Raw genomic sequence first — 54826 nt, 5'->3', positions numbered from 1 at the left:
ACCCAGCTGACCGCGCCGCTCACTGCGACCGCCCCGGCGACAATGAGTGCCACCGACACCAGCACCACCCAGCGCAGCGGACGGGGTTTGATGCCCAGCGCCGCCGCATCCTCGTCGCCGAGGGACAGCACGTTGATCCGCCAGCGCAGCAGCAGAAGCACGACGGCGCCGCCCACCACCGGTATCAGCGCGACCGCGACTTTCGCGAAGGTAGCCGTGGCCACGCTCCCGAGGAGCCAGAAGACTATCGCCGGCAGGGTGGTGTTGGGGTCCGCAATGTAGGTCACCAGCGCGACCAGGGCCGAAAAGAACGAGCCCGTGACCACGCCGCCGAGCACGATCATGAGCATGGGTGTTCCGCCGCGGCCCGACGTAATCAGGAATAGCAGTCCGATCGCCACGAGGCCGAAGAGAAACGAACCCGTGACCAGCAGGAAGGATCCCAGCCCGAGCAGCAGGGCCAGGGCCCCGCCGAAGGACGCCCCCGCGGAGACTCCGATGATCTCCGGGCTGACCAGCGGGTTGCGGAAAATGGCCTGGAGGGCGGCACCGCCGATCGCCAGCCCGCCGCCCACCAGCAGGGCGAGCAGGATCCGCGGCAGCCGGACCAGCAGGACCACGTTTTGCTCGGTCTGGTTCGCCTCGAGGGGGACCGGTACCAGCGGTGCGGTGAGGATCTGGACCACGTGCCATAGCGGAACGTTGAAGCGGCCCACGGCCAGCGCCATGAGCCCGACGGCGGTGAGCAGCACGGCGGCGACGGCGATCGGCCCCGCTACCGCGGTCTTTCCGTGACCCTCACAGGGTCTGTGCTGTCCACCGGGCTGGAGCCGCCGTGCGGCCCGGCCGGCCCGCGGGCCGCGGCGGTTCAGTCGCACTGAGCTGGCTTCATCCAGCATTGAATTGTTGGTAGTTGGCGGAGTCGCCGTTCCCAGCGGTCCAGAGAATCGTGTCCAGCTCGGCGTCGGTGGGCTCGTGGTTGTATAGGAACTGGAAGTATTCGGTGGCTTTGCCGCGCAGTCCGGACTGCTCCCGGGGGAAGGCGATATCGGAAAGCCAGTGCCACATGAGGGGCGATTCCTGGCCCGGCGGATCCCAGCGGTACCCTCCTAGCGGCACCTTGTAGACGCGCCGCGAGCGGACCGCAGAGATGTTCTGCCACACCGGGTCCGAGTAGATGTCCTGCGGCATGGCCTGGTCGAAGTTGCCCAGGAGGATAACATCGGGGTCCCAGCTGATGACCTGTTCCACGTCCAGGGCCACCATTCCGGTACCGGGCAGCGGGTCAGGTCCGGTGGCAGGGTTGGTTCCGCCCACCAGCTTGATGTAGAAGTCGTTGTAGGTGTTCGCGGCGGCGGCTTTCAGTCCGCCGGTAAACCTGTTGAAGTAGAGAATGCCCGGTCCCGCGGATCCGCGCCCCGCCGCGGCTTTCTTGATCTCGGCGAGCTCCTTGGCGCTGTGATCCTTGATTTCGGTGGCCCGCTCCGGCTTGCCCAGCATCGCAGCAAACATCGCAATCCAGGCGTCTACGTCCTCCTGTTTGCCGGTGTTCTTGAGGCCGAGCACGGTCAGTCCGGCATTCTCCAGGGGCTCCACCAGCTGGGAATCCGACCACTGGACCACGACGTCGGGGTCCAGGGCGCGCACGCTCTCCACATTGGGGGTGAAGTCCTGCGTCGCGATTTCGTGCGGCAGCTCCAGCGCACGGGGGAACATGGTTCCCATGACGCCGTCACGCATCGCCACCCACGATGCGTTGTGCATGGCGCTCAGGTGCTCGGCACTGCGGTCCACGGCCACCAGCAGCGACGCCGCCGGCATGGGGATGGTCACCACCCTCGTCACGGGTTTGGCGAACGTGAGGGTCTTGCCGCGCTGGTCCGTGATGCTGATGCCCTCTGCTCCCGCGGAACCGGTTGGGGAACCGCTCCCGGACGCTCCGGGGGAGGCAGCCGGCGGAGCGCCGGCTGCCCCGCATCCGGCGAGGAGGGCTGCGGAGCCGCCCGCCACAAGCACCTGGAGCACGGTGCGGCGGTTTGGATCGTCGACTCGCATGGATTGACCCCCTGTGCGTAGGTTCTTCACAGGATCCGCCCGAAGGCTAATGCTGTCAACGGCAATCGGCCCCCGGCCCCTTGTCGGCGCAGGGGGCCGGTGCTACGTTCAAAGAACCTTTTGCAGAAGGTGGCCAGATGATGGTTGTCGACGGTGCCCAGTTGTTTGTCCGCTACGCCTACCCGCCCAACTCCCGGGGCAGCTGCGGGCCCCCTGACAGTGACGCGCTGCTGCACTACGGCCAGTCCGGTATGACGGACCAAGGACTCCGCGAGTTGGCCAAAGGCTTCGCCGGCGCATGGCCCTACCTGGAGCTGATTGCCGGCTGCAACGGCATAACCGACCCGCTCGACGCCCGCGTGGTGGAGGCGTACTGGGTGGGCAACAGCCTCCTGGACTCGGTGGGGATCACCAACATCGGAAACTCCATGGAGGACCGGTTCCGGGCCCGCACGGGAGGCCAGTTCCCGCATCTGGCCGAGGGCGTCCTTGCCGGTGGGGTTCCGCACCACAGCTTCCATGTTTTTGAGATCTACCCCTGGTTGGGGCTGCTCCACGACGACCGCCGCCATGCCACGGCCCTGAACGTGCTGGACCGGTGCCGGATCCGGTGGGGCGAGGTGCTGGCGGTCACCGGTGACGACGCCGTGGTGCGGTCCCGGCCGCTGGCCTGGGACGGCGCGTCTCTGGCTGTGGGCGACCCCGTGGTGGAGACGGCCAAACACGCCGTGAACGGGGCCGGCTTTGTGGCTGGCCTCGCAGCCGGTGACGTAGTCTCGCTGCACTGGGACTGGGTGTGCGACAGGCTCTCCCCGCACCAGCTGCAGCGGCTGCAGCACTTTACGGCGCGCCATCTCCGGATCGCCAACAACGGCGTCGAACACCGCGGAGCAGCGATCGCCCTGGAACGCCACGGATGACTCCACGCGCTTCCGGCTACGGCGATTGCGGCGCGGCCGTGTCCTGGTCCTCCGGGGGATTGATTCCGGTGGAGTGCCGCGGCGAGGATTCGCCGGCGGGGCGTCCGGCAGGGGTCGCATCCGTTCCGGTCTCTTCCCGGCCAGGTTCCTGCCCCTCCTCCTTGAGCACGTCCTCCCCCGGGCGGGTGGTGCTCTCTCCCACGCCTTCGGGCGCCATTGCCGCGTCTTCGGGGGTTTCGTCGGATCCGGGCTGCACGGGTTCCTTCAGCGGGGGCTCGCTGCCGAAAGCGCGGGCCGTCCCCGGGGCAGTACCTTCCGCGGCATCACTGTCATTGGACGGATTCGTCGGTGACATCATGTCCTCCTCGTTCTGGTTGTAGTGGTTCGCCTTGTGGTGGTTCGCCGCCATTCTGTGGCGTCAGCCGGCGTCGCCGTCAAAGTCCCTGGGCCGCCCCATCAGCTCCAGGCCGTCCATGGCCCGGTCGGCACCGTCGGAATCGACCCGTTCCAGGGCGAATCCCATATGGATGAGGACCCATGTGCCCGGCTCCAGCGGCCCCTCGTCCAGCAGGCCGATGTTGATTTTCCGCCGCACACCGGCCACGTCCACCAAGGCGAGCTGGTTCCCGTAGCCCTCAAGCAGCTCGATGACCTGACCAGGTATTCCTAGGCACATGGTGCTCACTCCCGGTTCTGTTCCGACATGAGGTTCTGTTCCGACATTAGGTTGCGTTCCGAAACGAGGTCGACGACGGCGGCGATCGCCTGCGGTACCGCGTCGGCCACGGCGGCGCTCAGGCCCATCCCCTCGGACACGTCTGCGGGCACGCAGCCCACCACATAGGTCACGGGCAGTTCGCCGCCGAGGGAGCGAAGGCGCCCCAGCACTGCCACGGGATCCATGCCGTGGGGATCCAGGACTGCGGTGCCGTCCACGTCCTCCCGCAACACCCGCAACACCCTGATGCTGCCCGGCGCCGCGGCGTCCGGGTCATCCGGAGGGACGGTGTCCACCAGGACCAGGACGTCCACGCCCTCGAGCAGGTCATAGACAAGATGCATGCCGCGGATTCCGTAGTCCACGGCCAGCATGCCCGGAACCGTCCGGTCGGCGTCGCCGGCCAGCCGGCGGGCCACTTCCGGGCCGAAGCCGTCGTCGTGCAGGAAGATGTTTCCCACGCCTGCCACGAGGACGGTCACATCCGCCGCGCTTTCAGGTAGCGCTTGATGTCGGGGACTGAACGGATCCCCACGTAAACGGCACCGAGCGCAAGCCCCACCAGCAGGCTGACCGTGGCTCTTCCAATAGTCCTCATAGCGGGTTTCCCTTTCCGTCCTCGAGCGGTTCAAGTTCCTCGGGTGCGTAGTAGAAGGACCGTCCGTAGCCTTCATGGAGGTCCGCTGCCGGGTCCTGTTCGAGCACCAGGCCAACATGCGTGCTGCCGTCCACGTCGAAATGGACGCTCGTGACCCGCCCGGTCTGTCCGGCGAAGAAGAGATCCTGGGCGTCGGCCCGGCGGCTGGGGTTGACCCTCACCCGGCTGCCGCGGGCGACCGGAACGCCGTTGATCAGAACGGCGTCCATGTGCGGCTGGACGAGGGCTTCCGCTTCCGGTGTCCACCAGGCGGGCGGCCCCGGCTCGCCTCCGGTGCTTGTGAAGGAGTCCGGGAAGTCCGCAGCGCGTGGATTGCGCAGGATCCCGTGCAGCTGCTGGAGTTCCTCCGGCGACATCGCCTCGCACTGGTCGATGATCGCTGCGGCGCGCGGATCCGTTGCCCGGGCCTCAGCCTTTTCCTCGTCCGTCAGGGTCAGCACCCGCAGGGTGAGGATCTCGTCAATTTCCGTCGAGTCGAACAGGGCAACCGAGCTCTCGGGTGCGACGGCAGGGTGGTCATAGAGAATGATCGGTGACACCAGCAGCACGTCCGTCTGGCCTTCGGGCCCGGCCAGCACAGGCCAGCAGCGGTGCTGGGAGCAGGACGCGGCGGCCTCCCGGGCGAAGTCCGGCGGGTCCAGTAGCGACAGGAAGTCCGCGCCGCGCAGGCTCAGGAGCACATGGGCGCCGATCAGCGACGTGGCGATCGCGTCCTGCCGGCTCGGCGGCTCCGCCGCACGTTCCGCTGTGTTCGCCACCGAGACACGCAGCCGCACCGGCCCGCCGCCGGTGGACGTGGCGCTAAGCGTCACTTCGCCGTGCAGTGCCCGACGTCGGCGCACCAGCCGGCCGGCCGGGCGGCCGGCGCCGTCACTGAGCTCCTCCACGTCCTCACCCGCTGCGATCCGGACCGGCAGGACCAGCGGTCCGTCGCCGTCGCGGAGCCGGGCCACGGGGAACGGCCCCAGGGTGACTTCGTGCTCGACTGCCTCATCCCAGCTCAGCCAGCGGGCGGCGCCGACGGCGAGCTCCTCCACCAGACGGAAGCTGCCGCCGTCGTCCGCTGTCTCCGCGGTGCGCGCCTGAAGCTGCAGGAAGCGGAGGTGGAGCTCCAGCTCTGCATCCGGCCCCGGACCCAGCAGGCAGTCGGCAAACATCTCCGGCTCTTCCCCGGAGCCGGCCGTCGCGGCACCGGGCGGGCCCAGGATGCCGAACTGCCAGCGGGACTGGTTCTTCTGCGAGGAAGCGCGGTACGGGTAGAGGAGGTAGCCCTCGTAGAGAACCGCATCGGCCACTGCCCGGGCGAGGCTGAGGCTCATGTTCATGGCCGCCGCTCTCCGCCCACGCCGGATGCTGCGGCTGCCAGTAGGGACTCGACGGCGGCCTCCCAGGACGTTAGGCCGCGCGCGGACTTGTACTGTGACAGGGCCGCCAGGACGCCGCGGTCGAGGCGGATCCAGCCCGCATTGGGGAAGTACACGTCCATCAGCCGCTGCCAGGCGGACACGGGGAGCCGGTAGGAAGCCTCGAGGTCCCAGGGAACCTGCTCCACGCCGAACCCGGTCTGGCCCTTTGTGAAGACCGTGCCGGAGAACAGGAACTCCAGGGGGATCTCGCCGTCCCGTAGGGCATTGAGGTACTTTGCGGCGGCAACATCGAAGTCGAACGTGCAGGCCAGCGGCAGGTCCACCTCGGTGCTGCCGGAGAAGCCCTGCACCATGGTGCTGCATTGCATCCAGAGGAAGGACTTGAGGGTGTTGGGCCAGCGGCCGCGCTCGCCGAAAAGGTCCAGCAGCCCTGCTTCTTCGTCCTCCGCGTAGCCGCGGCGCTGCGGCAGGATCCGCACCTGGCAGCGCAGGGCGATGGCGTGGATGGCGGTGCCGGTGGCCTCAGTCAGTCGCAGCCGGGCGGTCAGCTGCGGGGCCGCAGCATACGGCTCCGGCTGGATGTCGACGACGGCGAACGCCAGCCTGGTCATTGCGGTCCTCCCGGCACGGACCCGGGGGAGTCTTCATGCACCGGTTTGCTGCGCCGGCCGACATTTTCGAAGAAGGCGGTGAGCTGGTCGCGGGCCTCCTGCCCGCCGTCGAACCCCCGCCAGCGGCGGCGGAGCTGCCCCACCAGTTCGTAGCAGGCGTCCACCGGTACGAGGTGGCAATCGGCCTGTGGCCGGTCCGGGCCGGGGCCGCGGATCAGCAGCGCCTCTGTGTCGGGGGCAGCAAGGGCCACGGCCGGGTTACGGGCGAGAACGGCATCCCAGGCGTCGAGCGGGAGCTCGGATTCGGTGGCGCCCGCTGGCCCCGGATAGAAGGCCACCGTCCGGTCCAGTGTGGAGCTGCGGAAGAAGAAGGCAAGGCCTACGGGTATTTCCAGTTCGTCCCACTGGCCCGGTCCCAGTTCGAAGTCCGGAAACGAGAAGTATCGGTTCGGAACCGAACGGTAGCGGAGATGGGCCGTGCTGTCGGTGAAGAGCAGGTAGCACGGCCGGCACGTGCACATCATGGCGTGGCTCTCGACGTCCACCACGTGCTGGTGGGCCTCCGGGATGGGCTCGCCGCACATTTCGCAGCGCTCGCCGGCGGGCGCTGCAGGCGGCTGCGCGGCGATCCGTCGGAGCAGGGCGACGGGCAGGCCGGGGGTCCTTTCAGGGGCCGTCATTTTAGGCGTCCTGGTTTGAAACGAGCGGCACGGCCACGGACATCACGCCTGACCGCACCAGAAGCGGCAGCGGGTCCAGGTGCAGGGCCCTGTCTTCAAGGCAGGAGCCTGCCTGCCTGACGTCGAAATGCGCACGGCATGCGGGGCAGCGCAACAGGCCGCCGCCGACCGGACCGGCGAGGGCGCGCTGCAGCGTTGCCCCCGCCATGGACCCGGTGCAGCGAGGGCAGTAGTCGCGGTACGCATACAGGTCCTGCCCCGTACGGCAGGCAAGTACGGGATAGCCTCCCGCCATAAAGCCGGCAACTTCGCCCTGCTCCAGGCTGGCGATCTCGGGCACGGCCTGCCAGGAGCCGGGGGCGTGGTCCTGCCAGTGACCCGGGGTGCCTGGGGCGGGTGCGGCCCCAGCGCGGCTCTCCGTTCCGCCGTCGGCCGTGTGGTTCAGCCGGACCAGCAGAGCGTCCACGGGGATCACGGCGGGAGTGGCCGCGCGGGCTTCCTCCTCCACCACCTGGATGTCCGTCACCTCCGGTGCCGCCGACTCGATCGCCTCCTCGACGGCGAACTTGAGCGTGACGGACGACGACGGGCAGCCCTGGCAGGTGCCAAGCAGCCTGAGGCGGACCACGCCTTCGGGGCTGATGTCCAGTAGCTCCACGTTGCCTCCGTGCGATCCCAGATAGGGCCTGACGCGGTCCAGTGCGGCAGCCACGCGTGTTTCCAGGTCCTGGGGGTGCAGCCCGTGGATCACCAGCAGGCTGGCCACCAGTTCGTCCGCGGTCAGTGCGTCCAGTGTGGCATCGTCCAGCTGGCCGCGGTCGCCGAGGATTTCGAGGATCCGGGCCAATCCGGAGCCGTACAGGTCCGTCACCTGGCGGACCAGCTCCTCGGCGCGGCCGCGGGCCACCGCCCCGCCGGCTCCGAGGGCGTCGAGGAGGGTTTCGATCCGGTCGCCGGCCTGTCTGGGCCGGTCGTCGCCAGGCATCGCCTTACTCGCCGGTCAGGGTCTGGGTGGGGGAGTGCAGCTGCTCGAGGGTCTGGCCGTTGCCCAGGTACATGTGGACACCGCAGGGCAGGCACGGATCAAAGCTGCGGACGGTCCGCATGATGTCGATGCCCTTGAAATGCTCGCGGTCGTTCTCCTCGAAGATCGGCTGCCCCTGCACGGCGTCCTCATATGGTCCGGCGATCCCGGACGAATCAGTGGGGCTCGCGTTCCAGGGAGTCGGCGGATACGGATGGTAGTTGGCGATCTTCCCGTCCCGGATCACCATGTGGTGGGACAGGACGCCGCGCACCGCCTCAGTGAAGCCGCAGCCGATGGCCTCATCCGGAACTTCGAAGGTCTCCCAGGTCTTGGTGCGTCCGGCACGGATTTCCTCCAGGGCCTTTTCCGCGAAGTGCAGGGCGGCGGCCGCGGCGTAGGCCTGGAAGTAGCTGCGGGCCCGGTTGCGTTCGAGGGTGTTGCTCCACTGCGGGATGTTCCACTCCAAGGACACAGGACCCTTCAGCGCGGTCTTGGGCAGGTTGATCTGTACGCTCCTGCCGGTTGCCTTGATGTAGCCGATGTCCACCAGCCCGGCCAGGGCCGTTGCCCAGAGGCGCGCCAGCGGGCCGCCGCCGGTGTCCAACGCCAGGTTGTTCTCGCCGTCGAACCACCGCGGGGACATGACCCAGCTGTACTTCTCCGAGAGGTCCCGCTTCTGCGGCCGTGGATTGGTGTGCTGGTTCCAGGGGTGGCGCCGGTCCACCGGATTGCCCAGCGGATCACGGGTCACGAACATCTCCTGGTTTTCCCAGTCCTCGTAGTAGGAGGAGCCGAGCATGATCCGGATGCCAAGGTTGATCCGCACCAGGTCCGTGGTAACGAGTTTCCCGTCCACCACAACACCGGGGGTCACGAACATCTTCCGGCCCCACTCCGTCATGTCCTTGTACTCGAAGTTGCAGTAGTCGGGGTCCTGCAGCGAGCCCCAGCAGCCCAGCAGCGTGCGGCGCAGCCCCACCTGTTCGTAGCCGGGCAGGGCCTCGTAGAAGAAGTCGAAGAGGTCGTCATGCATGGGCACGACCTTCTTCATGAACTCCACGTACCGCATGAGCCGGGTGATGTAGTCCGTCATCAGCTGGATCGTGGCAACAGTCCCCACACCGCCCGGATAGAGCGTGGACGGGTGCACGTGGCGGCCCTCCATGAGGCAGAACATCTCGCGGGTGGCGCGGCTGACCTGCAGTGCCTCCCGATAGAACTCTCCGGTGAAGGGGTTCAGCGAGCGCATGATGTCCGCTATCGTGCGGTAGCCGTGCTCGCCTTCGTGCGGGGCCCGGGTGTTTTCAGCCTTGGCAAGGACGCCGGGGTTGGTCTCGGACACCATCTTTTCGCAGTAGTCCACGCCGACGAGGTTTTCCTGGAAGATGTTGTGGTCGAACATGTACTCGGCGGCTTCACCCATATTGACGATCCACTCACCCAGGTTCGGCGGCTTCACGCCGTAGGCCATGTTCTGCGTATAGCAGGAGCACGTTGCATGGTTGTCACCGCAGATACCGCAGATGCGGCTGGTGATGAAGTGGGCGTCCCGCGGATCCTTGCCCTTCATGAAGATGGAGTAGCCGCGGAAGATGGAGGAAGTGCTCTTGCATTCCACCACCTGGTTGTTCGCGAAGTCGATCTTCGTATAGATGCCGAGGCTGCCGACGATCCTCGTGATGGGGTCCCAGGCCATCTCCACCAGATTGTTGTTGCCCGTTCCGCTTCCGGAAGGCATAGGAATCGTTGAGGTCATGTTCTTCACCTGTCTGGAAGTGGGGTGGCTACCAGGTGCGCTTGGCACCGGTAAGGAGTTCGGGTCCGGGCCGGCGCCACTTGGGCTCCTGGTCCAGCGTGTGCGTGGTGATGCCGCGCAATGCCCTGATCGCCGAGCCATAAGGGCGGATCGTGCTCGTCGAGAGCTTCCCACCGGGTGGCTCATCCATGAAGGGCATGAATTTGTCCGGGAACCCCGGCATGGTGCAGCCGATACAGATGCCGCCCACGTTCGGGCAGCCGCCGATGCCGTTCATCCAGCCGCGCTTTGGCACGTTGCACTTGACCACGGGGCCCCAGCAGCCAAGCTTGACGATGCACTTGGGGGAGCCGTATTCCGTGGCAAAGTCACCCTGCTCGTAGTATCCGGCCCGGTCACAGCCCTCATGGACGGTCTTCCCGAACAGCCAAGTGGGCCGGAGTGCGTCGTCCAGCGGAATCATCGGTGCCTGGCCCGTGGCCTGGTAGAGCAGGTACGTCATGGTTTCGGAGAGGTTGTCCGGCTGGATGGGGCATCCGGGGACGCACACAATGGGGATTCCTGCCTTCGATTTCCAGTCGTAGCCGAGGTAGTCCGGCACTCCCATGGCGCCGGTGGGGTTTCCCGCCATCGCGTGGATGCCGCCGTACGTGGCGCAGGTACCCGCTGCGATGATGGCCGTGGCTTTGGGTGCCAGACGATCCAGCCACTCGCTGGTGGTGATTGGCTGGCCGGTCTCGAGGTCGTTCCCGAAGCCGCACCAGTATCCGCCGGGATCGTGGAGTTTCTCATTGGGGATCGAGCCCTCCACCACCAGGACAAACGGCTCCAGTTCGCCGCGGTCAGCCTTGCGGAACCATTCCAGGAAGTAGTCGGCCCCTTCCTGCGGGCCGCACTCGAAGTCGATCAGGGGCCAATGCATCGCGATGCGCGGTAGGCCAGGCAAGGCGCCGAGGGCTATCTCCTCGACGCTGGGCTGGGTGGCCGCGGTCAAAGCTACGGAATCGCCGTCGCAGCTGAGCCCTGCGTTGATCCATAGCACGTGAATAAGGGCTTCTTCGGCCTTGAGTGAAGTTTCAGTAGGCATCGTTGCCTCTTTCGGCGGCCCTTACGGGCTCAGTGTGTCTGTTAAAGACTCAGTCAAGGTGGATGACCGGGAACTGGTGCCGCTAAGCCAGTCGTACCAGCCGGCGAGGCCATCGCCGGTGGTGGCCGAGAGGACCAGGAATTCGGTGCGCGGGTTGATCTGCCGGGTGCGGCGACGGAAACCGTCGACGTCGAAATCGACGTAGGGGAGCAGGTCCGATTTGTTGACGATCACCAGATCGGCTGCCATGAACATGTGCGGGTATTTGTGCGGTTTGTCATCACCTTCCGTTACCGAAACGATCACTACTTTGGCTGCTTCACCAAGATCAAACAGCGCAGGGCAGACAAGGTTGCCTACATTTTCGATGAACACCGTTGACCCGGTCTCCGGATCCAAGGCATCGAGCCCGCGCCGGAGCATGCCGGCATCCAGATGGCAGCCGGCCCCGGTGTTGATCTGGATGACGGGCCGTCCCACGGCGCGGATGCGGTCCGCGTCGAGGGAGGTCTCCTGGTCGCCTTCGACGACTCCGGCCCGCAGCCCGTCCCCGAGGTCCGTGAGGGTGCGCACCAACAGCGTGGTCTTGCCTGCCCCTGGTGAGCTCATCACGTTGAGCGCCCGGATTCCACGGCCTTCCAGCCAGCCACGGTTCCTTGCCGCCAGCAGGTCGTTCTTGGCCAGCAGGTTCTGCTCCAGCGGGATGGTTTCGGGATGGTGGTGCTCGTGGCCTTGGTCATGCGGGTGCTGGTGCCCGTGCCCGTCGCCATGATCATGCGCGTGCTCGTGCAGCTGCACAGGCAGCACCGGGATCTCCGGTTCCTGAAGTGCAGAAACCCTGGTGTTGGCCTCGTCGCCGCATCCGCACGTTGTACACATTTGCTATGCCACCTCCACCGACATCAGCATGAGTTCACGGCCACGGAGGACTTCCACGTCCGCGCTTCCACAGTGGCAAAGCAGGATCAGGTCGGCCAGTTCGAATTCGTCGTCGCAGCTCCGGCAACGGGCCAGGCCCTGTGGTTCGTCGATCATGAGCCTCGCACCCTCGAGGGGCGTGCCGGCCGAAGCAACGTCAAAACAGAATCGCATGGCATCCGGAAGGACGCCGGACAACGGCCCAACCCGGAGGTTGACCGCAGTGACTATCCGTTCTCCGGTACGGTCGAGAACGGCATCGATCAGGCTCTGCGTGATAGAGAGTTCGTGCATGGTCGCGCTCCTTCCTGCCAAGATAGGCTCGCCCCGGATAAAACGCAACCACCCTGATTGACACCGGCGTATACTTCCGCTAAAGCGGCGAAGTCACCATGGCAGTTCAATCGCAGATGGAACCCGAGGCTGGACCATGAAGCAACCGGAGGCTGCGCGTCCGGGTAGAATCCGCGGCGCAACCTGTGCACTGTCGGGCCGGGAGTGGGCCTCGGTCGGCTGCATGGCCACGTTCGTTGCCGTTCTTCATATCCTGGGCTGGGGAATGCTGGCGGGCGTCGTCGCCCCCGGACACCTCCCTGCCGCTTCAACGGGCGCGTTTGGTATTGGTCTTGGCGTGGCGGCCTACACGCTGGGCTTGCGGCACGCCTTCGACGCGGACCACATTGCGGCAATCGACAACATCACCCGCAAGCTCCGCGCCGAAGGCAGACGCAGCATGTCCGTGGGCTTCTGGTTTTCGTTGGGCCACTCAAGTGTGGTGTTCGGCTTGTGCGCGCTGTTGGCGGCCGGGATCCGGGGCCTCGCTGACCGGACAGCGGTCGGGACGGCTGACCTGCACGCTTTCCTGGGGCTCGTGGGGACCGCCGTCTCGGGGCTGTTCCTCGTCTGCATCGGCATCCTGAACCTGGCCGTGCTGCGTGGCATCATCAAGTCGGTCCTGCGGCTGCGAAGCGACGGCGGCGGGGCCGACCTCGCCGGCCAGACAGCGGCACCCGGGCTGCTGTACAGGGTGTTCGGGCGGACCACCCGGCTAATCACCCATCCCTGGCAGGTTTACGGGGTGGGCCTGCTGTTCGGACTGGGATTCGACACGGCCACGGAGGTCAGCCTGCTGATCCTCGCCGGCGGTGCGGCCGCTTCGGCGCTTCCCTGGTACGCGATTCTGACGCTTCCCATCCTGTTCGCGGCGGGGATGAGCCTGCTGGATTCGCTGGACGGCTGCCTTATGAACTTCGCCTACGGGTGGGCGCTGTCCAGACCGGTCCGCCGGGTCTACTACAACATCGTCATCACGGCCCTGTCTGTCGCCGTCGCCCTGGGGATCGGGTCTATTGAACTGATCTCCATCCTCGTGGAACGTACCGGGATCAGCACCGGCCCGCTGGCCGCCATCGGCGGCATCGACCTGGATTCGGTCGGATACACCGTCGTCGGGCTCTTCGTCTGCACGTGGATTCTCGCGCTGGGAGTGTGGCGGTTCGGGCACATCGAGGAACGCTGGGCTGCCCCGGTTCGCGACACGGACACTGTCCCGGAAGGCTAGCGCGAACTGGCAGCTAATGCCGTGGGGATGAGGATTTGCAGTTGTCACCTGCCGGTTCGCGCTAACGCTAGGGTTGTTCCCATGCCGTCGTTCCAAACCAGACTCAGAATCACCGGGCTGAAGCCGGGCAACGCTCCCGAGGCCGTGATGGCTGCGGCCGTCGAAGCCCTGGAAACGAGGCACCACGTGGAATCGAACCAGCTGCAGATCACCGGCGGAGTACCCGAGCTCAACCTCCGGTTCCTCGTGGAGGCAACCGAGTTCAGCGGTGAGAACAGCCAGGCGCGCGAATCGGCAGCCATGATGCGCGACACCGTCGAACGCGTTGCGGTGACCGGTGCACTTATGGTGCTCCGCCGCAGCCGCGGCCGCTGGGCTCCCGTCTAACCCGAAGGCGCGGCGCCGGGGGTTTCCCCGTCGGCCGGTTCGTCCACGGGGGAACGGCTGCCGCGGCGGCGGGTGACAATCATCCCCACCACGGCGCCGATCACCAGGCCGACGGCGACGCCGATCAGGGAACTGGCCCAGAACGGCAGCCTGGTTGCGGAGCCGGTGAAATAGCCGAGTCCCGTTAGCCACGCGGCCCAGAGAATGCCGCCGAGCGCCGTGCAGAAACTGAAGGCGCGGGTGGTTACGTCGGCGATTCCGGCGGCGGCCGACGTCGCGAGCCGTCCTCCCGGAATGAACCGGACGCCAATGATGGCGCCGTACGTAGTGGAACGGCCTGCCTTGGCGATGGCGGCGTGGATTCCGCTGTGGAATTTCCGGCCCCACCGCCACCGGTCCAGGACATGACTGAGGCGGCGCTTGAACAGCTGGAACACCACCACATCGCCGATCCAGGACGCGAACGCGGCAAGCAGGCCCACCAGCAGCACGTTGGCACGGCCGTCTGCGGAGAGCGCGCCGCCGGTGATCACGACCATTTCGGAGGGGACCGGCGGGAAAATGGCGTCACCCAGCACGACGGGGATGATCCAGAAATAGATCGCCGCGCCCCAGGTGTCGGCGTTGGCCAGGTCCATGGCCACAACGTACCTCATTTGGGCCGCCGGATTCAGCGGTCCGGTTTCAGGCGTCCGGTTTCAGGCCCGGGCGCTCCCGCGGCTCAGGAGGCCGGAGCTTCGCTGAGCTGGAGCCGGCTGCGGTATTCCACCGGCTGCTTGGTCATGGGATCCACGAACCGGATCCCGCGGGCCAGCAGCTGGAGCGGCTTGGTGTAATTGTCGGGGGCCTTGTCCAGCAGGTCCGGGTAGAACGCGTCGTTCACGATTCCCAGGCCAAGTGAGGCCATGTGGACCCTGAGCTGGTGGGTCTTCCCCGAGTGCGGCTCAAGCCGGTACAGCGCGCGCCGCCCGGGCGCTCCGGCGGAAGTGCCGGCGTCGAACGTTTTCATCAGGTCGATGCGGGTTTCCGCATTGGGTTCGCCGTCGATGACCTCTGCGAGGAGGTAGCTGCGGGACTTGGTCATCCGGTTCCGCACCACCACGGGGAAGTCGACGGCGGGATAGCCGGCCATCGGTTCCGCGGCGGACACGCACTCGTACTCCTTTTGGACCTGCCGCTTCTCGAACAGCACCTGGTACTTTCCGCGGGTTTCAGGGTTGGTGGAGAGCAGGAGGATGCCGGCCGTCATCCGGTCCAGCCGGTGCATGGGGATCAGGTCCGGTAGCTCCAGCTGGTTGCGGAGCCGTACCAGGGCTGATTCCTGGATGTAGGTGCCGCCGGGAGTGGTGGGCAGGAAATGGGGTTTGTCCACCACAAGGATGTGGTCGTCCTGGTGCAGGATGTTCAGTTCCACGGGCAGCCGCGTCTCCGGCGGGAGGGTGCGGTAGTACCAGATGAAGGTGTGGTCCTCGAGGCGGGTGCGGCGGTCGAGGGGGATGCCGCCCTCGCCCACGATCTCGCCGGCGTCGAACCGGTCCTCGATGCCCTGCGGGTCGATGTGGCCCCAGCGGTGCATCATGTAGTCCATGGCGGTGTCCCACGGCCCCTCGTCCGGGAGGCGCAAGCGGGTCGCGTTGACGCCGTCGCGTACGGGAAGGGGGGATTGCATCACCGGTCCATTCTACTTTGTGCCGTCGAGCATGCTTCCGAAGTCGCCTGAACCATACGAGATCGCCGGAACCTTCCGGCGATCTCGCACCGTTCCGGCGAAGTCGCAACACCGACGAGAAAAAAGTTCTTGACAAATAAAATTGTCGGTGACGATACTTAAGCCATGTTGGAGATCGAAGTGATCGAGGACCCGGCCGCGGCGGAAGCTTCGCTGGACCCCATCCGGACCCGCATCCTCCGGGAACTGGCGGAACCCGGCTCGGCGACGCAGCTCGCTGTCAAGGTGGGGCTGCCGCGGCAGAAGGTGAATTACCATCTCAAGGCGCTGGAGCGGCACGGCCTTGTGCAGCTCGTCGAGGAGCGCCGCAAAGGCAACGTCACCGAACGGGTGCTGCAGGCCACCGCCGCGTCGTACCTGATTTCCCCGGCTGCGCTGGCGTCCGTGGCGCCGGACCCGCACCGGTTCGCGGACCGTTTCTCCGCCTTTTGGCTGCTGGCGCTGGCCGCACGCATGGTCCAGGAAGTGGGGAAGCTTATCGCCGGGGCCGTCGCAGCGCGGCAGAAGCTGGCCACGTTTGCCATCGACGGCGAGATTACCTTCCGCACGGCCTCGGACCGCGCCGCCTTCGCCGAGGAGCTCGGCGTTGCGGTCACCCGCCTTGTGGACAAGTACCACGACGGCGGCGGTAAGGGCGGGCGCAAGCACCGCCTCGTCGTCGCCCTTCATCCGGTACTCAAGGAACAAACTCAAACCACCCCGTTCGGGGAACAAGAAACAGGAGCAGGACAATGACTGACAACCGTGAATTCGAGATTGTTTACGACACCGAGCTGCCCGGCACCCCCGAGCGTGTCTGGGAAGCGGTGACCGCGGGGACGTCCGGATGGATGTTCCCGACGGACCAGTGGCCGGATGTCAAGACCGTGGAGGAGTATCCCCAGCACCTGGTGTCGCGGATGGAGGGGCCGGACGGCTGGTTCAATCAGCTCGAGCATGTCCTGGAACCGCTCGACGGCGCGCGGGCCCGGCTGCATTACATGCACAGCGGGATTTTCGCGGACAACTGGGACCAGCAGTACGACGGCGCCAGCAAGCACACCGAGTTCTACCTCCACACCCTGGGTCAGTACCTGAAGTACTTCGACGGCCGGCCCGTGGTTTTCACGGATGTCCAGGGACCCGCGGCCTCGCAGACGCCGGAAGGCTTTGTCCGGCTGAAGGCGGCGCTCGGGGTGGAGACGGCGTCACCCGGGGACGCCCTTGACGTGGACGTCGACGGCGTCGGGCGGCTCATGGGGCAGGTGGACTTCGCCAACGAGAACTTCCTTGGCCTGAGGACCGCCGACACCATGTACCGCTTCTTCGGCCGCAACGCGTTCGGCGCACCGGTGGGCATGACCGTCCACGATTTCAGCGGCAGCGGTGATGCCGAGACCACGGCCAAGGCCTGGGGCGGCTACCTGGAGAAGGTCTACGCGTAGGACCCGGGTGCGCGTCCCCACGGCCCAGCCAACCCCCCGGCCGGCCCAACTCAGGCGATGGCGACGGCGGGCGGGTGCCGGAGGGTGCGCCGGAGCTGCGGTGCGGCGTCGAGCCTGGCCTGGGCTGCGGAAAGGGCAAGCACCGCTGTTTCCAGTTGGGCTGGCGGGAGAGTGAACGGGACGCGCAGGTAGTGCTCGAAGGCCCCGCCCACGCCGAACCGCGGGCCTGCCGCGAGCCTGATTCCCAGGTCTGGACCGATGACGGTCAGGGCAGTGCTCATCGGTGCCGGCAGCCGGCACCAGACGCTGAGGCCGCCGTCGGGCCGTTCAGGCTGCCAATCGGGAAGGATGCGGTCGAGGAGTTCCAGCAGGGCGGCACGGTTTTCGCGCAGGGCTGCGAGCCGGGCCGGGAGCGGTTCGGAGAGTGACCGCACCAGGTGCGCCGCAACCAGCTGCTCCACCACCGGTCCGCCCAGGTCCATGGTGGTCCGGGCGGCCGCGAAGCGCTGGATGAGCGACCTCCCGGCACGGATCCAGCCGGTGCGCAGTCCCGCCCAGTGCGACTTGCTGAGCGAGCCGATGGTGACCACGGCCGGGCTGAAGGCAGCCAGCGGAGACGTTACCACGGCGTCGAGGTTTAATTGCCGCAGCGTCTCGTCCACCACCAGCACTGTCCCTGCGGCGGCCGCGGCCTGGACCAGCCTGCGGCGCTCCGGATCGGACATCAGGCGGCCCGTCGGGTTGTGGAAATCCGGCACCACGTACGCCATCTTGGGGCGCTGCTGCATCATGGCGGATTCCATCCCGGCGATGTCCCAGCCGTGGCCCTGCGGCAGGGCCACCGCCACGGGCCGGCAACCGCTAGCGCGGATGGCGTCCAGGGCGTGCGGGTACGTCGGATGGTCCACCAGCACCTTGTCCTGCCTGCCGGCGAGCGTGCGGAGCACGATGTTCAGGGCATGCTGCGCTCCCGCTGTCACCAGGATCTGGTCTGCGTTCGTGGGGACCCCCGCCGCGGAGTATTGTGCAGCAATTGCCTCGCGGAGCGGTGGGATGCCGACGGCGTCGTAGCCAAAACCCGGAAGCAGCGCGGGAAGCTCGGTGAGCGCGGCGGCAAAGGCCCGATGCACCACTTCGCCGCTCGCAGGCAGGGATGCGTAGGCGAGGTCAATCAGTCCCGGCGGCGCGGCCAGACCAGGAGCCCCGGTCAGGGTTTCCGGGTTGGTGAGATCCGTTGTGCCGCCGGGCCCGTTTGCGCCGGCTGGCAGGTGGCGCGGAATGCCGGTCCGGCCGCGGCTGCCCTGCCGGCTGCTGAGGAACCCCTGCTCGCGCAGGCTGGCGTAGGCGGCGGTGACCGTGGTCCGGCTGACACCCAGCGTCGCCGCCAGCGCCCGTTCGCTGGGCAGCGCCATCTCCAGCGGGACGCGGCCGTCCAGGATCAGGAGGCGTACGACGTCGGCCAGCTCCCTGTAGGCGGGCGCCGCGCCGCGGTTCCACTCGCCGAGCAGACGCATAAGGGCGGTGGGGTTCAGGGAGCCGGACATGTAGCCAGTATCTCAAACTGGATATGTATTACAAGGCCAGTTATGTCCGAGGATGGATGGCATGATGACCCGCAGACTCCTTCAACTGTTCACCGGCCTTGCCATGTACGGCATTTCGCTGGCCATGTTCATCCGCGCCGGACTCGGCCTGGACCCCTGGGACGTTTTCCACCAGGGCGTGGCCGGGAAGACCGGGCTGTCGATCGGCGCCGTGGTGGTGATTGTCAGTTTCCTGGTGCTGCTCCTCTGGATCCCGCTACGGCAGTGGCCCGGGTTCGGCACCTTGTGCAACGCCGTGCTGGTTGGTGTTTTTGTTGATGTCGGTCTCGCGCTCACTCCTGAGTTCTCCCACCTGGGCGGCCAGATCGCCATGCTGGCCGGGGCTGTTCTGCTGAACGGGATCGCATCCGCCTGCTACATCGGCGCGCGGTTCGGACCCGGAGCGCGCGACGGTCTCATGACGGGGCTGGCCCGGCGGACGGGATGGTCGGTCCGTGCCTCGCGGACGGGAATCGAAGTGGTGGTGCTGGCCACCGGCTGGATGCTGGGCGGATCGGTCGGCGCGGGCACCGTGATCTACGCGCTCGCCATCGGCCCGCTTGTGCAGCTGCTCTTGCCGCTGTTCACAGTGCCGGAGCTCCGAACGGCGCCCCGGCCCGAGGCCGCAGTGCCGGCCGCCTGAGTCAGCCGCTTGAGCTGCCCCGCCGCCGTCAGGCCTTAGGTCCAGGTGGCGGCTGGCAGGTCGGGCAGAAGTAGATGTCCCGTTCCTCGGTGCCTGTGTCTTTGGCCAGGACGCCGCGGCGGATGGGTGTGGCGCACTTCAGGCACGGCTGGTGCTCGCGCCGGTATACCCAGTATCCAGGCCTTCCGGCGTTACGTCCCACGGGTGTTCCCTGTTTGTTGAGCACGGTAGTGCGGCGTCCCGGCCCGAGATTGGCCTCGAGGAGCTGCTTGGCATCGATAAGCAGCTTCGGGAGGTCCTGCACGTACGAGACCGGCGCTGCGGGATGGACGCCTGACAGGAAGCACGCCTCACAACGGTAGATGTTGCCGATACCGGCGACGTTGCGCTGATCCAGCAGGGCGACGCCGACCGGAACATCCGGGGCGGCGCGCAGCCGCCGTTCCGCCTCCGCCAGGTCCCAGTCCGGTCCGAGCAGGTCCGGACCCAGATGGCCCACAACGGAGTCCTCATCGGCGGTGCGGACCACTTCGAGGATGCCGAGGGAAAACCCGACGGCGTCCGCCGTCGCCGTACGCAGCACGCATCGGGCCGTGAACCCCGGTTTCCGCCACCGTCCGCCGGGCGGGTAGACCTGCCAGATGCCTTCCATCTTCAGGTGGGAGTGAATGGTCAGCTGTTCCTCATCAGGACCTCGCAGCCGCATCAGCAGGTGCTTGCCGCGGGGGACCACTTCGTTGACCGTCCACCCGTCCAGCTTCAGCGTGGCGAACTTGGGCACCCGGAAGTCGGACCCCGTGAGCTGCTGCCCGGCGAGGGCTGCGTGGAGCTGCGCCGCTGCCCGCCAGATTGAATCGCCTTCAGGCACGGATCCTGAGTCCTTTCGGAGTGGAGTATGCACCGGCGTGGGTCAGCGCCGCGGCTGCGGGCGTGTCCAGGATGCCGTGGCCGTTGACCTTTTCCATGATGAGCTTGTTCACCGCGCCGCGCTTGACCACCCCGACGAGGGCAGCGGCGGCGGCGCCAAGCACTTCCGGATCCTCGTTAAAGGCGAGCAGCGTCTTGCCTCCGCGTTCGACGTAGAGCACCAGCGCGCCGTCGACCATCACCACCAGGGCGCCGGCTTTCCGGCCCGGGCGGTGGCCGCTGCCGGCTTCCACGTTCTGTGCCGGCCAGGGGAGCGCCGCTCCGTAGGGGTTGGCGGGGTCCGTGGCGGCGAGTGCCAAGGCAACGGGCTCCGGCTTCGCCAGCTGGGTGTCCTCGGTGTAGGACCGCAGCCGGTCCACGGTGGCGGGGACGGCGAACTGGGCGGCGCCGAGGTGCTCGATGAAGTAACCCCGGCGGCAACGCCCGGCTTCTTCCAGCCGCGCCAGGACTTTGTACATCAGGCCGAAGCCGCCCAGGATGTTCTCCGCCATGACCGAGCCGCGGGTGACGACCCCGTACCGGTCCAGCAGAAGCTCGGCCGTGGCGCGGGCGTGGATGGTCGGGTCCAGTTCCGGTGCGGGCAGTGCGGACCATCGCCCGGCAGCGAGCGGCGGAGTGGGGGCGGCACCGGTGACGGAGCCGTAGCGTCCGCCGGTCAAGCCGGGAGATCCGAGGAGGCCCGTGCCGTGGGCGCGTCCCAGCCGGCTCAGGCGGGGTGCGCGCGCACGCGGCGCCCGGGCCACCTGCCGGTGGGCCGTGTGGCCGCCGGCGATCAGGGCCCGGACCGGGGCGAACGTGTCACCGGTGACGCGGCCGGCCCAGGCCAGGTCCCAGAGCGCCGACACAACATCCTGGTCGCTCAGCACGAAGTCCATGCCGCCTGCGATTTCCGTCAACTGTCGGAAGAAGTAGCCGCCGCCGTTGTTCAGCAGGTGCTCCAGCAGCCGCTGCTGCGCGTCCCCCGGCTCATACTCCGCCGCGGGGTTCAGCGTGAGTTCGGCGGAATCCGCGAGGTGCAGGCTGATCCAGCCGTCGTTGCCGGGAAGCGCTCCCGCTCCGGACCACAGGACCTCACCGGCGGCCATCAGCTCGTCCAGCATCGCGGGCTGGTAATCCGCCACCCGGCCGGCGAGGACAAGCGGCTCCCACGCGGACGCAGGCACAGGCACACCGGAGAGCTGGTCGACGGCCGTGATGATGCCGTCCAGGCCGCGCAGTGTGGACTGGCCGCGGCCCTTTCCGGGCACCCGGACGTTCTGCCAGGCAGGAAGGAACCGGCCATAGGCCGCCGCGTCCACCGGCTCCACTTCCGCACGCAGTGCTGCCAGCGACCGCCGCCGGAGCTTCCGCAGCACCTCGGCATCACACCACTCGCTGGTACCGGCCAGGACTGTGCCGGAGACGGCGGCGGCCGTTGCTGCCGAATCTGTGCCGTCCCGGTCCGGGGTCCCGGCGTCGGGCACCTGTTCGGGTAAAGCGGGGTGCGGGCGGAACTCGCCTTCCACCACGCGGCCGTCGGCGGCGAGCCGCTTCAGTGCGGTGCCGACGACGGCGACGCCCAGGCCCAGCCTTGCCGCAGCTTCCGTTGCCGTGAAGGGTCCGTGGCTGCGGGCGTAGCGTGAGACGAGGTCGCCAAGCGGGTCCGCCACGGGCTCGATGAACGCGAGCGGCACCCCCATCGGCAGGGGCACGCCGATGGCATCCCGGAGACGGGAAGCATCCTCCACTGCCGCAAAACGCTCGACGCCGCCGATGTTCACCTTGAGCGCGCGGTTGGCCCGCTGCAGGGCAGCAAGATGGGCGGCAGCATCGGCCACCGGGACCGCAGCCAGTGGAGCTGTTTCAAGCGCGCCGGTTCCGTCGGCATCGGCCGCTGCTGCCCCGTCGGCGTCCGCGGTTTCGACGACGGCGGCAGGCTCCAGCCGTGCCGCCACTTCCCCGGGCGTCAGCGGACCGAGCAGGCGCAGCAGATCCGCTACTCCCTCCATGCCGCGCACCCGGCGGTCCGGTGCGAGCCGTTGCAGTTCCCGTTCAGTGGCCTCGATGACTTTCGCGTCGAGCAGTTCGCGCAGTTCCACCCGGCCCAGGAGCTCGTTGAGCAGGGTCGAATCCAGAGCCAGTGCGGCGGCCCGGCGCTCGGCCAGCGGCGAATCACCCTCGTAGAGGAACTGCGCCACATAGCCGAACAGGAGGGACTTGGCGAAGGGCGAAGGCTGCTGCGTGGTGGTCTGCAGGATCCGCAGTTCGCGGCGCTCAATGGACGCTGCGATGTCCTTCAGGGCCGGGAGGTCGTAGACATCCTGCAGGCATTCACGCACCGTTTCCAGCACGATGGGGAACGTGGGGTACTTCCTCGCGACGTCCAGCAACTGCGCTGACCGCTGGCGCTGCTGCCAGAGGGGCTGCCGCTTCCCGGGGTTCTGGCGGGGAAGGAGCAGTGCCCGGGCCGCGCACTCCCGGAACCGGGAGGCAAACAGCGCGCTGCCGCCCACCTCGGCCGTCACGATCTGTTCCAGTTCCTCGGGTTCGAACAGGAACAGCTCGGCCCCCGGCGGTTCGTCCTCCATCATGGGCACCCGCAGCACGATGCCGTCGTCGGCTGCCATGGCGGAACCGTCCATCCCGTAGCGCTGGTGCAGGCGCTGCCCGACGGCAAGCGCCCACGGCGCGTGCACGGGCATGCCGAAGGGGCTGTGCAGGATCACGCGCCAGTCGCCCAGTTCATCGTGGAACCGCTCCACCACCAGCGTGGTGTCGCTGGGCACCATTTCGGTGGCCTGCTTCTGTTCAGCCAGGTACTGGATAAGGTTGTTCGCGGCAAAGTCGTCCAGGCCGCTGGCCTTGCACCGTTCCGTGGCGGGGCCGACGTCGGACGCGGACAGTTCGCGGATGAAGGCGCCCAGGGCGCGGCCCAGGTCCACCGGCCGGCCCAGTGAATCGCCCTTCCAGAACGGTAGTTTGCCGGGCTGGCCGAAGGCGGGGGACACCAGGACGCGGTCGTGCGTGATGTCCTCGATCTTCCAGCTGGTGGCGCCGAGGGCGAAGACGTCCCCTACGCGGGATTCGTAGACCATCTCCTCATCGAGCTCGCCCACGCGCCGTCCGCCCTTGGCCGCTGACGCGCCGGCGCCGGGCGCCTTACCGTCGGCGGAGGCCGATGCCGAGCCTTCCACTTCTGTGCCGATGATGTAGACGCCGAAGAGCCCGCGGTCCGGAATGGTGCCGCCGGATGTCACGGCCAGCCGCTGAGCACCGGGACGGCCTTCGATGGTGCCGGCATTGCGGTCCCAGATGATTCTGGGCCGGAGCTCGGCGAATTCGTCGGACGGGTACCGCCCTGCCAGCAGATCCAGGGTGGCCTCGAAGGCGGAGCGGGGAAGGGATGCGAACGGCGCCGAACGCCGGACCGTTGAGAACCACTCCTCCACGTCGATGGAGCCCAGGGCCGTGGCAGCAACTGTCTGTTGCGCCAGGATGTCCAACGGGTTCGCGGGAACGCTGAGCCGTTCAATCCTGCCGCCAAGCATCCGCTCCACGGTGATGGCGGTGTGCACGAGGTCGGCACGGTGTTTGGGGAAAAGGACGCCCTGGGACACTTCGCCCACCTGGTGCCCGGCGCGGCCCACCCGCTGCAGTCCGCTGGCCACCGACGGCGGCGATTCCACCTGGACCACCAGGTCCACCGCGCCCATGTCGATTCCCAGTTCAAGCGACGACGTGGCCACGACGCAGCGGAGCCTGCCCGACTTGAGGTCGTCCTCGATCAGGGCGCGCTGGTCCTTCGAGACGGAGCCGTGGTGCGCCCGCGCAAGTACCGGATCGGCACCCGCAGTACTTCCGGCCTGCGCCATCATGTGCGCCGGCGTTGCCGTCGAGGCCGGGGTCACCGCTGTCATCGGAGCCGTCGACGCCGGAGCGGTCCCGGCGGACGGCGCCCCCGCCGGCGCGGACTCAAAGTCGGGCGCGCCGGCGCCGAAGTCCGCCCAGCCGCCGCCCGCAGCCACCAGTTGTCGCTCGGCGTGGATCTCGTTGAGCCGCGCGGTCAGGCGCTCGGCCAGCCGCCGTGAATTGGCGAACACAATGGTGGACTGGTTGGCCAGCACCAGGTCAACGATCTTCTCCTCGACATGCGGCCAGATGGACGCCTGCGGCTGCAGCCCGGACGCCGGTCCGGAATCGAAGGCACCGGCCGCGCCCTGCAGGTCGGACATGTCCTCGACCGGAACGGACACCGTCAGGTCCCAGTTCTTCTTCGACGGCGGCGCCACGATCTCCACCGGGGCGGAACCGGCCAGGAACTGGGCCACGAGTTCGCGGGGCTCCACCGTGGCGGAGAGCCCGATCCGCTGGGCGGGCTGCGGCAGGAGCGCGTCCAGCCGTTCCAGCGAAACCGCGAGGTGCGCGCCGCGCTTGGTGCCGGCGACGGCGTGGACCTCGTCCACGATGATGGTGTCCACCTCGCTCAGCGTTTCCCGTGCCCTGGACGTGAGCATAAGGAACAGGGATTCCGGCGTGGTGATGAGGATGTCCGGCGGGTGGCTCAGCAGCGCGCGGCGGTCCGCCGTCGTCGTATCTCCCGAACGGACGCCCACGGTGATCAGCGGGGCGGGCAGGCCCAGCCGCTTGGCTGTCTGGGTGATACCGATGAGCGGCGCGCGGAGGTTGCGTTCGACGTCGACGCCAAGCGCCTTAAGCGGGGAGATGTACAGGACGCGGGTTTTCCGCTTGGGCGCCTTGGGTTTCCTGCCTTTGGCGCCTGGCTCCGGCCCGGGCAAGGCTTCAGGCTCGTGGGGAGACGATGCCTGGAGGCGGTCGAGCGCCCAGAGGAACGCTGCCAGGGTTTTGCCGGAACCCGTCGGGGCGACCACCAGCGCATGGGTGCCGGACGAGATGGCATTCCACGCGCCGTCCTGTGCCGGCGTGGGCGCCGAAAACGCGCCGAGGAACCACTCCCGGGTGGACTGGCTGAACCTGTCCAAGGTGCGCCCGGAAGGAGGTGCGCCCGCTGGTGCGCCTGATGGTGTGTCGCCTGGTGGCTTGCCTCCGGCGAGCTCCTTGCCCTCCATTCCTCCATCATGCCTTACACCCCCGACAGTATTCCCGGCGCTCTTCCCCACACGCTTGGCTGGGTAGAGATGAGGTCGTCGACCGGCCTGCCTTTCCTTAATCCCGGGACGTCATCCGCGGGACTCCGAAGCACTTCATAAGTATACTTATCATGCGATTGGCTACATGACCGGGGAACAGGAGCGGCACCGTGAAAACAACCGAAACCTCCGGTGTCCGATTGGGCCAATTTAGGAAAGTCCAGAAGTCATCCCTTCTTGCGGGCGTGGTGCTATTCGTCCTGGGCATCCTGGGCTTCATCCCGGGTGCCACCGCGCAGTATGGCTCGATGGCGTTTGCCGGACACGGATCCGAAGCCATGCTCCTTGGGGTATTCCAGGTGTCCGTGCTGCACAACCTCATCCACTTGCTGCCCGGAGTCGCGGGCGTGGTGATGTCGCGGCGTCCGCTGCCTGCCAGGAATTTCCTCATCGGCGCGGGCGTCGGGTATTTGCTCCTGTGGACTCTTGGGCAGTTCCTGGCTCAGGATTCCCCGGTCAATGTCCTGCCTGTGAACAGTGCGGACAACTGGCTGCACTTGGTTCTGGGCATGGGCTTGATTGTGTTCGGAGTGGCGTTCTCCCGGGATGCGCCGGCCAAGGTGCGGGAATCCCGGGCCTGAGGAAACTCCTACCGCGTGTGGAATGCCCCGATGGTCAGCAGTTCAATCTCTTCATTGGCGCAGGCGTCCCGTGGCTCCGCCAGGAACAGCGACGCGGTTTCCTCCGGCGGGTACACCCGGTAACCAGCCGCGGGAGTCACCATGCAGTCCGGGTAATTGCCCGCCTGTGTGTAGCGCATTTCCGCCGCACCCGCCTGGCCAGGGGCCAGCAGCACCGCCGCAACCGGCGATGATCCGTCCTGCCGGGCCGGGGCGCCGATGGGAGCTCCATTGGCGTCTGCGGAGAGGGAGACGCCCGGGAATCCCCTCAGGAGGCAGGGCTCGGTGCCCGCATTGGTCAGGATGAGCTGGGAATAAACGCTGCCGGCAGCGCCGCCGCCGGTGGAATCCGATGTCAGGGTCAGGTTCCCGGCCTTGCACAGGGCGGGTCCCGCGGACGCGGATGCAGAGGATGACGACGGCGGTGTGCTGGCCGGTGTGCTGGGCGACTGGCTGGTGGCCGGTGCGGAGGAGGAATCGGACGGGGTGCTGGAACTGGACGCCGGCTCGGGAGTCCCCTGGGACTGTGGTTGGCTCGGCCCGCATGCGGTGAGCAGGAGTGCGGCGGCCGCAACCGCCGTCGTGATGACAACTTTGTTTATTGGCTGAGACCTCATGGCTCAACCTTCACGCCCGCCGTTGCCTTAGTCAACGATGCCACGACTGCGGCCGGCGATTGATGCCCGGATTGTGATTTCCGGGCATCAATCCTGCCCCTTATTTCTTCCGGCTCCGCAGCAGCGCCACGCCGCCCAACGCCAGTCCGCTGAAGCCGGCCACCAGGCCCGCCCAGCTGCGCGCCCGCGAGCCGTCGTCGGCCGCGGAGGTGTTCAGGGAGGTTCCGGCCGTCGCGGAATCGTGGCTGCTGTGACTGTCCGCCGCGGCCGCAGCCGTCACAGTGAGCGACGGCGCCGGTGCCTCAAGGGAATGCGGGTCCTGGCCATCCTTCGCAACCTCAGACCAGTCCGTCTGGCCCTGCACACAGTTCTGCAAGGTGGGGAAGTGGAGGATAGTGCCGGCGGCGTCCGGGAGCTTGACGGATAGCACCAGGGCATCCCGGAGTTCGGGGTCCAGCGGTGCCTTGGCCGTGTAGACGATCCGGCTGGTCCGCTTAGTGATGGTGGCACCGTCGGCCAGCTTCTTCGGTTCGGGCAGCTGCTCCACAACCTTCTCCACGGTCCAGTTCGGGTTCACGGTGGGCTGGGCATCGTTGAGCTCCTCGGGCAGCGTGATGGTCACCTTGGTGGTGCCGGATCCGTCGCACCCGTGCGGAATGCCGAAGGTGAGCAGGGCGTACGAATTGGCGTCGGTTTTGTCCGGCGTGACGCCCACGTGCGCGGATGCCGCCGTGACTCCGGCCAGCATGAGTGCTGCGGTGCCGCCGGCCACGACCGTTGCGGAGAGGGCACGGCGGAAGGACTTGCGTGATGGGTTTTTCAAAGGAGGGCCTTTCAAGGGTGCACCATGCAGCATTGACGGTGCACAAAACAAGGGGTGGCGTCCGGCACCCGTGTTCACGGGGCCGCCGGGAACGGCGGATCGGGCAGGCGGCGGGGCCGGAAATGGTGTCAGGAAAGTACGACGACGGCGGGCGGTCCCCGCCGGCAATCCAGCCTGAGGTTGCGCCAGGGGAGGGGAGCCGAACCCGCCGGCCGGCCCGCGGCGGCGGGTGCCGTGACGACGTCGGGCGTTGCCGCCTGCGGGAGTTGAATGAGCGGACGGAGCCAGGCCGCGAGGGACCAGAGCGCGTCCTCGCCCTTGGTCAGCAGGAGGGCGCAGGCGATGGTCGCCAGGGCGTGGCCGGCCAGCATCACGGCTGCCCAGGAGGACTCGAACTCGTGGAGGTGGGAGGCTGCACCGGCGGCGTCAAGCGTGATCCCGGCCAGCGGCGCCGTGACGGGGTGGTGGCCCAGTGCCTCGGCGGCTCCCGGCCCGGGCGGTCCCGGCCATGCGGGGGAACCGCCGGCGGGGGAGACGCCGACGGGGGAGCTGAAGGCGTCGAACGCTTCGTGCAGGACCAGCTGCCCCGCACCCAGGAGCGAAGCCATCGCAGGGAAAGTCAGTTTGAGCCGGGTGGCAGCAGTGGCCGCCATGCCGGTAAGGGCCAGGACAGCCAGCATGATGCCCAGTGCAGGCAGTTCGCCGCCGCCAACCACGTGTGCGGCGGCACCGAGGGTCACGATCATCCCTGCGACCATGGCTGCGCGGAGGGAATGGAAAGGAGTCCGGGCGTGGTGAGCGCGCACGGAGTCCTCCCTTAGCTGTTCGTTGCCGGCGCCGGTTCCCGCCCCGGAACCGGCGTCTGAGGTTCCGGAAAGGCAGCCATTCCCGGCAATTCTATCGGGGCTTTTAAGCCGCTCGGGCTAGTCCGTCTCCGGCCCCGAACAGTAGTGGCAGTCTTCTTCGCAGTGATCGTCCGGGGTATCCACAGCCGGTGCCGTCACATGCTGCTCCCGGTGAGCTGGAAGCCGTCGCCCACGTGGAAGAGGAGCCTGCGGCCGAGGCCGGTCTTGATCCAGACAACATCGCCGTCAGCGGTGCGGTCGTCCACCTGTCCGGTGTATTCGATGCGCCCGTTCCGGGTCAGCTGGACGGTGTCGCCGACCTGGACGTCGTCCCAGCCGGCAGCAGTGCTGGCCACATTGTTCTGTGAAGTCACGATGATCCTCGATGCCGTTCCTTGAAGCCTGTGCTTGTTCCGTGGCGCATCTGGGTCAGCGCCGACGTGATCCATCTAAGCCGCCGTAAAGGGGCCCGTTCAATGGATGAAGTGCTGGTGCTGGCCGGAGCGTATTGTGCAGCCGCCCAGCTCCCCTGTACCGCATTCATTCCCGGTCCTAGACTGCTGGCGTAGGCTGCCATCGACCTCAAGGAGAAGACCATGGACTACTCAGGTACGGGCAATGAGAAAGCTGTTGCAGCTGGTGAACTCAACCGGACGCACATCGGGCACACCGTCAGTTTTCAGGCGGACGAGTTCACACTGGTCTTCGGCCGGATCGCTGCCATTGCGCGCAAGGACGGCGGAGTAACCATCGCGCTGGACGGCGTCGGCGGCACGGGCGGCCTGCCGTCGCACTACAGCTTGCCGCCGACGCAGGATGTTTACGTCCAGCCGGACATGCTCACTAACACGGAGTCCACCATCAAGGACCTCTTCGGCAAGGTCCAGGACAACCTCCGCGGCCACAAAGGGGACCAGCGTCCGGACGTCCCGTAGCGGCGCAGCACCCCGAACCTAATGCCTTTGGAGTTTTTGTCCAACTAACGTGACTTCAGCGCCTTTTTGGGCACGTTAGGTGGACAAAAACTCCTTCGGCCGTGCCTCCTGGCCGCCCTGCCTCACTCCGCCGCAGCCGCGCCGCTGCCCGGCTCAGCCGACGGCAACAACACCCCGAGTGCCGCAAGCAGTTGGCCGAAGACCTCATCCTCGGTGCCCATGCCGTCGACACTCACCAGGATCCCGCGCTCCAGGTATGCCGAGGCCACCGGCTCGGTCTCACGGTAATAGAGCTCCAGACGGTGCCGGATGACGTCCTCGGTATCGTCGCTGCGTCCAGTCATCGTGGCGCGGTGGAGGATCCGGCGGACGAGCTCTGTATCGTCAGCAGTGAGTTGGAGGGCAACGTCCAGTGCCTGCCCGCCGGCGGCAAGGATCGTGTCGAGTTCGGCCAGCTGGGCTGTGTTTCGCGGGTACCCGTCCAGCAGGAACCCGCCCCGGACGTCATCTTCGTTCAAGCGGTCACGCACCATGCGGTTCGTCAGGCTGTCCGGTACGAAGTCGCCCGCGTCCAAATGTGCCATGACATCCCGGCCCAGCTGCGTCAGGTTCTTCACGTGCTCGCGAAAGACGTCGCCGGTGGAAACCCCGTTGATGCCGAAGTGCCTCGACAATCGTTCAGCCTGGGTGCCCTTGCCGCAGCCCGGGGGACCCATGATCAGGATTCGCATTGTTGAAGCTCCCTGGACGCCGGTGAATGGGTGCCTCTCCATGGTGTCGGCCAGATGGCGGCAACACAAGGGATAGAGGCAGGGGCTGCCGGCGGAAGAGGCCTCGCTACTTGGCGGTGACGGCGCTATCAGCCGTGTCATCTTGTGGGTCTTCGGCGGCTCTCTGGCAAAAAGTCGCCCTCCATTTGAAGTCTCCGTCATGTAGAGCCCGCCTGAGCAACAACAAGCCTCCGTCGCTCGCCGCTCAACAGGTCGATATGCTTTGGCCGTAAAAGGGGGATGCCATGACTCACGCTCTCCTGGATGGCTCTACCGAGAGTCTGGTCCCATTGTGGCGGTGGATCCTTTCCAATCTCTCGGAGGCGGATGCCCCCGGCGCCACGGCCCCCGGGATCGGTGCCGCGGGCCCTGTGGCCGTCTTGGGAGCGGTACATGTACGAGGAAGAGGAGACTCTGTCCCTGGAATCGCTGTTCCTACTGGACGGGTTGGTGTCCTACCTCGGTGCGCTGGTGCAGGCCCATGCACCCTCGGCGCGGTGGGAAATTGCCCGCCACCGCGTCAAGCGCTACCACCTCAATAACCACCCCTGCCTGGTCAGCGGCAAGGGTGAAGACCACAACTTCCTTCCCGGACTGCCCTCAGCCCACGCCCATGGGATCCTCAACAATGTCCGTGCATCTCCGGATGACGCCATCGCCAAGTACGCTCGGGCGCTCATCGACAATCTGAATCGGGGCGACAACCCGTTCGAAGAGGACGTGGCAGACGATGAGCCTCTCGTGGAAGTCGAAGACCTAGGCGACGACGAGGTCCGCGGCCGTGAGCTTGAGGTGTCTTTGAGGGAAGACATCGTCTTTGAGCACAACCGCGTGGTTGGCCGCATGATCAAGGCCCTCAAACAGGAAGACGGCATAACCCGCCTCATCCGCGAGGACCGCGAAGTGCTCCTCGTCGCGACATCTTCCTGGAGCACCAACCAACTTCACGAATGGGTCGTCGACTACCTGGAGGAGAATGCCCGCGACTGAAGCCTGATGCTAGTAGCTGCTGCACGTCCGCTCGGTCGCCGGCGTTATGCGGCGCGGGGTTCAGGACTCAGGCAGCAGGCGTTCGGGTCGGCCCAGGAGTGGCTGGGTTCGGCATGCAGAATCTCAGCCTGTCGCCCCAGAAGCCGTTGTCCCATGATGCGCATTGCCCCGGGTACTGAACGAGGGGCATTGCGAGAATTTTGTCCCTGCTGCGTTACTGCGGGTCGAATTTCTGGGCAAAGCAAAACCCCTGCTTCCCTTAGTTTGTAAGGGAAGCAGGGGTCTCGCTACGTGGCGGTGACGGTGGGATTTGAACCCACGTTGGCTTTGACACCAAACAACATTTCGAGTGTTGCACCTTCGGCCGCTCGGACACGTCACCAACCTGAATAGGTTACCGGAGTGAGGTGCTCTTCCCCAAAACGAGGACGCGCCGGGCGCGGAGATCTTCCCCGGGAACCAGCACGGGGACTAGATTCGTAAGCAAGATGATCAATTCGCAGAAGCAACACCAAGCCAGGGCCTACTGGACGGTAGGCCACGAAAAGGGCGAGCTGCGCCCTGAGGACCTGCCCGTACCCGGACCCGGCGAAGCGCTGGTCCGCGCCCTGTATTCGGGGATCAGCAAAGGAACCGAAACGGTGGTCCACTGCGGCAGCGTGCCGCCACGCGTCGCCGAACAGATGCGGGCACCCCTCCAGGAAGGCTCGTTCCCGTCGCCGGTCAAATACGGCTACCTTTCGGTGGGAATCGTGGAGGCCGGCCCCGAGGAATGGGTGGGCCGCACCGTGTTCTGCCTGCACCCGCACCAGGACCGCTACGTGGTTCCAGTGGAGTCCCTGACCGCGGTCCCGGAGAGCGTTCCGGCGAGGAGGGCGGTGCTCACGGGAACGGTGGAAACCGCCGTCAACGCGCTGTGGGAAGCAGGGCCCAGGCTCGGCGACCGCGTGGCGGTGGTCGGCGCAGGCCTCGTCGGCGGCATGGTTGCCACCTTGCTGCGCAGCTTTCCGCTGCAGCGGCTCCAGCTCATCGACGTTGATCCCGCAAAGCGCGCCTTCGCCGACGCGCTCAGGGTCGAATTCAGCCACCCCGACGACGCCCTGGCCGACTGCGACATCGTGATCCATTGTTCGGCATCCCAGGAAGGCCTCGAACGTTGCCTCCAGTTGGTGGGCGACGAGGGGGACGTCATCGAGATGTCCTGGTACGCCGACCGGAAAGTCACTGTCCCGCTGGGGGAGGACTTCCACGCCCGCCGTCTCTCCATCCGGGCCAGCCAGGTGGGTGTTGTGGCCCGCGCCCGCCGCCACCGCCGGACCAACGCAGACCGCCTGGCACTCGCCGTGTCCTTGCTCAGCGATCCCGTCTACGACAACTTCCTCACCGGATCATCCCCGTTTGCCGAGCTGCCCGCCGTCGTCCATGAGCTGGCCGACGGCCGCCTGGACGCACTGTGCCACGTTATTGAATACCCCACCGAAGACAAGAGGTAACCATTGTTCAGCCTGACCGTCCGCCGCCACTTCATGATTGCCCACAGCCTGCCGCGAGAAGCCTTCGGACCTGCCCAGGGCCTGCACGGGGCCACCTTCGTGGCGGAGGTGACCTTCCGCAGGCGGACGCTCAACGACGACACCATCGTCCTGGACATCGGCGCCGCCGGTGACTTCATTGAAGAAGTGCTGGCCGGCCTGAACTACAAGAACCTGGATGAACACCCTGATTTCGCCGGGAAGCTGACCACAACCGAAGCGCTAGCCCAGTACATCGCCGAGTCCGTCGCAGCCAAGGTCCGGGTCGGGGAGGACGGCCAGGCGTTGTCCGGCCTTGCCGTCACCCTCCGCGAGCACCCGGATGCGTGGGCGGAATTCACGCTCGACTTCGACGCCAAGTAGCGCACATGCCTCAGTCCCGTGCCTGCGGTCCGACGGTTCGGCTGATCGCGCCGGGAAACGTGCTGCACAACTCCGGCGGCAACGCCTACAACGCAGCTCTTGCCCGCGGGCTCACCGCGTTGGGGGCGGAGGTGGAAATCTGCCACGTTGACGGCCACTGGCCTGTGGGGAGCGAGGAAGAACGACGGCGGCTGGCCGGCATGCTGCTCGACGGCGGGTCCGGCAATGGCAGCGGCGGCAGTTCCAGCGACGGCGGTCCGCGGTCCCGGGAATCCGTGACCATCGTGGATGGCCTTGTAGCGCTCGGTGCGCCGGGCGCACTGGAAGAGGCAGCTGCCGCGGGGTGTCCTGCATGGATTCTGCTGCACATGACCTTGGAGGAGCACCCGGACCTGGAGGAACGTGCCTTGGCTGCCGCAGCCGGCGTCATCTGCGCCAGTTCGACGGCGGCAACGGCCATCCGCGCCAGATACAGCGGGGCCAGGTACAGCGGGGCTGCGAACAGCTTGACCGGTGGGGTGCGGCGCGCCCTTCCCCCGATCCATGCGGCGCCGCCCGGCACGAACCCCGCGCCGTTGGCCGCCGGATCGGAGCCGCCGCATCTCGTGTCGGTTGCAGCCCTCCTGCCGAACAAAGACCAGCTGCTGCTCCTGGCAGCACTCGCCGAACTCAAGGACCTGCCCTGGACTGCGGCCCTGGTCGGCTCCGATTCCGCCGATCCCGCCTACGCCGAGGCGGTCCGCAGTACCGTCACCCGGCTCGGGCTGGCGGGCAGGGTCGCGGTCCGCGGGGAGCTGACCGGGCAGGCCTTTGCGGAGGAGTGGCACCGGGCGGATCTGAGCCTGCTTGTTTCGCGGGTGGAAACCTACGGAATGGTGGTCACGGAGTCCCTCGCCCACGGTATCCCCGTGGTGGTGCGGAGCGGCACCGGCGCCGTGGAAGCGCTCGCAGCCGGGTCACCGGATGTTCCAGAAGGCCCCGCTGCAGAAGCCCCCGACGGCGGCGGGGGACCAGCGTTGCCCGGCGCCGCCGTCGTACTCAATACGGACCCGGCCCCGCTGGCCGCCGCACTGCGCCGCTGGCTCACTGATCAGGACCTCCGTGAACAATGGCGGGAAGCAGCGGTGGCTGCGAGGAAACGGCTCCCGGGCTGGGACGTCACGGCCCGGACCGTGCTGGATATTGTTGCGGCGCCTAGGTGACCTGCCGGTGGCCGGCGAAGAAATCACGGAGCAGCGTGGCGCATTCCTGCTCCCGTACCCCGGCGTATACCTCCACCCAGTGGTTAAGCCGGCGCTCGCGCAGGACATCGAACACAGAGCCGGCGGCCCCGGCCTTCTCATCCCACGCCCCGAACACCACCCGGGGGATCCTGGCCAGGACAACGGCGCCGGCACACATGGCACAGGGCTCCAACGTCACCACCAGCGTGCAGTCAGCCAACCGCCAACCGTCGCCGTTCCTGCCGTCCGGTGCCCCTTCAGTGCCAGCAAGGCCCTGAAGCCGGGCGGCGGCCTCGCGGATGGCCACCATCTCGGCGTGGGCGGTTGGATCGCCGAGGGCCTCCCGTTCGTTCCTCCCGGTACCCAGGACGGTGCCGTCAGGACCAATCACGACGGCGCCGATCGGCACGTCCTCAGTGTCCAGCGCGCGCCGTGCCTCGGCGAGGGCAAGACCCATCCACTGGGCATGGCGCGGCTCCGGGGAAGTCATGGGTCAATGATAGTTTCGAAGGTACGGCAGGCGCAGACGACGGATGAGCCCGGGAGGCGACGTGAAAATCTTGACTGACCGCATTTTCGACCGCTGGAGACGGTGGGTTGTTCCCTATGCCGCCCTCTGGATCACCATGCTGGTTGGCGGCGTCATCGTCGTCTCCCTGGCCCTGATGGGCGCCGAAGTCTACGACGACATCGTGGACGAGGCAGGCCTGGCGAACCTCGACAAACCGGCGCTGGCGCTGTCTGAGGATCTCCGGAATCCGGGACTCAACTCCGCCGTTACTGCATTCACCGATATTGGCGGCGGGATCGGGATGCCGATTGTCGGCAGCATCCTCACGGTCTGGCTTACTTTCGCCGGGCGCACCTGGCGTCCCCTCATCCTGGTGGGCGGTGCGGCTGCTGTCTCGGTGACCGCCACCACCGCCGGCAAGAAGCTCTTCGGCCGCACCCGCCCGGACCACGTGGACGCAGTACCGCCGTATGAAGCTTCGCCGTCGTTCCCCAGCGGCCACACTCTTAACACCACTGTCGTCATCGGACTGGTGGTCTATCTGGCGTGCCTTCAAATCCAGCGGACCGTTGCCCGAGTGTCCATGATCACGGCCGGGTCGATCTTCATCATCGCCATGGGGTTGAGCAGGGTCTTTCTCGGCCACCACTGGCTGACCGATGTCATTGCCGGGTGGCTCCTCGGCCTGTCGTGGGTGGGCATCGTCATCCTGGCGCACCGGCTCTTCCACCTCATGCGGCACCGCAAGCACGCGGGCCCCGCTCCGACCTTCGACCACCCGGTGCTCCGGGACGAACCGGGCACGCACCACGAAGAGCACAGCGGCGAGGACGGTCCCGGAAGCACCCGCTCCGGCCAGGAGGCGCGGGGATCATAGGGCGGCGACGCCACCGCCGGGTGATAGTTTTGACCAATGCGCACACTCGTCGTGGACCACCCGCTGGTCGCACACAAGCTCACCGTTCTGCGGGACAAAAACACCCCCTCCCCGGTCTTCCGGCAGCTCACCGAGGAACTGGTCACGCTCCTCGCCTATGAGGCCACGCGGGACGTCCGCACCGAACCCGTCACCATCGAAACGCCCGTCAGCAGCACGGTCGGCACGGCGTTCACCAAGCCCACACCGCTGGTGGTCCCCATCCTCCGCGCGGGGCTCGGCATGCTCGAAGGCATGACCAAACTCGTGCCCACGGCCGAGGTCGGCTTCCTCGGAATGGCCCGCGACGAGGAAACCCTGGACATCATCACCTACGCCGAGCGCCTCCCTGAGAACCTCACGGACCGGCAGATCTTTGTGCTCGATCCCATGCTGGCCACCGGCGGGACCCTGCGCGAAGCCATCAAGTTCCTCTTCAAGCGCGGCGCCTCGGACGTGACGTGCATCTGCCTCCTGGCTGCCCCCGAGGGCCTGGCCAAGCTGGAGGAAGAACTCTTCGACGCCAACGTGACGATCGTCCTCGCCTCGATTGACGAGAAACTCAACGAGAAGTCCTACATCGTGCCCGGGCTCGGAGACGCCGGGGACCGCCTTTACGGCATCGCCGGCTAGCGGCGCGGTGGCGGCTTTCGGCCTGGGCTAAGGCCCCGGGCGCAGGCGGCTGCCCCCTTCCGGTTTCCGCGGGCCGCGGCTAGCGTGTGCCCATGGACTGGAAACTTGAACTGGTGTTTGTCCCTGTGTCCGACGTGGACCGTGCCAAGGATTTTTACGTCAACAAGGTCGGCTTCAATGCCGACTTTGACGAGCGGCCCATGGACGGCATCCGCTTCGTCCAGCTGACGCCGCCCGGCTCAGCCTGTTCGATTGCCATCGGCGAGGGCCTCATCGACGCTCCTCAAGGCTCCGCGCCGAACCTCCAGGTGGTGGTGAGCGACATCCAGGCAGCCTACGACCAGCTTAAGGAAAACGGTGTGGACGTGAGCGACATCGACGTCCAGGACTGGGGACACTTCGTCTATTTCGCCGATCCCGACGGCAATAAATGGGCCGTTCAGTACATCCCCCACCGTCCCAACGGGTAGCGTCACAGAACCCCTCCGTGTCCAGTCGTGGGGCAGGATGGGGGCATGAGCTTTCACTCCGACGCCAGCGCTCCGGCCTCCGCCGCGCCGTCAACTGCAACGGCGACCGCAACGACGGCGACTGCAAAAACACTGACGGCCCGCGCCGTGTTGTTTGACATGGACGGAACCCTGGTTGATTCCACGGCCATCGTTGAGGAGGTGTGGGGCGAGTTTGCTGTCCGCTATGGCTTGGACATAGCCGAAATCCTCCACACATCGCACGGTGTCCAGGCAGGGGATACCGTGCGGCGGTTCGCGGCTGCCGGTGCTGACGTTGTGGCCCTCACCGCGGAGCTCGGCGCCATGGAGCGGGTTCGCACCGCCGGCATTGTCGCGCTGCCCGGCGCCGCTGACCTACTGCGCAGCCTGCCGGGAGACGCCGTGGCGCTAGTCACCTCCGCCGACCGGGTCCTGGCCGAGATCCGGATGGGCGCCGCCGGCCTGGCGATGCCGGCCACAGCTGTCACGGCTGACCTTGTCACCCGCGGCAAACCCCACCCGGAAGGCTATCTGAGGGCCGCCGCACTGCTAGGCGTGGACCCGGCCGACGCGGTGGTCTTTGAGGATGCTCCGGCAGGCATTGCGGCCGGACTTGCCGCCGGGATACGGACGGTTGCTATCGGGCCCAACACCGGCCCGCTGCCAGAGGGTGTTCTGCACATCGCCGACTACTCGGCCGTGTCCGCAAGCACCGACCTGGACGATGCCGGGGCCAGGCGGATCTCCTTCCGGATTGACCTCCAGACCGCCGGTCAAATCGGCCGCGTTCCGTTAGGGTAGGTGGGAACGGCAGTGTAAATGGAAACGGCCGAATCTATCTGGGGATAGGATGACCGAAATTCCGATCGACGGCGCCAGGGGCACTGTTCAGCTGCAAAACGGTGTTTTGCATGTGCACTGGATTCCCGGCCTTGCCATCTGTGAGGAGGCCGCTACGGCCGTGATGTCCGCAGTCAATGGGCTGAGCCGGGGCAACGCGTATCCGATGCTGGTGGACATGGCCGCCACGGCATCGATGAGCCGCGGTGCGCGGCGCGTCTTTGCCCGGCCCAGCATCGTGGCAAGAGTGGCACTCCTCGGTTCGTCCCCGGTGGACAGGGCGCTCGCAAATTTCTTCCTGCGAATCCACTCTCCTGCAGCTTCCACGCGGTACTTCACGTGTCCGGAGGAAGCCCTGGCCTGGCTGCAGCACCGTTAGCCGTCACGGTAGCGGCGGTGTCACGCGGGCGAGGTCGGCGCGAAGCTCTGCCAGCGGGATGCACCGGGTAGCAAAATCGCGGCTGAGACGGCCCATGCCGCGAAGGTCGGCAAGGGCAGTCTGCACCACGTCCACGCTGGAGCCCGGGCCGGCCGTCCAGTCCACCGGAACTTCGTGCACGCGGAGTCCGGATCTCTCGGCCAGGACCAGAAGTTCGGTGTCGAAGAACCAGGAGTTGTCGAGCGTGTGCGGAAGGATCCGTTGGGCGATGTCCGCGCGAATGGCCTTGAAGCCGCACTGCGCGTCGCTGAAGTGTGCACCCAGCAGCGCATGCAGCAGGAAGTTGTAGCCGCGCGAAATGAACTCGCGACGGCGGCTGCGCAGGACGCGGGACCCGCGGGCCAGGCGCGTTCCGATCGCCAGGTCCGAATGCCCGGAGATGAGCGGCGCGAGCAAAGGCCCCAGGGCGGCGAGATCCGTGGACAGCTCCACATCCATATAGGCCAGCACGGGCGACGCGGATGCGAGCCACGCCGTGCGAAGAGCGTTGCCCCGTCCCGGGTCGGACAGGCGGACCACCCTCACTTCGCGCAGCTCCCGTGCCACCCGCTCTGCGATCCGCAGCGTAGCGTCAGTACTGGCGATGTCCGCCACGGTGATCCGGAACGTGTGCGGAATGCTGGCCAGCAGATGCGCATGCAGTCGGCGCAGGCTGTGCTCCAGTTCGTTTTCCTCGTTGGAGACCGGGATGGTTATATCCAGGACAGGAACCGAGGTCCCGGAAGCTGCGCTTTGGGTGTCCATGGGGGATCGGCGGAGGATTCCAGCCGCAGGAGAAGCCGCTGCGGCGACTGTCGGGGCGCCGACCCCGGCCCGTAGCTGCGCGTGCCGCAGGGTCTCCGGGACCTGGTCTGTGAGCGTCATGGTTCAACTATGGGCGCGGCAGGTAGGAAGGATTTAGGCCGAAGCTGTGTAGCTGCTGTGGGTTTTCCCCTTCATGCGGAAGCGGCAGTGGCGCGCCACCGTCTTTGGTGGGCGTGCCGCCGTCGTCATTCCTGCCTCAGGGTGCCAGTACTTCGCAAACGTCGATGACCCTGCCTGGGCCCGAGAACGGAATTTGCTCAGATCCGTCCGGGTTGTTCGTGAAGCTGAAGTTGCCTGACGTGAGGTACAGGCCGCCCACAACAGCTGGCCCAGGGTCTTCGTCTGGCCTGGTTATGAGATTCCTGCCGGTTGCAACCACGTCCCGTTGGGAAGAGTAATTTCCTTGAACCCGCCGGATCGGCGGTGACGGTTTCATTGTTGTGCTCCCTCGATCGTGATGACGGCACTGGGGCCGGCAGCCGCTTGGAAGACGATTGAAAGCGGCGGCGACCAAGAGTCACCCCGCAACCTTGTGAAAACGTTGTGATCCCGGAGCCGAGGGCCAGGGCAACCTGAACCAGAGGAAGCGATAGGCGCCTAAAACGGCCGGAGGCCCCGAACCACAGTTGGGTTCGGGGCCTCCGGCTGATGCGGACGGCTTGGCTGCAAGCCGGGGTGGCTGCAAGGCCGGTTTAATACCAGTTATTGGCCAAGTGGAAGTTCAAGGCGTCGCACGGGGAGCCATAACGTTCCTTGACGTAGTTCAGCCCCCAGTTGATCTGCGTGCGGAAGTTTGTCACGTAGTCCGCCCCCGCGCTGGCCATCTTTTCGGCAGGCAGTGACTGGACGATGCCATACGCACCGCTGCTGGCGTTTGTTGCAGTGGTCTTCCAGTCAGATTCCTTGGTCCACAACGTGACCAGGCACTGCATCTGGTCGCCGGCCCAACCGTAAGTACCGAGCTGCGAGGCAGCGTATGCCTGGGCGGCGGCGGGGTCGTCCACTGCAACCGGCGCCGCGGGGGCCGGTTCGGGCGCCGCTGCAGGTGCAGGGGCGGGGGCGGCCGCAGGTGCTTCCGGTGCCTTCTCTTCCGCCGGCTTCTCTTCGGACGACTGCGCGGTTACGGCTATGGAAGCTGGTGCCGGCATGGCAGACACGAGGATCTTTTCAAATGAGAGCTTCGGAGCGCCGTCGGCCGGGGCTGCGGTGCTTTCCGCCCCTGTCGCGGAGCCGGCGGTGGTGGCGGGCTCGGAAGCCTGGCCGGCGGCGCCAACACCGATGAGCACGGCACAGGCGGTGGCCACTACTGCGGCGCGGCGGCCGGAGCCCTGCAAACCGGCGGCAATCCGGGACAACGGGGAAGCTGCCTTGGCTGGTTCGGCGCGGTGGCGTGATCGCTCTGCAGGCGCAATCGTCGTGTGTGAATCGTGCTCCGGGCGCACTTCTAGCGTGGATTTAGTCATGGTTGCCTCTCGATGCCGGCGGAGTTAGCTGTCGGGTTCGGATGAGGTCATCCGGCCGCACGGAACTTCACGTGTCGGCTTCACCCCAAGGGCGGCTGATGCAAGTGCCCGGAGACCTGGGTCCCCCGCCTCTGCCTAAATCATGAGGAAATCCGGGTAGCGGCAGAGTTTGGCGTCCATCCGGATATGCGGCCCTAACGGTGGCCGCACTCTAAAAACCGTACAGGAGTGCCACGCTTAAGTCACATTTAGGTAACGAGAATCACGACGACGGCGCGGTGGCTTGTGTCCGGAGCTCGCCCGCCGGCAAGTTTCACGGCTTCCGGGCCGTCGCCCGCTACGGCCACGGACCAGCCGGCCATCCGCAAACCCATGCTCATGAGCTCGGAAAGGCTGGGTTCATCGTCAACCATGAGGGCACGGATGGGGGAGCCGTCCGGGTGGGTGAGCTGGGGAAGGTTGTTGGTCATGGAGTGCGAAGTGGCCATGGGACAACTTTCCGATCCGGGGTTGAGCCGGTGCTATGGGAATCCTGTGCGCCAGCTGTGAATCCCCGCCTAGCGAGCTGAATGCCGTGCAGGAGCGATCCCTCGCGCGCGGCGTCCTGGTTACTTTTGCTGTGGCGGACCCCGTTCCGGGTGGCGCCGGCCACACACGCGAGGTCAACCAAGCCAAGCCTGCTCGGCCAGAGAGCAAAATTTTTCTCTGAAGGCCTGGCACGCGCTGGACAGGAGCCGCCGCCGTACCCATGCGTTTCAGCAAACCCGGGTCGGCTGAATTTTTGCGCCATGGAGACTGTCTTTGGGGAAGAAAATTCGGCAAAAAGGGGAATCTGATCGATCGTTCTGAAAAACATCTGTTATTTTATTGGCATTTCAGAATCGTGATTTGGGCCACAATGGGCGATTTAGTCTCACAATGCGGACCATTCTGCCCATTGTTACTTGCAAGTTGCCATTGTTACGTTGCACACTTCAAATGTGAACAAGAACTCAACAGCACCTGCAGCCGCAGAATCCTGGACCAGCCCACCTGCTGGCGAAGACATGCGCTGTTGTCGAATGCACGCCTAACTTTCCCACCCCGAGAAGTTTTTAGGCATTCGCCCAAGCCCAGATTCGGGCGCCCCTCCCCAGATTCATTGCGGGGACAGACAGCATTCGAGCCGCGATGACGGCCATTCACATTGAGGTAAGCATTCCATGTCAGTTGCATCTGGATACGTCCACATCTCCGTCCGTAACGCCAACAAGGGCGGCCAGCCTGCGGGTCTCCGTCAGGGATTCGGTGCCCGCCCGGCGTTCGCCCCGGCAACGCCCGGCGACAGCTTCCCCGCCCCCGGCTACGCGCCCCAGGGCTACAATCCGAACTCGTACGGCCAGCTGCGCGCTGTTCCTGCCGCCGAGTCCGCGCCGCAGACGGCGCCCACTCCCGTGATTGCACCGGCCAACGGCAGTGCCGTCCGTCCCGTCGCGAACGAGAACGTTGCCCGTGGATTTGTCCTCTACATGGGCATTGATGAGGAAACCGCTGCCGCAGCCGGGACCTCCATTGCCAAGCTTGCCCAGGAAATCCGCGCTTATGCGCAGTCCCTTGTCTCCGGTGCAGAGAGCTACGCCGCGGTGGCTGTTGCCCCCGCCAGCGCCCCGGGTTCCGCGCTCGACGTCGTACGTTCCACCTTCGGCGACCCCACCGTCAACTCCCGGCAGCGCACGGAGACCACCCGCCTGCCCCAGCCGCAGGATCCCCGGCCGTCCGGCGTCCTCATCGACCTGGCCCGCCGCGAAGTCCACCTCGATGGCGAATCCCTGAACCTCACCTTCAAGGAGTTCGAACTCCTCAACTACCTCGTCGAAAACGGCACGCGCACCGTGGGCCGCGACGAGCTGCTCGAGGGTCTGTGGCGCAACGCCGAAGAGGTCCCCAACGAGCGCACCATCGACGTCCACATCCGCCGCCTCCGCTCCAAGCTGGGCCGCCTTGCCAACACCGTCCGCACCGTCCGCGGCCAGGGCTACCGGTTCTACGAGCACCCCGAGGTTGTTGTCTGGGCCGCTCCGGAATACTCCATCTAGTCCTTTAACTTCGCGCTAAAGCGTCCGCTCCCGGCCTGGGGGCGGGCGCTTTCGCTTTCGCGGGGGGCAACAACGGCGCTTTCGGGATGTTCCTCCGCGGCTGGGGGTCTTATGCAGGTTGGGGTGCGGTCCTATGGCCCTGTTGGTGCTTCCTGGGGCGGCGTAGTCTCTGATCGTCCGTCCCACTTTCAGGAGGAGCTATGACCGTTGCACGCATTACAACCCTGAGTGCCAACTCGAAGACGTCGTTTGATGCCGCCATCAAGGAGGGCATTGACCGGGCCAACAAGACGCTGCGGGGTGTCTCAGGTGCCTGGGTGAAGGAACAGAAAGTCGAAATCGCAGACGGTGCCGTCGTCGCCTGGCACGTGGTGCTTGAAGTGACCTTCGTACTGGAGGACTAAACCCTGCACATGGCGGCCGTGACCTGAGGGGCAGGGCCGCCGCACTAGGATTGGTGCATGAGTGAGCATCACATCCGGCGGCTGGTCCTCATGCGGCATTCCAAGGCCGACTGGCCCGGAGGGGTGCCCGACCATGAACGGCCGCTGGAGGAGCGCGGACACCGCGAGGCGCCGCTGGCCGGCAAGTGGCTGCTCAAGCATGGCGTGGTTCCCGATTTCATCCTGTGCTCCAGTGCGCTTAGGACGAGGCAGACCTGCACCTGGGTGTGCGCGGAACTCGGGGACAAAGCGCCGACACCAAAACTCGAAGACGGGCTCTACGGCGCATCCGCGCTGCGCATGCTGACGGTCATCAACCACGTGCCTGACACCGTAACCACCTTGATGGTGATCTCACACATGCCAGGTGTGCAGGATCTGGCCATGCACCTGGCCTCACGCGATTCCAACCACGACGCCTACATGGACGCCGCCACCAGGTTCCCCACCAGCGGCCTGACAGTGCTCGAAACGGAAAAATCCTGGGCTGAGCTTGACGGCCAGGACGCGCGGTTGACGCACTTCAAAGTGCCCCGTGGGCACTGAGGACACTCCTGGGCCGGCTCTTTGCGCCGCGCCCTGCCGCGGGCCCTCCATTCCATGGTCAGCCATGGGTTTGTGATGTTTACTGGAGATATTCGGTAGCGGCCCAGGTTAGAAGGGGATCATCGTGGACACAGGACAGCTTGTGGGAATCATCATCGGGGTCATCGTAGTGGCGGCGGTGATTGCAGCGCTGCTCTTCTTCAACCGCAAGCGCAAGGCCGAAGCGGACCGCAAACGGGCTGTCGAAATGCGCGAGAAAGCCAAGGCCGACGAGCTCGGAGCCCGTGACCGGGAAGCCAAAGCGGCTCGTGCCGCGGCAGATGCGAAGCAGGCCGAGGTGGAGGCCGAGCGGCTGCGCCGGGAAGCCCGCGAAAAGCAGGACGAAGCGGAACGTGTCAGGAGCGCATCGCAGGAGCAGCTCCGCAAGGCCGACGAAGTTGACCCGGATGTGGTCACAGGCGGCCGGCGGGACCGGGACCGGCACGACGCTGACCGGCACGACCGGGACCGCCACGTTGAGGTTCCGGAGGCACAGCCCCGCACGCGCGCAGATGCCGGTACCCGCGGAGCCGGGGACAACGGTCCCGGACCCGCGGAACCCCCGACCGCTCCCCGCCGTGACGCCACGCCGGACCGTCCGGACGCTGCCCCGCGCCCGACCGTTGCCCCGGAACGTCCGGGCACTGACGGGGCTCCGGGAGAGCGCCCGCGGAACCTTTGAGTGGGGTTGTGGTGGCCGGGGAAGCCAGGAGCTGGTCAGACCTAAACCGGCAGCCGGGAGCGTGAACCTTCGGCATTCCGCCCTCGCCGTCCTGGTGGCCGTGCTGTGGGGCGCCAACTTCGTTGCGATCGACCTTGGCCTGCACGCCAATGGCACTGAAGTTCCGCCACTGCTGTTTGTGGTCATGCGCTTCGTGCTGGTGGTCTTTCCGTGGATTTTCGTCATCCGCAGACCCGACGTCACCTGGCGGGCGATCCTCGGCGTCGGACTGTTCATGAGCGCAGGACAATTCGGCCTTCTCTACCTGGCCATGGCGCTGGGCATGCCGGCGGGACTCGCCTCGCTGGTCCTGCAGGCCCAGGTGCTGCTGACCGTGCTGCTGGCGGCCGGAATCCTGGGTGAACGTCCGAGCGGGAGGCAATTCGCCGGCGTCGTCCTCGGTATCGCCGGGCTGGCCGTGGTGGCAGTCGGGCGCAGCCTGGTGGCGCCCGTCCTGCCCTTGATCATCGTGCTGGCGGCGGCGCTGTCCTGGGCCGCCGGCAATATCGTCGCCCGGCGGGCCAAGGCTTCCTCAGGGCTGGGACTCGTTGTGTGGTCCGGCGCCGTGGTTCCGCTGCCGCTGTTAGGCCTGTCTTTGCTGATCGACGGGCCGGCCGCACTCAGCGGCACGCTGGCAGGGCTGCAGCTGGTCACCATCCTGAGCGCCGTCTACACGGCGGTCCTCGGATCCCTGGTGGGCTACGGAATCTGGAACTGGCTCCTGGGCATCTACCCGTCGTCGGCAGTGGTCCCTTTTACGCTGCTTGTACCGGTGGTGGGAATGACGACGGCGTGGCTGGTCCTGGACGAGGTGCCGTCACTGGCAGAGATTGCCGGCGGACTCCTGCTGCTCGGCGGAGTGGCCGTCGCCGTGGTCCGTCCGGGCTGGCAGGGTGCCACGCCAGGCCAGCGCAGATGGCATGCTCAGCGCCGGGATGCAGCCTTTGCGGGAGACTTGGGCGGTGCCGACTTGGGCGCTGAAGTTTTAGGCGCTACTGACTTGGGCACCGGTGCACGAGCTGCGCCGGACCGCGACGCCGGAACGCGCCCGTAGCTGCTCCTTGCCGCCGTGCTCGGGGTGGGCGGGGCCGCGGGCCGTCGGGAGGCAGCTGCTGCTTTGCGCCCTCCGGACTGGGTGCCTCCGGGCTGGGTGCGCCCGTAGCGGCTGCGTCCGGCACGGCGCTGCTTACGCGCCGGCCACACAGCGCCGGCGAACAGGACGAGCAGGGTCCCGGCGCCGGAAAGGGCGGCGAGGTAAAAGTAGACGTCGGAGTCCTGGGTGGTGACGGCCGCACCCAGCGAGTCCGGCCCCGCCGTGAACGCCAGCCCCCACATGCGCAGGAACGCGATGGCAAAACCGATGAAGAGGCTGGTACCCAGGCCTCCCGCCAGCAGGGCGAGGTTGCGTCCCCGTGCCACCACCTCAACGACACAGGCGAGGTAGCCCACGGCAACCGCCCCGAGGAAGGTGAACAGGACCGCCTCTTCGAAGGTGATTGCTGTGAACACCAGAAGGCCCGCGGCGGCCAAAGCCGCAACGATTGCCAGTCTCCCGCTGTTACCCATGTGGCGCATGTGACTAATCTTCGCCGACGCAGGCTACTTCCTGACGTAGCCACGCATGATGGTCATGATGGCCGCAACGCTCTGTTCCCTGGTGCGCTCGGGGTTATAGGTCTGGCGGTCCAGTCCCACCACGAAGCAGGCGCCGAAGATGGCCGTTTCCAGGCTGCCCCTGGAGACGGATTCATCAACGGGGTACCGGGCGGCCACTCCCTCGATGGCGGCGCCGATGACTTCAATCAGCCGGCCGCGGAGCTCGGCGAAGGTGTCCTGCCATTCGCTGGGGATGCGCCAGTTTTCGCTGACCCAAAGCCTGGCGAAGGACGGGTACTCGGCCATGAAGTCCATCGCCTGGCCGATCATCTCGTCCATGGCGGCCAGCGGATCGGCAGAGGAGTCCTGCACGCTCACCAGCCGGGCATGCAGGATATCCACTCCGTAACGCAGCAGCTGGGCGATCAGGTCGGACTTGCTGCCGAAGTTGTAATACACGGTTCCTTTGGAGACGCCTGCTGCCGCGGCGATCTCGTCCACGGTGACCCCGGCCGCGCCGCGCTCGCCGATCAGCTCCATGGAAGCATCGAACAGCTTCTGCTTGGTGGCGTTGGTCCGGGCCGGCCGGAGCTTCTTTTCGCCGGGTTCCTGGGTGCTCATACGGCGATCTCCGGTTTGAGGGACTTCAGGGTCCAGAACTTGTGCTTGTGGACGGCCAGCGTTGACAGCGCGGCCCCGAGCACAGTGTAGCCAAGGAGGCCGCCCACCGTGGGCAGGATCATGGACAGGTCCGCGCCGTAGATCAGGTGGCGCATTCCGGTCACCACGTAGCCCATGGGAAGGATTTCATGCACCACATGCAGGGGCGCGGGCGTGGTCTGCCACGGGAAGGTGCCGCCCGAGGAAACCAGCTGGAGCACCAGCAGGATCAGCACCACCAGCTTCCCGGGGGAACCAAGCAACGCCACAACACCTTGGATGAGTGCGCTGAAGGCCATCGCCGCCGCCAGGAGGAACAGCCACATCAGCACGGGGTGGGCGGGGTTGAGGCCCAGTGCCAGGTCCACCACCAGGGTGAGCAGGCTTGCCTGGACCACGGAGACAGCCAGGAACGGAAGCCAGCCGCCCAACGCGATCTTCCACGAAGGCGCGTTGGACGCCAGCGCCCGCTGTGTGATGGGCCGCATGGCCTGGATGAGCATGAAGATGCCGATCCAGAGTGCCAGGGTTAGGAAGAAGGGCGCCAGGCCGGCCCCGTAGGATCCTGCCTTCGCCTGCGACACATTGCTGACCGCAACGGGGTCGGCCATGACCTTGGACAGGCTGCTCTTCTGGGCATCATCGGGGTTGGGGACCTGGCCGGCGCCCTTGTCCAGCTCCGCGGCCAGGGTCCCTGCACCGCCGGCGGCCGTGGCGGCACCGTCTTCAAGCTGCGCCGCACCGTCGTCGAGCGTCCTGGCACCTTCGGCGAGCTTGGCGCTGCCGTCAACGGCACTTTGCTCGCCGGCGGTCAGGGCAGAGGAACCGGTATGGAGCTGATCCGCGCCTGCGGATGCCTGGGAGATGGCACCGGTCAGGGAGGGTGTGGCCGAAGCCAGCTTGGCGGCACCGGTGCTCACCGCGGCCGAACCGTCCGCGAGCTGCTGGATCTGCGCTGCGTCCGACGCGATTTTGGCCTTGGCGTCGGCGACTGGCCCGGAGGCTGCCGCTGCATCAAAGTCCGCCAGGATGCTGTCCGCCTGTGCCTGCGTGATGACACCGGCGGCAACGAGCCTCTTGTTCGACTCCACCACGCGGTTCCTCAGGCCTTGGTCCGCTGCATCCAGCTGCCCGACGACGTCCTGGACCTTGGTGTTCAGCGCCGCGTTTCCCGCGGCCACTTGCGCGGCGCCGTCGGCGAGTTTCTGCGAATCGGCGGGCAGGGAGGCCGTTTTGTCCCGGAGCTGCCCGAGTCCGTCACTGAGCTGCGAGGCTCCGGCGTCGAGCTGCCGGGCGCCGTCGAGCAGTTTGAGCTGGCCGGCGTAGAGCTCGGCGGCACCGCTGCTGAGCTGCGTGGTGCCGTTGTGGAGGGACACGGTGCCGTCATGGAGTCTGCCCACGCCGTCGGAGAGTTGGCTGGCGCCGTCCGCGGCCTTGACCATCCGGGTATGGATGGTGCCGAAGCCCGTGAGCAGCTGGTTGGCCGTTTCCTCACCCACTTCGTTGGCTACGCTCGAGTGAACCGCTGTGGTCAGTTTGTCCACGATGGTGCTGAGGAGGTAGTTGTTGGCGTCATTCGTGGTCACGTTCAGCATCGCCTTGCTGGCTTCGTCGAAGGTGCCGGGGGAGACAAGGTTGGCGGAGAAATCCTTCGGGATCTTCAGCGCGAACGCGTACTTGCCGCTGCTGACCCCCTGGTCGGCCTGCTCGGCGGACTCGACGGGCTGCCAGTTGAAAACGTGGCCGTTGATCAGGCTGTCCGCCACTTTCCTGCCTGCTTGCAGCTGAGTTCCGTCGGCCGAGGTGGCGCCGGTGTCCTCCACCACCAGTGCGGCGTCGATCTGGTCCAGGTTGCTGTACGGGTCCCAGTTGGCGTACAGGTACACCGCGCCGTATAGCAGCGGCACCATGGTCAGGGCCAGGATCGTCAGCTTGGGCAGCAGCCCGCCGGTCATGCGTTTGAGTTCGGAGCGGGCGAGCCGCAGTACAGTCACTTTGCGTCCTCTGTTTCAGAAGTTTGCTCGGAGTTTTTGTCCAGATACGGGGACTTCGGAGGCGTTTTGCTCGCGTTAGCTGGACAAAAACTCCGAGGGGATGGACGACGGCGGGAGCTTCCGGCGGATGGACGACTGCGGGTGGCGTTGCCGATCGCCGCGGCGGGTCCGGTCCAGTCGTCCGGGAGGGCAGAGACTGTGGCGACGACGGCGAGGGGCCGGCCGCCGTCGTACGCCAGCTCCTGGAGGCGGGGCAGCCAGTCCGCGGAATCCGCCGTGTGGCGGTCGGGGGAGTCGACCACCAGCAGGTCGGTGTCCGGGTCGGCGAGTGCGAGGGCGGTGAGCAGTTCGGTGCGCCGGGCCGGGGCCAGCTGTTCGGTCCACAGGCCCGCGATGTCCTCGAAGCGGTTGATCTTGAGCCACGGGGAGCTGAGCAGGGCGCCGCGGTAACGCCGCGGAATCAGCGCGAGGTCTTCGGTGACGAGATCGCGCACGCTGAGATGCTCTTCGGGCTCATTGACCCCGGGGGCGTCGACCAGCGAGCTGGCGAGCCGCAGGTGCCTGGTCTTCGCCCGGCCGTCCCAGAGGAGATCGCCCGACGACGGTTTCATCCGCCCGCTCAGGGTAAGCGCCAAGGCGGTCCGCTGGTCCTGGCGGACGCCGGTGACCAGCAGAAGCTCGCCCCGCCGGGCCTGCAGGGAGGTCGGGGGCAGGAGGTCATCCCGGCGGCCGTCCACTTGGAGCTGTCGAACCAAGAGCATAAAAGCCTTTCGCAGAGAGTGTCTGCCTTAAGGCTAACTGAACTGACTAGTCAGTTCAAATAGAATTCTTACCCTGTGACCAAGGCGGCGGCGCGAACGGACACTTGTGGCCCAAGTTCCTGAACGACGGCAGGAACCCGCCGACGCCGGGCAGGGCCTCAACTGTCCGTTCGCGCGCCGTTCGCACTTTTCCGGCTCCGGGGAATCAGGCGTTCAGAGGCCGTACTCCTCGAGCAGCCGCAACCAGACTTCGCTGACGGTGGGGTAGGAGGGCACCGCATGCCACAGCCGGTCCAGCGGGACCTGGCCCACGACGGCGATCGTGGCCGCGTGCAGGAGCTCGGCGACGTCCGGTCCGGCGAAGGTCGCACCAAGGAGCACCTTTTTATCCTCATCCACCACCAGCTGCGCCCAGCCGTCATAGTGCTCGGAATGCAATGACGACCCTGCCACGCTGATGGGGATCTCCACCGAGGAGACGTTGTAGCCGTCCTTTCGGGCCTGCTCGACGGACCGGCCAATGCTGGCCAGCTCGGGATCCGTAAAAACGACGTTAGGCACGGCGTGCTCATTGGCCGTCTGCGCATAGCGGCTCCAGGGTGCCGGCGTGCCTTCGAGTTCGCCCTTGGCGCGCGCCGCGATGGCATCTCCCGTGGCCCGCGCGGAGTACTTGCCCTGATGCGTCAGCATCACTTTGCCGGCGGCGTCGCCCACCGCGTAGAGCCAGCTGCCGTTGCCGCCGTCGTGGCTGCCATCCACGTCGGTGCCCTGCACCAGGCCGGTGCTGTCCGTACGAAGCGGAGGCACTTTGCCGTCCCCGGAACCGAGGCCCACGGTTTCCAGTCCCAATCCGTCAAGGGCGGGATGGCGGCCGGTGGTAACGAGGAGCCTCTCGGCGCTGACGATGGCGCCGTCGGCCAAAGCCACGGTGAACGAGCCGTCATCCCTGCTGACGCTCTCCGTTCCGGTGCCGAGCCGGACGTCCACGCCGTCGGCGCGGAGCCCCGCCAGGACCAGTTCGGCGGCATCCTTCGGGTACATGCTGAGCAGCCCGCCGCGCGCCACGAGGGTCACCGCGGCCCCGAGCCGGGCAAATGCCTGCGCCAGCTCGGTTCCGGCCACCCCGCCGCCCAGCACCAGCAGGCTCTGGGGAACGCTGTGTGCGGAGGTGGCTTCGCGGGTAGTCCAGTAGTCGAGTCCTGCCAGGCCTGGTATCGGCGGCACTGCGGGGGCTGATCCGGTGGACAGTACGACGGCGTGCCTCGCCGTCAGGAGGTACGTGACGCCGTCCCTCCCCGACACCTCGACGGCCCTCGGGCCGGTCAGCCGGCCGCGGCCGCGGATCAGTTCGATCCCGCTGTCCTCCACCCATTTGACCTGGCTGTCGTCCTGCCAGTTTGACGTGAAGTAGTCCCGGCGCCTGAGGACGGCGGAGGCATCGAGTGTTCGGGTGACCGCCTCGCCTGCACCGGGGACCGTTTGCGCACCGTGGAGGGCGGTGCCAGGGCGCAGCAAGGCCTTTGATGGCATGCAGGCCCAGTAGGAGCACTCACCGCCCACCAACTCCGCTTCTACCAGAACCGCGGTCAGGCCGCCTTGGACCACGCGGTCCGCGACGTTTTCCCCCACGGCTCCGGCGCCGATCACAATAACATCGAATTCGCGTTCAAGAGTGGCCGTCATGGCACCAGACTACGCCCGGCACGGACGCCGGAAGGCGCGATAATGCCCGGTGGATTGGTGTGCCCACCGGGTCCGTGGCGGCGCAAGAGCTTAACAGAAGGTGGGACATCCAATATTGTTTGCTGTGACCCACTCCGTGCAGTGGTTCAGGACTCACGGTTAGGGGAAACCATGACAACATCAGGCGTCGCTTCGCAGGCGCGATTCAGTGCCCAGGCCCGGCTCCGCGCTCTGCAGGCGGACATCATGGACCTCATCCTGGACCGTGAACTTGAAGCGGGTGATCCGTTGCCCACCGAAAATGAGCTGGCCATGGTGCTGGGAGTGGGACGCAATACCCTTCGCGAATCCCTCAAAGTCCTTCAGGCGCTCGGAGTTGTAGAAATCCGGCACGGATTCGGGATGTTCGTGGCTCCCAGTAACTTTGATGCCCTGACCGACGGCTTGACGTTCCGCGGCCGGCTGTCGCTTCGGCATAAGGGTGATGAGGCCCTGGAGCTGGTGGATGTCCGGCAGGCGCTTGAGTCGGGCTTGATCGGGAATGCCATGGACACCATGACATCCGGCCAGCTGGCCGCCGTCGAGGAATCCGTGGTCCTGATGGAGGAGCTCGCCGCCGCGGGGGAGGCATTCGTTGAAGCAGACGCGGAGTTCCATCGGCGTTTGTTCGAGCCGCTGAACAACGCGCTGCTGATCAGCCTGCTCGCGGTTTTCTGGAAGGTCTACCGGCAGATCCACGTCGAGGTCGGGGCCGGCGCTGAGGACCTGGCGGCGGTGGCGGCGGCGCACCGTCGCATCTATGAGGCTGTGGCGAAGGGCGACAAGGCCCTGGCTGCTGAACGGCTGAACCGGCACTTTGACGGTATCCGCAACCGCATCTACCAAGTAGTCGGGTAGTAAGCCGTCGCGGGGCGGGCGCCCCAACAAAACGAAACAAAAAGATCCGCACCGGTTAACCGGTGCGGATCTTTTGTATTGTGCGCCCAAAGGGATTCGAACCCCTGACCTTCTGTTCCGTAGACAGACGCTCTATCCAGCTGAGCTATGGGCGCATTCTCGGCTCCGGGAGTTTTTCGTTCACCCCCGAACCTCGAATTACTTTACGCGAGATGCTGCCGAGTTCCAAATCGAAACATCTGTAATCTGCGCGACTAGACCGGTCTATGTGACCTTCCTCACAAAAACGGCTGATTTCCCGGGTGCTGTTCCTTGATTTTCCGCGGTTTTTGCTTTTTCGCATCGGGGACATCCCATCTCTTACCCAAAAATGACAGTGGTCTAGAGCCCTAGCATTTAGGACACACCACTGAACCCGAGGAAGGGAACCGCAATGGGCGATCTCGCACGACTGCCGCTGCTTGAGAAAGCACCCACCACACATGCCGGTCTGCTGGCATGGGTCGAAGAGGTTGCAGAACTTACCCAGCCGGACCGGATCCACTGGGTCGACGGTACGGAAGAGGAAAACACGCGCCTCACCGACGAGCTCGTCGCCGCTGGAACCCTGAAGCGCCTTAACCAGGAGCTCTTCCCCAACTCCTTCGCTGCCTTCTCTGATCCCGCGGACGTAGCCCGCGTGGAAGAGCAGACCTTTATCTGCTCCGAAAAGGAGCACGACGCCGGCTTCACCAACAATTGGATGCCCCCGGCCGAGATGAAGCAGAAGCTTCGCGGCCTGTTCGCGGGTTCCATGCGCGGCCGCACCATGTACGTGATCCCGTTCGTCATGGGCCACCTCGATGCTGAGGATCCCAAGTTCGGCGTCGAGATCACGGACAGTGCCTACGTTGTCGCCTCCATGCGCATCATGGCCCGCATCGGCACCGACGTGCTGAACCGCATCACCGAAACCAACGCGTTCTTCGTGCCGGCCCTGCACTCCCTGGGTGCGCCGCTCGAGGCCGGCCAGGCGGACGTGCCGTGGCCGTGCAACCCGGACAAGTGGATCGTGCACTTCCCCGAGGAGCGCTCCATCTGGTCCTTCGGCTCCGGCTACGGCGGAAACGCGCTGCTGGGCAAGAAGTGCTACGCCCTCCGCATCGCCTCCGTGATGGCACACGACGAAGGCTGGCTGGCCGAGCACATGCTTATCCTGAAGCTGACCTCCCCGGAGCAGAAGACGTACTACGTCTCGGCTGCCTTCCCCTCCGCCTGCGGCAAGACCAACCTTGCGTTGCTCGATCCCACGATCGAAGGCTGGAAGGTGGAGACCCTGGGTGACGACATCACCTGGATGCGTTTCGGCAAGGAAGGCGAGCTCCGCGCCGTCAACCCCGAGGCCGGCCTCTTCGGCGTGGCTCCGGGTACCGGCTGGGGCACCAACCCCAACGCTATGCGCGCCATCGCCAAGGGCAACAGCATCTTCACCAACGTCGCGCTGACCGACGACGGCGGTGTCTGGTGGGAGGGCATGACCGAGGATGTGCCCGCGCACCTCACCGACTGGCAGGGCAACTCCTGGACTTCCGATTCGGACAAGCCGGCCGCCCACCCGAACTCGCGCTTCTGCACGCCGATCGACCAGATCGACATGCTGGCCGAGGAGTACAACAACCCGGACGGCGTGGAGCTTTCCGCGATCCTGTTCGGCGGCCGCCGCAAGACCACCATTCCACTGGTCACCGAGGCGCGCAGCTGGTCCAACGGCATCTTCATGGGCTCCACCCTGTCGTCCGAGACCACTGCCGCCGCAGCCGGCGCCGTTGGTGTTGTCCGACGGGATCCGATGGCCATGCTGCCCTTCATCGGCTACGACGCAGGCGACTACCTGAACCACTGGGTCAACCTGTCCGCCAAGGCCAACCCGGAGCGCCTGCCCAAGATCTTCCTGGTCAACTGGTTCCGCCGCAATTCCGAGGGCGGCTTCGCCTGGCCCGGATTCGGTGACAACAGCCGTGTCCTGAAGTGGGCCATCGAACGCCTCGAAGGCAAGGCTGACGCCGTGGAGACTCCCATCGGATTCGTCCCCACCGGCGACTCCATCGACCTCAAGGGCCTGGACATGACGCCCGCCCAGGTTGAAGAAGCCGTCCGTGTTGACCCGGCCGAGTGGGCCACTGAGCTGGCTTCCATCGAGGAATGGTTCGCCAACTTCGGCGACTCGCTGCCGGAGGCACTGCAGGCCGAGCTGGACGGCCTGAAGGCCCGGCTCAGCTAAATACCCACCGCTTCACGCACGACGGCGGCGCCGCACCTTTGCAAAAAAGGTGCGGCGCCGCCGTCGTACTTTGCGCGAACGGACACTTAAGCCCTCCGGGAGCGCGAACGGACACTTGAGGCCCCGTGCCCAAGTGTCCGTTCGCGCTTCGACGGTTATGAAGCGAGCCAGATGTCCGGTCCGAAGACTTCGTAGTGGATCCTGGTGGCGGGGATGCCGGCGTTGATGGCCTCGTTGCGGATGTGTTTCATGAACGGGAGCGGTCCGCAGAGGTACAGCGACGCGTTGGCGGGCAGGTCCACTTCGAGCAAGGACATGAAACCCGCGTTGGAACCCCCCTGCGGTTCTTCCAGCCAGAGCTGGAGGTCAGCGCCCGCGAGGCGTTCGACGTCGTCCGTCATCTGCCCGCGCAGGGCCCAGCTGTCCAGGGTGCTTTCCGCGTGCAGCACCAGAACCCGGCGGTCGGAACCGGCTTCGGCCAGCGAGCGAAGGATGGAAGCCGTGGGGGTGCAGCCGATTCCGGCCGAAGCCAGCACCACCGGCCCGTCGCCTTCCTTGAGCGTGATTTCACCGTAGGGGTTGGAGATCTCGAGGACGTCGCCAACCTCGACGCCGTGGTGCAGCACCGGGGAAACCTCGCCGCCGTCGTCGAGTTTGGTGGTGAAGGTGCGGCTAGTCCCGGCGTCGTCGGAGAGAGAATACTGGCGGACCTGGCGGAGGCCGTCCGGCAGCTGGACCTTGACGCTGATGTACTGGCCGGGGAGGGCCTCGGTGATGGGGGTGTTGTCGGCCGGCTCCAGGGTAAAGGTCATTGCTCCTGTGCCCGCGGGGGTCTTGGCCGCAACGCGCCAGGGAGTCCACATCCTGTCGTTGGCCTGTCTGGCGTAGAGGCCCTTTTCGATCTTGATCAGGGCGTCCGCCATGAGCCAGTAGACCTCGGTCCAGGCCTCAGCGATCTCCGGCGTGATGACCTCGGCGAGGTCCTCTGCAATGGCGGCGAACAGGTGCTCGTACACCACCTGGTAGTGGGGTTCGGTGATGCCCAGGGAAGCGTGCTTGTGGGCAATCCGGGAGAGGACGGTTTCGGGGAGCGTGCCCGGGTTGTTCACCAGGTGGGTGGCGAAAACGGCGATGCTTC

55 protein-coding genes, 2 tRNA genes, 2 pseudogenes and 1 riboswitch (2 of these 60 only partly in view) are annotated in these 54826 nt (G+C 66.5%); of the genes and pseudogenes, 24 read left to right on the top strand and 35 right to left on the bottom strand.

Translation table 11 applies throughout. The features are described 5' to 3' along the window. Window positions 1-899, bottom strand: partial view of an iron ABC transporter permease gene (locus tag J7I92_RS08085; protein ID WP_214839264.1) — the 5' portion only. The gene continues 229 nt to the left of window position 1, outside the view; 899 of the gene's 1128 nt are visible here — the first part of the coding sequence; the start codon lies at window positions 897-899; the stop codon falls past the left edge of the window. Next, complete coding sequence (locus J7I92_RS08080; protein ID WP_214839262.1) at window positions 889-2055, bottom strand: ABC transporter substrate-binding protein; 1167 nt, start codon at window positions 2053-2055, stop codon at window positions 889-891. Before J7I92_RS08080 ends, J7I92_RS08085 begins: the two co-directional genes overlap by 11 nt. A gap of 137 nt (window positions 2056-2192) precedes the next feature. Here J7I92_RS08080 and J7I92_RS08075 point away from each other — a divergent pair, with 137 nt between their 5' ends. Next, window positions 2193-2975: a DUF6390 family protein gene (locus tag J7I92_RS08075; RefSeq protein WP_251039644.1), complete on the top strand. Its 783-nt coding sequence runs from the start codon at window positions 2193-2195 to the stop codon at window positions 2973-2975. Window positions 2976-2991: 16 nt separating this feature from the next. Here J7I92_RS08075 and J7I92_RS08070 read toward each other — a convergent pair whose 3' ends face one another. Genes J7I92_RS08070 through J7I92_RS08020 form a run of 12 tightly spaced genes read right to left on the bottom strand, consistent with a single transcriptional unit; the run spans window position 2992 to window position 12091 of the window. Beyond that, window positions 2992-3384 carry a hypothetical protein gene (locus J7I92_RS08070; protein WP_214839260.1) on the bottom strand — a complete coding sequence of 131 codons (393 nt, stop codon included), beginning with the start codon at window positions 3382-3384 and terminating at the stop codon, window positions 2992-2994. Between the two features lie 9 nt (window positions 3385-3393). Beyond that, window positions 3394-3651, bottom strand: a complete 258-nt coding sequence (locus J7I92_RS08065; RefSeq protein ID WP_214839299.1) for a HypC/HybG/HupF family hydrogenase formation chaperone — start codon at window positions 3649-3651, stop codon at window positions 3394-3396. A 5-nt stretch (window positions 3652-3656) separates the two neighbouring features. Continuing rightward, entirely contained in the window at window positions 3657-4175 is a 519-nt protein-coding gene (locus J7I92_RS08060) for a hydrogenase maturation protease (protein WP_311380209.1), read from the bottom strand. Then, on the bottom strand, window positions 4172-4291 hold the full coding sequence (locus tag J7I92_RS24540; protein ID WP_396020364.1) for a DUF6893 family small protein: 120 nt from the start codon (window positions 4289-4291) through the stop codon (window positions 4172-4174). Before J7I92_RS24540 ends, J7I92_RS08060 begins: the two co-directional genes overlap by 4 nt. Next, window positions 4288-5676 carry a hypothetical protein gene (locus J7I92_RS08055; RefSeq protein WP_214839255.1) on the bottom strand — a complete coding sequence of 463 codons (1389 nt, stop codon included), beginning with the start codon at window positions 5674-5676 and terminating at the stop codon, window positions 4288-4290. Before J7I92_RS08055 ends, J7I92_RS24540 begins: the two co-directional genes overlap by 4 nt. Continuing rightward, window positions 5673-6329, bottom strand: coding sequence for a DUF6084 family protein (locus J7I92_RS08050; protein WP_214839254.1), 657 nt, complete (start codon window positions 6327-6329; stop codon window positions 5673-5675). The genes J7I92_RS08055 and J7I92_RS08050 overlap by 4 nt, the downstream gene beginning before the upstream one ends. After that, complete coding sequence (locus J7I92_RS08045) at window positions 6326-7009, bottom strand: DUF5947 family protein (protein WP_251039643.1); 684 nt, start codon at window positions 7007-7009, stop codon at window positions 6326-6328. Before J7I92_RS08045 ends, J7I92_RS08050 begins: the two co-directional genes overlap by 4 nt. Before the next feature lies 1 nt (window position 7010). Further along, a complete protein-coding gene (locus tag J7I92_RS08040; protein WP_214839253.1) occupies window positions 7011-7994 on the bottom strand; it encodes a NifU family protein in 984 nt (327 codons plus the stop codon). 4 nt (window positions 7995-7998) lie between these two features. Next, a complete protein-coding gene (locus J7I92_RS08035; protein ID WP_214839252.1) occupies window positions 7999-9792 on the bottom strand; it encodes a nickel-dependent hydrogenase large subunit in 1794 nt (597 codons plus the stop codon). A 28-nt stretch (window positions 9793-9820) separates the two neighbouring features. Next, complete coding sequence (locus J7I92_RS08030; protein ID WP_214839251.1) at window positions 9821-10879, bottom strand: hydrogenase expression protein HypE; 1059 nt, start codon at window positions 10877-10879, stop codon at window positions 9821-9823. A gap of 21 nt (window positions 10880-10900) precedes the next feature. Beyond that, a complete protein-coding gene (gene hypB / locus J7I92_RS08025) occupies window positions 10901-11758 on the bottom strand; it encodes a hydrogenase nickel incorporation protein HypB (protein ID WP_214839250.1) in 858 nt (285 codons plus the stop codon). A 3-nt stretch (window positions 11759-11761) separates the two neighbouring features. Continuing rightward, the gene (locus J7I92_RS08020; protein WP_214839249.1) at window positions 11762-12091 is read right to left on the bottom strand and encodes a hydrogenase maturation nickel metallochaperone HypA; all 330 of its coding nucleotides are present in this window, start codon (window positions 12089-12091) and stop codon (window positions 11762-11764) included. Window positions 12092-12227: 136 nt separating this feature from the next. Between J7I92_RS08020 and J7I92_RS08015 the strand changes: the two genes are divergently transcribed. Further along, window positions 12228-13358 (top strand): HoxN/HupN/NixA family nickel/cobalt transporter, encoded by a 1131-nt coding sequence (locus J7I92_RS08015; RefSeq protein WP_251039642.1) that lies wholly within the window; start codon window positions 12228-12230, stop codon window positions 13356-13358. A gap of 81 nt (window positions 13359-13439) precedes the next feature. Next, a complete protein-coding gene (locus tag J7I92_RS08010) occupies window positions 13440-13745 on the top strand; it encodes a hypothetical protein (RefSeq protein WP_214839247.1) in 306 nt (101 codons plus the stop codon). Here J7I92_RS08010 and J7I92_RS08005 read toward each other — a convergent pair. Continuing rightward, the gene (locus tag J7I92_RS08005) at window positions 13742-14401 is read right to left on the bottom strand and encodes a DedA family protein (RefSeq protein WP_251039641.1); all 660 of its coding nucleotides are present in this window, start codon (window positions 14399-14401) and stop codon (window positions 13742-13744) included. The genes J7I92_RS08010 and J7I92_RS08005 overlap by 4 nt on opposite strands. A 65-nt stretch (window positions 14402-14466) precedes the next feature. Then, window positions 14467-15414, bottom strand: coding sequence for an RluA family pseudouridine synthase (locus J7I92_RS08000; RefSeq protein ID WP_214839294.1), 948 nt, complete (start codon window positions 15412-15414; stop codon window positions 14467-14469). A gap of 165 nt (window positions 15415-15579) precedes the next feature. Between J7I92_RS08000 and J7I92_RS07995 the strand changes: the two genes are divergently transcribed. Continuing rightward, window positions 15580-16209, top strand: a complete 630-nt coding sequence (locus tag J7I92_RS07995; RefSeq protein ID WP_214839245.1) for a helix-turn-helix domain-containing protein — start codon at window positions 15580-15582, stop codon at window positions 16207-16209. Beyond that, entirely contained in the window at window positions 16206-16898 is a 693-nt protein-coding gene (locus J7I92_RS07990; protein ID WP_214839243.1) for an SRPBCC domain-containing protein, read from the top strand. The genes J7I92_RS07995 and J7I92_RS07990 overlap by 4 nt, the downstream gene beginning before the upstream one ends. Before the next feature lie 50 nt (window positions 16899-16948). On the opposite strand, the gene J7I92_RS07985 is transcribed toward J7I92_RS07990, so the two are convergent. After that, window positions 16949-18442, bottom strand: coding sequence for a PLP-dependent aminotransferase family protein (locus tag J7I92_RS07985; RefSeq protein ID WP_214839242.1), 1494 nt, complete (start codon window positions 18440-18442; stop codon window positions 16949-16951). 61 nt (window positions 18443-18503) lie between these two features. On the opposite strand from J7I92_RS07985, the gene J7I92_RS07980 reads away from it, so the two are divergent. Further along, a complete protein-coding gene (locus tag J7I92_RS07980; protein ID WP_214839241.1) occupies window positions 18504-19124 on the top strand; it encodes a YitT family protein in 621 nt (206 codons plus the stop codon). Between the two features lie 28 nt (window positions 19125-19152). Here the strand turns inward: J7I92_RS07980 and J7I92_RS07975 are convergent, their stop codons facing one another. Further along, on the bottom strand, window positions 19153-19992 hold the full coding sequence (locus tag J7I92_RS07975; RefSeq protein ID WP_214839240.1) for a DNA-formamidopyrimidine glycosylase family protein: 840 nt from the start codon (window positions 19990-19992) through the stop codon (window positions 19153-19155). After that, window positions 19985-25117 (bottom strand): DNA glycosylase AlkZ-like family protein, encoded by a 5133-nt coding sequence (locus tag J7I92_RS07970; protein ID WP_251039640.1) that lies wholly within the window; start codon window positions 25115-25117, stop codon window positions 19985-19987. Before J7I92_RS07970 ends, J7I92_RS07975 begins: the two co-directional genes overlap by 8 nt. A 191-nt stretch (window positions 25118-25308) precedes the next feature. Between J7I92_RS07970 and J7I92_RS07965 the strand changes: the two genes are divergently transcribed. Then, window positions 25309-25779: a DUF4383 domain-containing protein gene (locus J7I92_RS07965; RefSeq protein WP_214839239.1), complete on the top strand. Its 471-nt coding sequence runs from the start codon at window positions 25309-25311 to the stop codon at window positions 25777-25779. A gap of 8 nt (window positions 25780-25787) precedes the next feature. Here the strand turns inward: J7I92_RS07965 and J7I92_RS07960 are convergent, their stop codons facing one another. The 4 genes from J7I92_RS07960 to J7I92_RS07945 form a co-directional block, all read right to left on the bottom strand. Continuing rightward, the gene (locus J7I92_RS07960; protein ID WP_214839238.1) at window positions 25788-26435 is read right to left on the bottom strand and encodes a DUF4232 domain-containing protein; all 648 of its coding nucleotides are present in this window, start codon (window positions 26433-26435) and stop codon (window positions 25788-25790) included. A gap of 100 nt (window positions 26436-26535) precedes the next feature. Beyond that, the gene (locus J7I92_RS07955) at window positions 26536-27183 is read right to left on the bottom strand and encodes a YcnI family protein (protein ID WP_251039659.1); all 648 of its coding nucleotides are present in this window, start codon (window positions 27181-27183) and stop codon (window positions 26536-26538) included. Window positions 27184-27386: 203 nt separating this feature from the next. Further along, entirely contained in the window at window positions 27387-28064 is a 678-nt protein-coding gene (locus J7I92_RS07950; RefSeq protein WP_214839234.1) for a hypothetical protein, read from the bottom strand. Window positions 28065-28258: 194 nt separating this feature from the next. Further along, the gene (locus tag J7I92_RS07945) at window positions 28259-28477 is read right to left on the bottom strand and encodes a hypothetical protein (RefSeq protein ID WP_214839232.1); all 219 of its coding nucleotides are present in this window, start codon (window positions 28475-28477) and stop codon (window positions 28259-28261) included. A gap of 222 nt (window positions 28478-28699) precedes the next feature. Here J7I92_RS07945 and J7I92_RS07940 point away from each other — a divergent pair, with 222 nt between their 5' ends. Beyond that, window positions 28700-29038 (top strand): hypothetical protein, encoded by a 339-nt coding sequence (locus tag J7I92_RS07940; RefSeq protein WP_214839229.1) that lies wholly within the window; start codon window positions 28700-28702, stop codon window positions 29036-29038. A 122-nt stretch (window positions 29039-29160) separates the two neighbouring features. Here the strand turns inward: J7I92_RS07940 and J7I92_RS07935 are convergent, their stop codons facing one another. Next, a complete protein-coding gene (locus tag J7I92_RS07935) occupies window positions 29161-29769 on the bottom strand; it encodes an adenylate kinase (protein WP_214839222.1) in 609 nt (202 codons plus the stop codon). 432 nt (window positions 29770-30201) lie between these two features. On the opposite strand from J7I92_RS07935, the gene J7I92_RS07930 reads away from it, so the two are divergent. After that, on the top strand, window positions 30202-30798 hold the full coding sequence (locus tag J7I92_RS07930; protein WP_214839221.1) for a hypothetical protein: 597 nt from the start codon (window positions 30202-30204) through the stop codon (window positions 30796-30798). Window positions 30799-31090: 292 nt separating this feature from the next. Here J7I92_RS07930 and J7I92_RS07925 read toward each other — a convergent pair. After that, window positions 31091-31180, bottom strand: a tRNA-Ser gene (locus tag J7I92_RS07925). A gap of 106 nt (window positions 31181-31286) precedes the next feature. Between J7I92_RS07925 and J7I92_RS07920 the strand changes: the two genes are divergently transcribed. The 3 genes from J7I92_RS07920 to J7I92_RS07910 are packed head-to-tail and all read left to right on the top strand — an operon-like array spanning window position 31287 to window position 33895. Further along, window positions 31287-32291: a zinc-binding alcohol dehydrogenase gene (locus J7I92_RS07920; RefSeq protein ID WP_214839218.1), complete on the top strand. Its 1005-nt coding sequence runs from the start codon at window positions 31287-31289 to the stop codon at window positions 32289-32291. A gap of 3 nt (window positions 32292-32294) precedes the next feature. Next, window positions 32295-32693, top strand: a complete 399-nt coding sequence (locus J7I92_RS07915) for a 6-carboxytetrahydropterin synthase (protein WP_214839216.1) — start codon at window positions 32295-32297, stop codon at window positions 32691-32693. Window positions 32694-32698: 5 nt separating this feature from the next. Continuing rightward, a complete protein-coding gene (locus tag J7I92_RS07910; RefSeq protein WP_214839214.1) occupies window positions 32699-33895 on the top strand; it encodes a glycosyltransferase in 1197 nt (398 codons plus the stop codon). Here the strand turns inward: J7I92_RS07910 and J7I92_RS07905 are convergent. Next, a complete protein-coding gene (locus J7I92_RS07905) occupies window positions 33888-34406 on the bottom strand; it encodes a nucleoside deaminase (RefSeq protein WP_214839212.1) in 519 nt (172 codons plus the stop codon). The genes J7I92_RS07910 and J7I92_RS07905 overlap by 8 nt on opposite strands. A 136-nt stretch (window positions 34407-34542) precedes the next feature. Here J7I92_RS07905 and J7I92_RS07900 point away from each other — a divergent pair, with 136 nt between their 5' ends. From J7I92_RS07900 to J7I92_RS07880, 5 genes are all read left to right on the top strand, one after another. Continuing rightward, a complete protein-coding gene (locus tag J7I92_RS07900; RefSeq protein ID WP_251039657.1) occupies window positions 34543-35304 on the top strand; it encodes a phosphatase PAP2 family protein in 762 nt (253 codons plus the stop codon). Between the two features lie 36 nt (window positions 35305-35340). Then, a complete protein-coding gene (gene upp, locus J7I92_RS07895; protein WP_214839209.1) occupies window positions 35341-35976 on the top strand; it encodes a uracil phosphoribosyltransferase in 636 nt (211 codons plus the stop codon). Between the two features lie 92 nt (window positions 35977-36068). Further along, window positions 36069-36446 (top strand): VOC family protein, encoded by a 378-nt coding sequence (locus J7I92_RS07890; RefSeq protein WP_214839207.1) that lies wholly within the window; start codon window positions 36069-36071, stop codon window positions 36444-36446. Between the two features lie 45 nt (window positions 36447-36491). Beyond that, window positions 36492-37268, top strand: coding sequence for an HAD-IA family hydrolase (locus J7I92_RS07885; RefSeq protein ID WP_214839205.1), 777 nt, complete (start codon window positions 36492-36494; stop codon window positions 37266-37268). Between the two features lie 49 nt (window positions 37269-37317). Further along, window positions 37318-37686, top strand: coding sequence for an STAS/SEC14 domain-containing protein (locus J7I92_RS07880; protein WP_251039639.1), 369 nt, complete (start codon window positions 37318-37320; stop codon window positions 37684-37686). Between the two features lie 3 nt (window positions 37687-37689). Here J7I92_RS07880 and J7I92_RS07875 read toward each other — a convergent pair whose 3' ends face one another. The 3 genes and pseudogenes from J7I92_RS07875 to J7I92_RS07865 form a co-directional block, all read right to left on the bottom strand. Next, window positions 37690-38610, bottom strand: a complete 921-nt coding sequence (locus tag J7I92_RS07875) for a dolichyl-phosphate beta-glucosyltransferase (protein ID WP_214839203.1) — start codon at window positions 38608-38610, stop codon at window positions 37690-37692. Between the two features lie 632 nt (window positions 38611-39242). Beyond that, window positions 39243-40013: a hypothetical protein gene (locus J7I92_RS07870; protein ID WP_214839201.1), complete on the bottom strand. Its 771-nt coding sequence runs from the start codon at window positions 40011-40013 to the stop codon at window positions 39243-39245. Further along, window positions 40013-40198: riboswitch (cyclic di-AMP (ydaO/yuaA leader) on the bottom strand. Its footprint overlaps the gene before it by 1 nt. Window positions 40199-40300: 102 nt before the next feature. Next, window positions 40301-40501: pseudogene (locus J7I92_RS07865) on the bottom strand (DNA-binding response regulator); the annotation flags it as partial. 714 nt (window positions 40502-41215) lie between these two features. Between J7I92_RS07865 and J7I92_RS07860 the strand changes: the two are divergent. The 5 genes from J7I92_RS07860 (at window position 41216) to J7I92_RS07840 (ending at window position 44891) form a co-directional block, all read left to right on the top strand. Continuing rightward, window positions 41216-42088, top strand: a complete 873-nt coding sequence (locus J7I92_RS07860; RefSeq protein WP_214839199.1) for a winged helix-turn-helix domain-containing protein — start codon at window positions 41216-41218, stop codon at window positions 42086-42088. Between the two features lie 200 nt (window positions 42089-42288). After that, complete coding sequence (locus J7I92_RS07855) at window positions 42289-42492, top strand: dodecin family protein (RefSeq protein WP_214839197.1); 204 nt, start codon at window positions 42289-42291, stop codon at window positions 42490-42492. 57 nt (window positions 42493-42549) lie between these two features. After that, window positions 42550-43077 (top strand): histidine phosphatase family protein, encoded by a 528-nt coding sequence (locus J7I92_RS07850; protein ID WP_214839195.1) that lies wholly within the window; start codon window positions 42550-42552, stop codon window positions 43075-43077. A gap of 124 nt (window positions 43078-43201) precedes the next feature. Then, window positions 43202-43798, top strand: a complete 597-nt coding sequence (locus tag J7I92_RS07845) for a hypothetical protein (RefSeq protein WP_214839193.1) — start codon at window positions 43202-43204, stop codon at window positions 43796-43798. A gap of 61 nt (window positions 43799-43859) precedes the next feature. Then, a complete protein-coding gene (locus tag J7I92_RS07840) occupies window positions 43860-44891 on the top strand; it encodes an EamA family transporter (RefSeq protein WP_214839191.1) in 1032 nt (343 codons plus the stop codon). A 545-nt stretch (window positions 44892-45436) separates the two neighbouring features. Here J7I92_RS07840 and J7I92_RS07835 read toward each other — a convergent pair. The 4 genes from J7I92_RS07835 to J7I92_RS07820 all read right to left on the bottom strand — a co-directional run bounded on the left by J7I92_RS07835 (window position 45437) and on the right by J7I92_RS07820 (window position 50531). Then, window positions 45437-46054 (bottom strand): TetR/AcrR family transcriptional regulator, encoded by a 618-nt coding sequence (locus tag J7I92_RS07835; protein ID WP_214839190.1) that lies wholly within the window; start codon window positions 46052-46054, stop codon window positions 45437-45439. Beyond that, a complete protein-coding gene (locus J7I92_RS07830; RefSeq protein ID WP_214839188.1) occupies window positions 46051-48087 on the bottom strand; it encodes a YhgE/Pip family protein in 2037 nt (678 codons plus the stop codon). The genes J7I92_RS07835 and J7I92_RS07830 overlap by 4 nt, the downstream gene beginning before the upstream one ends. Beyond that, window positions 48084-48848 carry an ABC transporter ATP-binding protein gene (locus J7I92_RS07825; protein ID WP_214839186.1) on the bottom strand — a complete coding sequence of 255 codons (765 nt, stop codon included), beginning with the start codon at window positions 48846-48848 and terminating at the stop codon, window positions 48084-48086. Before J7I92_RS07825 ends, J7I92_RS07830 begins: the two co-directional genes overlap by 4 nt. 213 nt (window positions 48849-49061) lie before the next feature. After that, window positions 49062-50531 (bottom strand): NAD(P)/FAD-dependent oxidoreductase, encoded by a 1470-nt coding sequence (locus tag J7I92_RS07820; protein ID WP_214839184.1) that lies wholly within the window; start codon window positions 50529-50531, stop codon window positions 49062-49064. A 171-nt stretch (window positions 50532-50702) separates the two neighbouring features. On the opposite strand from J7I92_RS07820, the gene J7I92_RS07815 reads away from it, so the two are divergent. Then, complete coding sequence (locus J7I92_RS07815; RefSeq protein ID WP_214839182.1) at window positions 50703-51428, top strand: FadR/GntR family transcriptional regulator; 726 nt, start codon at window positions 50703-50705, stop codon at window positions 51426-51428. 81 nt (window positions 51429-51509) lie between these two features. Here the strand turns inward: J7I92_RS07815 and J7I92_RS07810 are convergent. Then, a tRNA-Arg gene (locus tag J7I92_RS07810) sits at window positions 51510-51583 on the bottom strand. A gap of 278 nt (window positions 51584-51861) precedes the next feature. Here J7I92_RS07810 and J7I92_RS07805 point away from each other — a divergent pair. Next, a complete protein-coding gene (locus J7I92_RS07805) occupies window positions 51862-53688 on the top strand; it encodes a phosphoenolpyruvate carboxykinase (GTP) (RefSeq protein ID WP_214839181.1) in 1827 nt (608 codons plus the stop codon). A 155-nt stretch (window positions 53689-53843) separates the two neighbouring features. Here J7I92_RS07805 and J7I92_RS07800 read toward each other — a convergent pair. Further along, window positions 53844-54826 (bottom strand): annotated as a pseudogene (locus J7I92_RS07800) (globin domain-containing protein); it runs 179 nt beyond the window's last position.

This window comes from Arthrobacter sp. ISL-72, from assembly GCF_018613755.1.
In the GTDB taxonomy this organism is placed as follows: Bacteria; Actinomycetota; Actinomycetes; order Actinomycetales; family Micrococcaceae; genus Arthrobacter.
Note: the sequence above shows the minus strand (reverse complement) of the source record. Positions and strands in the feature narration are given on the sequence as shown.

Excerpts from the sequence above, each read along its gene's own strand:
- J7I92_RS08080 (WP_214839262.1), bottom strand. The coding sequence starts at position 2,055 with ATGCGAGTCGACGATCCAAACCGCCGCACCGTGCTCCAGGTGCTTGTG.
- J7I92_RS08075 (WP_251039644.1), top strand. The coding sequence starts at position 2,193 with ATGATGGTTGTCGACGGTGCCCAGTTGTTTGTCCGCTACGCCTACCCG.
- J7I92_RS08070 (WP_214839260.1), bottom strand. The coding sequence starts at position 3,384 with ATGGCGGCGAACCACCACAAGGCGAACCACTACAACCAGAACGAGGAG.
- J7I92_RS08065 (WP_214839299.1), bottom strand. The coding sequence starts at position 3,651 with ATGTGCCTAGGAATACCTGGTCAGGTCATCGAGCTGCTTGAGGGCTAC.
- J7I92_RS24540 (WP_396020364.1), bottom strand. The coding sequence starts at position 4,291 with ATGAGGACTATTGGAAGAGCCACGGTCAGCCTGCTGGTGGGGCTTGCG.
- J7I92_RS08055 (WP_214839255.1), bottom strand. The coding sequence starts at position 5,676 with ATGAACATGAGCCTCAGCCTCGCCCGGGCAGTGGCCGATGCGGTTCTC.
- J7I92_RS08050 (WP_214839254.1), bottom strand. The coding sequence starts at position 6,329 with ATGACCAGGCTGGCGTTCGCCGTCGTCGACATCCAGCCGGAGCCGTAT.
- J7I92_RS08045 (WP_251039643.1), bottom strand. The coding sequence starts at position 7,009 with ATGACGGCCCCTGAAAGGACCCCCGGCCTGCCCGTCGCCCTGCTCCGA.
- J7I92_RS08040 (WP_214839253.1), bottom strand. The coding sequence starts at position 7,994 with ATGCCTGGCGACGACCGGCCCAGACAGGCCGGCGACCGGATCGAAACC.
- J7I92_RS08035 (WP_214839252.1), bottom strand. The coding sequence starts at position 9,792 with ATGACCTCAACGATTCCTATGCCTTCCGGAAGCGGAACGGGCAACAAC.
- J7I92_RS08030 (WP_214839251.1), bottom strand. The coding sequence starts at position 10,879 with ATGCCTACTGAAACTTCACTCAAGGCCGAAGAAGCCCTTATTCACGTG.
- hypB (WP_214839250.1), bottom strand. The coding sequence starts at position 11,758 with ATGTGTACAACGTGCGGATGCGGCGACGAGGCCAACACCAGGGTTTCT.
- J7I92_RS08020 (WP_214839249.1), bottom strand. The coding sequence starts at position 12,091 with ATGCACGAACTCTCTATCACGCAGAGCCTGATCGATGCCGTTCTCGAC.
- J7I92_RS08015 (WP_251039642.1), top strand. The coding sequence starts at position 12,228 with ATGAAGCAACCGGAGGCTGCGCGTCCGGGTAGAATCCGCGGCGCAACC.
- J7I92_RS08010 (WP_214839247.1), top strand. The coding sequence starts at position 13,440 with ATGCCGTCGTTCCAAACCAGACTCAGAATCACCGGGCTGAAGCCGGGC.
- J7I92_RS08005 (WP_251039641.1), bottom strand. The coding sequence starts at position 14,401 with ATGAGGTACGTTGTGGCCATGGACCTGGCCAACGCCGACACCTGGGGC.
- J7I92_RS08000 (WP_214839294.1), bottom strand. The coding sequence starts at position 15,414 with ATGCAATCCCCCCTTCCCGTACGCGACGGCGTCAACGCGACCCGCTTG.
- J7I92_RS07995 (WP_214839245.1), top strand. The coding sequence starts at position 15,580 with ATGTTGGAGATCGAAGTGATCGAGGACCCGGCCGCGGCGGAAGCTTCG.
- J7I92_RS07990 (WP_214839243.1), top strand. The coding sequence starts at position 16,206 with ATGACTGACAACCGTGAATTCGAGATTGTTTACGACACCGAGCTGCCC.
- J7I92_RS07985 (WP_214839242.1), bottom strand. The coding sequence starts at position 18,442 with ATGTCCGGCTCCCTGAACCCCACCGCCCTTATGCGTCTGCTCGGCGAG.
- J7I92_RS07980 (WP_214839241.1), top strand. The coding sequence starts at position 18,504 with ATGATGACCCGCAGACTCCTTCAACTGTTCACCGGCCTTGCCATGTAC.
- J7I92_RS07970 (WP_251039640.1), bottom strand. The coding sequence starts at position 25,117 with ATGGAGGGCAAGGAGCTCGCCGGAGGCAAGCCACCAGGCGACACACCA.
- J7I92_RS07960 (WP_214839238.1), bottom strand. The coding sequence starts at position 26,435 with ATGAGGTCTCAGCCAATAAACAAAGTTGTCATCACGACGGCGGTTGCG.
- J7I92_RS07955 (WP_251039659.1), bottom strand. The coding sequence starts at position 27,183 with ATGCTGGCCGGAGTCACGGCGGCATCCGCGCACGTGGGCGTCACGCCG.
- J7I92_RS07940 (WP_214839229.1), top strand. The coding sequence starts at position 28,700 with ATGGACTACTCAGGTACGGGCAATGAGAAAGCTGTTGCAGCTGGTGAA.
- J7I92_RS07935 (WP_214839222.1), bottom strand. The coding sequence starts at position 29,769 with ATGCGAATCCTGATCATGGGTCCCCCGGGCTGCGGCAAGGGCACCCAG.
- J7I92_RS07930 (WP_214839221.1), top strand. The coding sequence starts at position 30,202 with ATGTACGAGGAAGAGGAGACTCTGTCCCTGGAATCGCTGTTCCTACTG.
- J7I92_RS07920 (WP_214839218.1), top strand. The coding sequence starts at position 31,287 with ATGATCAATTCGCAGAAGCAACACCAAGCCAGGGCCTACTGGACGGTA.
- J7I92_RS07910 (WP_214839214.1), top strand. The coding sequence starts at position 32,699 with ATGCCTCAGTCCCGTGCCTGCGGTCCGACGGTTCGGCTGATCGCGCCG.
- J7I92_RS07905 (WP_214839212.1), bottom strand. The coding sequence starts at position 34,406 with ATGACTTCCCCGGAGCCGCGCCATGCCCAGTGGATGGGTCTTGCCCTC.
- J7I92_RS07900 (WP_251039657.1), top strand. The coding sequence starts at position 34,543 with ATGCTGGTTGGCGGCGTCATCGTCGTCTCCCTGGCCCTGATGGGCGCC.
- upp (WP_214839209.1), top strand. The coding sequence starts at position 35,341 with ATGCGCACACTCGTCGTGGACCACCCGCTGGTCGCACACAAGCTCACC.
- J7I92_RS07890 (WP_214839207.1), top strand. The coding sequence starts at position 36,069 with ATGGACTGGAAACTTGAACTGGTGTTTGTCCCTGTGTCCGACGTGGAC.
- J7I92_RS07885 (WP_214839205.1), top strand. The coding sequence starts at position 36,492 with ATGAGCTTTCACTCCGACGCCAGCGCTCCGGCCTCCGCCGCGCCGTCA.
- J7I92_RS07880 (WP_251039639.1), top strand. The coding sequence starts at position 37,318 with ATGACCGAAATTCCGATCGACGGCGCCAGGGGCACTGTTCAGCTGCAA.
- J7I92_RS07875 (WP_214839203.1), bottom strand. The coding sequence starts at position 38,610 with ATGACGCTCACAGACCAGGTCCCGGAGACCCTGCGGCACGCGCAGCTA.
- J7I92_RS07870 (WP_214839201.1), bottom strand. The coding sequence starts at position 40,013 with ATGACTAAATCCACGCTAGAAGTGCGCCCGGAGCACGATTCACACACG.
- J7I92_RS07860 (WP_214839199.1), top strand. The coding sequence starts at position 41,216 with ATGTCAGTTGCATCTGGATACGTCCACATCTCCGTCCGTAACGCCAAC.
- J7I92_RS07855 (WP_214839197.1), top strand. The coding sequence starts at position 42,289 with ATGACCGTTGCACGCATTACAACCCTGAGTGCCAACTCGAAGACGTCG.
- J7I92_RS07850 (WP_214839195.1), top strand. The coding sequence starts at position 42,550 with ATGAGTGAGCATCACATCCGGCGGCTGGTCCTCATGCGGCATTCCAAG.
- J7I92_RS07835 (WP_214839190.1), bottom strand. The coding sequence starts at position 46,054 with ATGAGCACCCAGGAACCCGGCGAAAAGAAGCTCCGGCCGGCCCGGACC.
- J7I92_RS07825 (WP_214839186.1), bottom strand. The coding sequence starts at position 48,848 with ATGCTCTTGGTTCGACAGCTCCAAGTGGACGGCCGCCGGGATGACCTC.
- J7I92_RS07820 (WP_214839184.1), bottom strand. The coding sequence starts at position 50,531 with ATGACGGCCACTCTTGAACGCGAATTCGATGTTATTGTGATCGGCGCC.
- J7I92_RS07815 (WP_214839182.1), top strand. The coding sequence starts at position 50,703 with ATGACAACATCAGGCGTCGCTTCGCAGGCGCGATTCAGTGCCCAGGCC.
- J7I92_RS07805 (WP_214839181.1), top strand. The coding sequence starts at position 51,862 with ATGGGCGATCTCGCACGACTGCCGCTGCTTGAGAAAGCACCCACCACA.